The organism is Achromobacter spanius, assembly GCF_039673305.1.
GTDB classification, from domain to species: Bacteria; Pseudomonadota; Gammaproteobacteria; order Burkholderiales; family Burkholderiaceae_B; genus Achromobacter; species Achromobacter spanius_F.
On sequence record NZ_JBDJLJ010000013.1, the window covers coordinates 1 to 55,996 of the forward strand.

At 65.3% G+C, this 55,996-nt stretch carries 54 protein-coding genes; 47 read left to right on the plus strand and 7 right to left on the minus strand.

Features of this window, described 5'->3' with window-relative positions; genetic code table 11:
* Positions 1 to 165 precede the first annotated feature (165 nt).
* From ABE485_RS13190 to ABE485_RS13205, 4 genes are all read right to left on the minus strand, one after another.
* A complete protein-coding gene (locus tag ABE485_RS13190; protein WP_346515742.1) occupies positions 166 to 1,170 on the minus strand; it encodes a TAXI family TRAP transporter solute-binding subunit in 1,005 nt (334 codons plus the stop codon).
* 154 nt (positions 1,171 to 1,324) lie between these two features.
* The gene (locus ABE485_RS13195; protein ID WP_346515743.1) at positions 1,325 to 2,665 is read right to left on the minus strand and encodes an aspartate aminotransferase family protein; all 1,341 of its coding nucleotides are present in this window, start codon (positions 2,663 to 2,665) and stop codon (positions 1,325 to 1,327) included.
* Between the two features lie 46 nt (positions 2,666 to 2,711).
* Positions 2,712 to 3,644, minus strand: coding sequence for a MurR/RpiR family transcriptional regulator (locus tag ABE485_RS13200; protein WP_346515744.1), 933 nt, complete (start codon positions 3,642 to 3,644; stop codon positions 2,712 to 2,714).
* On the minus strand, positions 3,541 to 3,786 hold the full coding sequence (locus ABE485_RS13205; RefSeq protein ID WP_346515873.1) for a hypothetical protein: 246 nt from the start codon (positions 3,784 to 3,786) through the stop codon (positions 3,541 to 3,543). Before ABE485_RS13205 ends, ABE485_RS13200 begins: the two co-directional genes overlap by 104 nt.
* 126 nt (positions 3,787 to 3,912) lie before the next feature.
* Between ABE485_RS13205 and ABE485_RS13210 the strand changes: the two genes are divergently transcribed.
* From ABE485_RS13210 to ABE485_RS13235, 6 genes are all read left to right on the plus strand, one after another.
* A complete protein-coding gene (locus ABE485_RS13210; RefSeq protein WP_346515745.1) occupies positions 3,913 to 4,461 on the plus strand; it encodes a MarR family winged helix-turn-helix transcriptional regulator in 549 nt (182 codons plus the stop codon).
* Complete coding sequence (gene ectA, locus ABE485_RS13215; RefSeq protein ID WP_346515746.1) at positions 4,458 to 5,018, plus strand: diaminobutyrate acetyltransferase; 561 nt, start codon at positions 4,458 to 4,460, stop codon at positions 5,016 to 5,018. The genes ABE485_RS13210 and ectA overlap by 4 nt, the downstream gene beginning before the upstream one ends.
* Before the next feature lie 126 nt (positions 5,019 to 5,144).
* Complete coding sequence (ectB, locus tag ABE485_RS13220; RefSeq protein WP_346515747.1) at positions 5,145 to 6,452, plus strand: diaminobutyrate--2-oxoglutarate transaminase; 1,308 nt, start codon at positions 5,145 to 5,147, stop codon at positions 6,450 to 6,452.
* Complete coding sequence (locus ABE485_RS13225) at positions 6,449 to 6,847, plus strand: ectoine synthase (RefSeq protein WP_008165124.1); 399 nt, start codon at positions 6,449 to 6,451, stop codon at positions 6,845 to 6,847. The genes ectB and ABE485_RS13225 overlap by 4 nt, the downstream gene beginning before the upstream one ends.
* A 15-nt stretch (positions 6,848 to 6,862) precedes the next feature.
* The gene (gene thpD, locus ABE485_RS13230) at positions 6,863 to 7,789 is read left to right on the plus strand and encodes an ectoine hydroxylase (protein ID WP_346515748.1); all 927 of its coding nucleotides are present in this window, start codon (positions 6,863 to 6,865) and stop codon (positions 7,787 to 7,789) included.
* Between the two features lie 128 nt (positions 7,790 to 7,917).
* Positions 7,918 to 8,790: an MOSC domain-containing protein gene (locus ABE485_RS13235; protein WP_346515749.1), complete on the plus strand. Its 873-nt coding sequence runs from the start codon at positions 7,918 to 7,920 to the stop codon at positions 8,788 to 8,790.
* Positions 8,791 to 8,807: 17 nt separating this feature from the next.
* Here the strand turns inward: ABE485_RS13235 and sugE are convergent, their stop codons facing one another.
* Positions 8,808 to 9,125 carry a quaternary ammonium compound efflux SMR transporter SugE gene (sugE, locus tag ABE485_RS13240; RefSeq protein WP_346515750.1) on the minus strand — a complete coding sequence of 106 codons (318 nt, stop codon included), beginning with the start codon at positions 9,123 to 9,125 and terminating at the stop codon, positions 8,808 to 8,810.
* Between the two features lie 209 nt (positions 9,126 to 9,334).
* Here sugE and panD point away from each other — a divergent pair, with 209 nt between their 5' ends.
* The 14 genes from panD to ABE485_RS13310 all read left to right on the plus strand — a co-directional run bounded on the left by panD (position 9,335) and on the right by ABE485_RS13310 (position 25,632).
* Positions 9,335 to 9,703, plus strand: coding sequence for an aspartate 1-decarboxylase (gene panD / locus ABE485_RS13245; protein WP_006224022.1), 369 nt, complete (start codon positions 9,335 to 9,337; stop codon positions 9,701 to 9,703).
* 64 nt (positions 9,704 to 9,767) lie between these two features.
* On the plus strand, positions 9,768 to 10,814 hold the full coding sequence (locus ABE485_RS13250) for a CDP-6-deoxy-delta-3,4-glucoseen reductase (RefSeq protein ID WP_346515751.1): 1,047 nt from the start codon (positions 9,768 to 9,770) through the stop codon (positions 10,812 to 10,814).
* 126 nt (positions 10,815 to 10,940) lie between these two features.
* On the plus strand, positions 10,941 to 12,197 hold the full coding sequence (locus tag ABE485_RS13255) for a D-amino acid dehydrogenase (RefSeq protein ID WP_346515752.1): 1,257 nt from the start codon (positions 10,941 to 10,943) through the stop codon (positions 12,195 to 12,197).
* 4 nt (positions 12,198 to 12,201) lie between these two features.
* On the plus strand, positions 12,202 to 13,542 hold the full coding sequence (locus ABE485_RS13260) for an extracellular solute-binding protein (RefSeq protein ID WP_346515753.1): 1,341 nt from the start codon (positions 12,202 to 12,204) through the stop codon (positions 13,540 to 13,542).
* Positions 13,543 to 13,760: 218 nt separating this feature from the next.
* Positions 13,761 to 14,654, plus strand: a complete 894-nt coding sequence (locus tag ABE485_RS13265) for a TcpQ domain-containing protein (protein ID WP_346515754.1) — start codon at positions 13,761 to 13,763, stop codon at positions 14,652 to 14,654.
* Positions 14,651 to 16,243 (plus strand): hypothetical protein, encoded by a 1,593-nt coding sequence (locus tag ABE485_RS13270; protein ID WP_346515755.1) that lies wholly within the window; start codon positions 14,651 to 14,653, stop codon positions 16,241 to 16,243. The genes ABE485_RS13265 and ABE485_RS13270 overlap by 4 nt, the downstream gene beginning before the upstream one ends.
* A 2-nt stretch (positions 16,244 to 16,245) precedes the next feature.
* On the plus strand, positions 16,246 to 17,586 hold the full coding sequence (locus tag ABE485_RS13275) for a hypothetical protein (protein ID WP_346515756.1): 1,341 nt from the start codon (positions 16,246 to 16,248) through the stop codon (positions 17,584 to 17,586).
* Positions 17,573 to 18,067 (plus strand): hypothetical protein, encoded by a 495-nt coding sequence (locus ABE485_RS13280; protein WP_346515757.1) that lies wholly within the window; start codon positions 17,573 to 17,575, stop codon positions 18,065 to 18,067. The genes ABE485_RS13275 and ABE485_RS13280 overlap by 14 nt, the downstream gene beginning before the upstream one ends.
* The gene (locus ABE485_RS13285) at positions 18,064 to 19,806 is read left to right on the plus strand and encodes an ATPase, T2SS/T4P/T4SS family (RefSeq protein ID WP_346515758.1); all 1,743 of its coding nucleotides are present in this window, start codon (positions 18,064 to 18,066) and stop codon (positions 19,804 to 19,806) included. The genes ABE485_RS13280 and ABE485_RS13285 overlap by 4 nt, the downstream gene beginning before the upstream one ends.
* Positions 19,799 to 20,932, plus strand: a complete 1,134-nt coding sequence (locus ABE485_RS13290; RefSeq protein ID WP_346515759.1) for a hypothetical protein — start codon at positions 19,799 to 19,801, stop codon at positions 20,930 to 20,932. Before ABE485_RS13285 ends, ABE485_RS13290 begins: the two co-directional genes overlap by 8 nt.
* Before the next feature lie 62 nt (positions 20,933 to 20,994).
* Positions 20,995 to 21,612 carry a type 4 pilus major pilin gene (locus ABE485_RS13295; RefSeq protein WP_346515760.1) on the plus strand — a complete coding sequence of 206 codons (618 nt, stop codon included), beginning with the start codon at positions 20,995 to 20,997 and terminating at the stop codon, positions 21,610 to 21,612.
* A complete protein-coding gene (locus ABE485_RS13300; protein WP_346515761.1) occupies positions 21,609 to 22,658 on the plus strand; it encodes a prepilin in 1,050 nt (349 codons plus the stop codon). The genes ABE485_RS13295 and ABE485_RS13300 overlap by 4 nt, the downstream gene beginning before the upstream one ends.
* An 80-nt stretch (positions 22,659 to 22,738) precedes the next feature.
* Positions 22,739 to 25,363, plus strand: coding sequence for an alanine--tRNA ligase (gene alaS / locus ABE485_RS13305; RefSeq protein ID WP_346515762.1), 2,625 nt, complete (start codon positions 22,739 to 22,741; stop codon positions 25,361 to 25,363).
* Entirely contained in the window at positions 25,363 to 25,632 is a 270-nt protein-coding gene (locus ABE485_RS13310; protein ID WP_346515763.1) for a sulfurtransferase TusA family protein, read from the plus strand. Before alaS ends, ABE485_RS13310 begins: the two co-directional genes overlap by 1 nt.
* A gap of 67 nt (positions 25,633 to 25,699) precedes the next feature.
* On the opposite strand, the gene ABE485_RS13315 is transcribed toward ABE485_RS13310, so the two are convergent.
* Positions 25,700 to 26,281, minus strand: coding sequence for a hypothetical protein (locus ABE485_RS13315; RefSeq protein WP_346515764.1), 582 nt, complete (start codon positions 26,279 to 26,281; stop codon positions 25,700 to 25,702).
* 442 nt (positions 26,282 to 26,723) lie between these two features.
* Between ABE485_RS13315 and rpsP the strand changes: the two genes are divergently transcribed.
* From rpsP to ABE485_RS13355, 8 genes are all read left to right on the plus strand, one after another.
* Positions 26,724 to 26,984: a 30S ribosomal protein S16 gene (gene rpsP, locus ABE485_RS13320; protein WP_346515765.1), complete on the plus strand. Its 261-nt coding sequence runs from the start codon at positions 26,724 to 26,726 to the stop codon at positions 26,982 to 26,984.
* A 78-nt stretch (positions 26,985 to 27,062) separates the two neighbouring features.
* Positions 27,063 to 27,680 carry a ribosome maturation factor RimM gene (gene rimM / locus ABE485_RS13325; RefSeq protein ID WP_346515766.1) on the plus strand — a complete coding sequence of 206 codons (618 nt, stop codon included), beginning with the start codon at positions 27,063 to 27,065 and terminating at the stop codon, positions 27,678 to 27,680.
* Positions 27,680 to 28,546, plus strand: a complete 867-nt coding sequence (gene trmD, locus ABE485_RS13330; protein WP_346515767.1) for a tRNA (guanosine(37)-N1)-methyltransferase TrmD — start codon at positions 27,680 to 27,682, stop codon at positions 28,544 to 28,546. Before rimM ends, trmD begins: the two co-directional genes overlap by 1 nt.
* A 106-nt stretch (positions 28,547 to 28,652) precedes the next feature.
* On the plus strand, positions 28,653 to 29,339 hold the full coding sequence (locus tag ABE485_RS13335; RefSeq protein WP_346515768.1) for a helix-turn-helix domain-containing protein: 687 nt from the start codon (positions 28,653 to 28,655) through the stop codon (positions 29,337 to 29,339).
* 84 nt (positions 29,340 to 29,423) lie between these two features.
* Positions 29,424 to 30,179 (plus strand): ABC transporter substrate-binding protein, encoded by a 756-nt coding sequence (locus tag ABE485_RS13340; RefSeq protein ID WP_346515769.1) that lies wholly within the window; start codon positions 29,424 to 29,426, stop codon positions 30,177 to 30,179.
* 116 nt (positions 30,180 to 30,295) lie between these two features.
* Positions 30,296 to 30,949 carry an amino acid ABC transporter permease gene (locus tag ABE485_RS13345; RefSeq protein ID WP_008165074.1) on the plus strand — a complete coding sequence of 218 codons (654 nt, stop codon included), beginning with the start codon at positions 30,296 to 30,298 and terminating at the stop codon, positions 30,947 to 30,949.
* Positions 30,946 to 31,677 carry an amino acid ABC transporter ATP-binding protein gene (locus tag ABE485_RS13350; RefSeq protein WP_346515770.1) on the plus strand — a complete coding sequence of 244 codons (732 nt, stop codon included), beginning with the start codon at positions 30,946 to 30,948 and terminating at the stop codon, positions 31,675 to 31,677. The genes ABE485_RS13345 and ABE485_RS13350 overlap by 4 nt, the downstream gene beginning before the upstream one ends.
* A gap of 9 nt (positions 31,678 to 31,686) precedes the next feature.
* Positions 31,687 to 32,976 carry an NAD(P)/FAD-dependent oxidoreductase gene (locus ABE485_RS13355; RefSeq protein WP_346515771.1) on the plus strand — a complete coding sequence of 430 codons (1,290 nt, stop codon included), beginning with the start codon at positions 31,687 to 31,689 and terminating at the stop codon, positions 32,974 to 32,976.
* A 73-nt stretch (positions 32,977 to 33,049) separates the two neighbouring features.
* Here ABE485_RS13355 and ABE485_RS13360 read toward each other — a convergent pair whose 3' ends face one another.
* Positions 33,050 to 35,944: a valine--tRNA ligase gene (locus ABE485_RS13360; RefSeq protein WP_346515772.1), complete on the minus strand. Its 2,895-nt coding sequence runs from the start codon at positions 35,942 to 35,944 to the stop codon at positions 33,050 to 33,052.
* Positions 35,945 to 36,358: 414 nt separating this feature from the next.
* Here ABE485_RS13360 and ndk point away from each other — a divergent pair, with 414 nt between their 5' ends.
* The 19 genes from ndk to ABE485_RS13455 all read left to right on the plus strand — a co-directional run bounded on the left by ndk (position 36,359) and on the right by ABE485_RS13455 (position 55,406).
* Positions 36,359 to 36,784: a nucleoside-diphosphate kinase gene (gene ndk / locus ABE485_RS13365; protein ID WP_006393972.1), complete on the plus strand. Its 426-nt coding sequence runs from the start codon at positions 36,359 to 36,361 to the stop codon at positions 36,782 to 36,784.
* Between the two features lie 43 nt (positions 36,785 to 36,827).
* Positions 36,828 to 37,982, plus strand: a complete 1,155-nt coding sequence (gene rlmN, locus ABE485_RS13370) for a 23S rRNA (adenine(2503)-C(2))-methyltransferase RlmN (protein ID WP_346515773.1) — start codon at positions 36,828 to 36,830, stop codon at positions 37,980 to 37,982.
* A complete protein-coding gene (locus tag ABE485_RS13375) occupies positions 37,979 to 38,473 on the plus strand; it encodes a helix-turn-helix domain-containing protein (protein WP_346515774.1) in 495 nt (164 codons plus the stop codon). Before rlmN ends, ABE485_RS13375 begins: the two co-directional genes overlap by 4 nt.
* Positions 38,474 to 38,487: 14 nt before the next feature.
* Positions 38,488 to 39,774: a flavodoxin-dependent (E)-4-hydroxy-3-methylbut-2-enyl-diphosphate synthase gene (gene ispG, locus ABE485_RS13380; protein ID WP_346515775.1), complete on the plus strand. Its 1,287-nt coding sequence runs from the start codon at positions 38,488 to 38,490 to the stop codon at positions 39,772 to 39,774.
* Positions 39,775 to 39,828: 54 nt separating this feature from the next.
* Complete coding sequence (hisS, locus tag ABE485_RS13385) at positions 39,829 to 41,115, plus strand: histidine--tRNA ligase (protein WP_346515776.1); 1,287 nt, start codon at positions 39,829 to 39,831, stop codon at positions 41,113 to 41,115.
* Positions 41,116 to 41,118: 3 nt separating this feature from the next.
* Positions 41,119 to 41,757 carry a YfgM family protein gene (locus ABE485_RS13390; protein ID WP_346515777.1) on the plus strand — a complete coding sequence of 213 codons (639 nt, stop codon included), beginning with the start codon at positions 41,119 to 41,121 and terminating at the stop codon, positions 41,755 to 41,757.
* A 5-nt stretch (positions 41,758 to 41,762) separates the two neighbouring features.
* Positions 41,763 to 42,920, plus strand: a complete 1,158-nt coding sequence (gene bamB, locus ABE485_RS13395; protein WP_346515778.1) for an outer membrane protein assembly factor BamB — start codon at positions 41,763 to 41,765, stop codon at positions 42,918 to 42,920.
* A gap of 25 nt (positions 42,921 to 42,945) precedes the next feature.
* Entirely contained in the window at positions 42,946 to 44,298 is a 1,353-nt protein-coding gene (gene der, locus ABE485_RS13400; protein ID WP_346515779.1) for a ribosome biogenesis GTPase Der, read from the plus strand.
* 3 nt (positions 44,299 to 44,301) lie between these two features.
* Complete coding sequence (hisC, locus tag ABE485_RS13405; RefSeq protein WP_346515780.1) at positions 44,302 to 45,375, plus strand: histidinol-phosphate transaminase; 1,074 nt, start codon at positions 44,302 to 44,304, stop codon at positions 45,373 to 45,375.
* A gap of 157 nt (positions 45,376 to 45,532) precedes the next feature.
* Positions 45,533 to 45,769, plus strand: a complete 237-nt coding sequence (gene hfq, locus ABE485_RS13410; protein ID WP_006218585.1) for an RNA chaperone Hfq — start codon at positions 45,533 to 45,535, stop codon at positions 45,767 to 45,769.
* An 84-nt stretch (positions 45,770 to 45,853) separates the two neighbouring features.
* A complete protein-coding gene (gene hflX, locus ABE485_RS13415) occupies positions 45,854 to 46,960 on the plus strand; it encodes a GTPase HflX (protein ID WP_346515781.1) in 1,107 nt (368 codons plus the stop codon).
* A complete protein-coding gene (hflK, locus tag ABE485_RS13420; protein ID WP_346515782.1) occupies positions 46,926 to 48,224 on the plus strand; it encodes an FtsH protease activity modulator HflK in 1,299 nt (432 codons plus the stop codon). Before hflX ends, hflK begins: the two co-directional genes overlap by 35 nt.
* An 18-nt stretch (positions 48,225 to 48,242) precedes the next feature.
* Entirely contained in the window at positions 48,243 to 49,145 is a 903-nt protein-coding gene (gene hflC, locus ABE485_RS13425; protein WP_346515783.1) for a protease modulator HflC, read from the plus strand.
* Between the two features lie 263 nt (positions 49,146 to 49,408).
* Positions 49,409 to 50,566 carry an ATP phosphoribosyltransferase regulatory subunit gene (locus tag ABE485_RS13430; RefSeq protein ID WP_346515784.1) on the plus strand — a complete coding sequence of 386 codons (1,158 nt, stop codon included), beginning with the start codon at positions 49,409 to 49,411 and terminating at the stop codon, positions 50,564 to 50,566.
* Positions 50,567 to 50,642: 76 nt separating this feature from the next.
* Positions 50,643 to 51,938, plus strand: a complete 1,296-nt coding sequence (locus ABE485_RS13435) for an adenylosuccinate synthase (RefSeq protein WP_346515785.1) — start codon at positions 50,643 to 50,645, stop codon at positions 51,936 to 51,938.
* 81 nt (positions 51,939 to 52,019) lie between these two features.
* Positions 52,020 to 52,562 carry a phosphoribosyltransferase gene (locus tag ABE485_RS13440; RefSeq protein ID WP_346515786.1) on the plus strand — a complete coding sequence of 181 codons (543 nt, stop codon included), beginning with the start codon at positions 52,020 to 52,022 and terminating at the stop codon, positions 52,560 to 52,562.
* Between the two features lie 340 nt (positions 52,563 to 52,902).
* Complete coding sequence (gene rpsU, locus ABE485_RS13445) at positions 52,903 to 53,115, plus strand: 30S ribosomal protein S21 (protein WP_006218592.1); 213 nt, start codon at positions 52,903 to 52,905, stop codon at positions 53,113 to 53,115.
* Positions 53,116 to 53,134: 19 nt separating this feature from the next.
* Positions 53,135 to 55,216: a DNA primase gene (gene dnaG, locus ABE485_RS13450; protein WP_346515787.1), complete on the plus strand. Its 2,082-nt coding sequence runs from the start codon at positions 53,135 to 53,137 to the stop codon at positions 55,214 to 55,216.
* Positions 55,200 to 55,406 (plus strand): hypothetical protein, encoded by a 207-nt coding sequence (locus ABE485_RS13455; RefSeq protein WP_346515788.1) that lies wholly within the window; start codon positions 55,200 to 55,202, stop codon positions 55,404 to 55,406. The genes dnaG and ABE485_RS13455 overlap by 17 nt, the downstream gene beginning before the upstream one ends.
* Positions 55,407 to 55,996 lie beyond the last annotated feature (590 nt).

Consider the following 55,996-nt stretch of genomic DNA (forward strand, 5'->3'; position numbering starts at 1 on the left):
GTCGGCTTGTGCGAATCTTTTGTCATGAAATTCCCCTGCGTTTCGTGGCGCGCGCCGCTGCGGCGGCGCGCGGTGTGCCCCCGCGCACGCAAGGCGCGGGAAGCGGCTGCCTTGCGCAGGCCAAGGCGCCAGCCTCGGATTGCGCAAGGGCCGGTCTGGCGAGCCTTAGAGCAGGCCCTTTTCCTTGAAGTACTTTTCGGCGCCCGGATGCAGCGGCGCCGACAGGCCGTTCTTCACCATGTCGGCCGCCTTCAGGTTGGCGAAGGCGGGGTGCAGCTTCTTGAAGTCGTCGAAGTTGTCGAACACGGCCTTGACCACCGTGTAGACCGTGGCCTCGGGCACGTCGGCCGACGTGACGAACGTCGCGGTGACGCCGTACGTCTTGGTCTCGGACGGATTGCCCGGATACAGCCCGGCGGGAATCGTGGCGTGGGCGTAGTACGGGTACTTCTCCACCAGCTTGTCGACGGCCGGGCCGGTCAGCGGCACCAGCTTTGCGCCGCAGCTTGTGGTGGGGTCCTGGATGTTGGCGGAAGGGTGGCCCACGCCATAGAAGAAGCCGTCGATCTTGCCGTCGCACAGCGCCGAGCCGTGCTCGTCGGGACGCAATTCGGAAGCCAGCGAGAAGTCCTTCATTGTCCAGCCCATCGTGGCCAGCAGTTCCTCCATCGAGGCGCGCGTGCCCGAGCCCGGATTGCCGACGTTGAAGCGCTTGCCCTTCAGGTCCTCGAAGCCCTTGACGTTGGATTCCTTGCGCGCCACCACCGTGAACGGCTCCGGGTGGATCGAGAACACCGAGCGCAGCTTCGGGTAGGCCCCCGCCTGCTTGAACTGGCCTTCGCCGTTGTAGGCGTTGAAGCCGACGTCGGACTGCACGACGCCCAGGTCCAGCTCGCCGGCCTTGATGGTGTTGGCATTGAAAACCGAGCCGCCGGTCGACTCGACCGAGCAGCGGATGCCGTGAGTGGCGCGGTCTTTGTTGACCAGGCGGCAGATGGCGCCGCCAGCGGCATAGTAGACGCCGGTGACGCCGCCCGTGCCGATGCTCACGAACTTCTGCTGGGCGGCGGCCGGAGCCGGCGCCGTGGACAGCAATGCCGTCGCCAGGCCCGCCGCGGCGAGCGTCCAGGCATTGCGATGGCCCAAGGTGTGTTTGACGGACGTGGTCATGCAAACTCCTTTTGGGGTTTTTCCCCGTGATTTGCCGGTCTTTGCCGGCGGTTGGCAGCCCCGCGAGCCGCGGGTCGCCCTGTGCTGAATCATCACGTGCCCGCTGTCGGCGGGCGGCGCGCGCGGATCCCGGCTTCGCGCGCGCAGGCGGCGTTTAGCCGCCGGCCTGGGCTATCGCGGCGTCGATGGCGCCGGCCAGCCTTTCTGTCAGTTGGTCCAGTTCGTCGTCGGAAATGATGAAGGGCGGCGCAAGCAGCACGTGGTCGCCCTGGCGGCCGTCGATGGTGCCGCCCATCGGGTAGACCATCAGGCCCCGCGCCATGGCCTCGCGCTTGATCCGCGCGTGCAGCGTCAGGGCGGGGTCGAAGGTCTGTTTGGTCGTGCGGTCCCGCACCAATTCGACGCCCATGAACAGGCCCCGCCCGCGGATGTCGCCCACGTGGGGATGATCGCCCAGCGCCTGCTCCAGGCGCTGCCGCAGGCCCGCGCCCTGGGCGCGCACGCGCTCAAGCAGGTTGTCGCGCCGGATTACGTCCTGCACGGCCAGCGACGCCGCGCAGGCGATGGCATGGCCAAGGTAGGTGTGGCCGTGCTGGAAGAACCCGCTGCCCTGCTGCATGGCGTCCACGATGCGCTGCTGCGCCATTACCGCGCCGATGGGCTGGTAGCCGCCGCCCAGGCCCTTGGCGATGGTGATGAGGTCGGGGGCGATACCTTCCTGTTCCACCGCATACAGCGTGCCGGTGCGGCCCATGCCGCACATGACCTCGTCGGCGATGAGCAGGACGCCATGGCGGTCGCAGACTTCGCGGATGCGGCGGAAGTAGCCGGGCACCGCCGTCACGGCGCCCGACGTGGCGCCCACCACCGGCTCGGCGACGAAGGCCATCACCGTGTCGGGCCCCAGGCGCTCGAATGTCTGTTCCAGCTCCTGCGCCAGGCGCTCGCCGTACTGTTCCGCGCTTTCGCCGTCGCGCTGGTCGCGGTAGGCGTAGCAAGGCGAAACGTGCTCCACCTCGATCAGCAGCGGCGCGAACTGGGCGCGGCGCCAGGCGTTGCCGCCGACCGCCAGCGCGCCCAGCGTGTTGCCGTGATAGCTCTGCCGGCGCGCGACGATGTGGCGGCGCTGCGGCTGGCCGATTTCCACGAAGTACTGCCGGGCCATCTTCAGGGCGGCCTCGACCGCTTCGGATCCGCCGGATACGAAGTAGGCGTGCGACGTGCCTGCCGGCGCGTCGGCCACCAGCCGGTCGGCCAGCTGTTCGGCGACTTCGGTGGTGAAAAAGCTGGTGTGGGCATAGGCCAGCGCGTCGATCTGCGCATGCATGGCCGCCTGGATGTCCGGGTGGTTGTGCCCCAGGCAGGAGACGGCGGCGCCGCCCGAGCCGTCGAGGTAGGCGCGGCCGGCGCTGTCGTGGACCCATACGCCCTGGCCGCCGACGGCGACCGGGGGCGTGTGGCGAAGAGAACGATGCAGGACGTGTGTCTGGCTCATGCTGCTGTTTCCGTGAAATAGGGGTGAAGACAAAGGCGCGGCGGCCTCAGCCCGGCCGGCGCGCGCTGGCGCCGGTCCAATAGACGTTGTCGGCGCGCAGGCGCTGCTCCACTTCGGTCAGGCGGTTGAGCACCTCATCGCCGCCGCGCGCCGTCAGGCGGGCGATCAGGTGTTCGGCCAGGCCCAGGAGGCCTGCGGTGGTGTGGAAGAACGATCCCGGTCCCTGGCGCGCGGGGCTGGCCTGCACGCCGTCGCGGTCGGGCGGCGCGAAGCGCAGCGTGTGGCGGGCTTCGACGGCCAGCGGCGACAGCGGATCGTCGGTCAGGGCGACTAGCGCCACGCCGCGCTGCGCGGCCTGGCGCGCCAGCTGGACCGTGGCGGTCGGGTAGGGCGCCTGCGATATCACGATCAGCGCGTCGCCAGCGCCCAGGTTGTCCGCCTGCTCGGCGGGGGCGCCGCCCATGCCGTCGATCAGGACGCTGTTGCGGCGGACAAGCTGGTAGGCGTAGCGCATCTGGAACGCGATGCCGAAGGCCGAACGCGTACCCAGGAAACCGACCTGCCGCGCCTCGAGCAGCGTCTGCACGGCCGCGTCGAAGGCGGTGGCCGGATTCAGCTGGCATACCGAGGCCATGGCTTGGATCTGGTAGTCGGTCAGGACGTCGTGGCCGGGGGCGACGGGTTCGCCCGCCGCGGCCTGCAAGGCGGCGGCGCGGTCGCGCAGTCCCGGTTGGCCTTGTCCGGCCAGCGCCTCCTGGAAGGGTTGGCGGAAATCCTCGTAGCTGGCGTAGCCGACCGCGCGCGCCAGCCGCAGCATGGTGGCGGGCGCCACGCCCAACGCCTGCGCCTGCCGCCGCATCGACCACAGCCCGACTTCAGCCGGATGTGCCACGACCCAATGCGCCGCGCGCTGCAATTCCGGAGGCAATTGCTCCAGTTTTTCCTGCAGGGTTAGCAGTAGGGCGGAAGGCAGCGGCATGGCGGTCGAGGAAACAGCTAAAAAACATATGATAAATAATTGATCTTAAGAAAAACATATGTTTTTTATAGGGGCTTCCCCCAGTTGGCACGACGCATATCGGGTCGCGGCATTCCCTGTCGCCGATGCGAAGTCCGGTCATGTTGCCGTCATCCTCGGCAAATCCGCGTTCATTTATTTACATCGTGCGGGCCATTTTTGTTTGACTCGAATAAATTGGGCGCATATCATTCGTGTAGAAATGAATTTGACCGAATCACCCGCAACCATGACTGACGCCGCGAAATCCGATTCTTCACAGCAGTACGACCTGCGCATCTTGCGAGCCCTGCGCCGCATCACGCGTTCGATCGCGCTGCACTCGCGCCAGTTGTCCGCGGTTAGCCATATCACCGCGCCGCAACTGATGTGCCTGCGCACGGTGATCAGCAATGGGCCGATGACCGCCACGGCCATCAGCCGCGAGATGCACGTCAGTCCCAGCACCGTGGTCGGCATCCTGGATCGCCTGGAAGACAAGGGCTTGATCCGCCGCGAGCGCGGCCGCGAGGATCGCCGCATCGTGTTCGTCACCGCCACGGACGTGGGTCGGGAATTGGCGCAAGGCGCGCCGTCGCCGCTGCAAAAGCATCTGGCCGACGCGCTCAATGCCTTGCCGGAATTGGAACAGGCCACCATCACGCTGTCCCTGGAGCGCATCGTGACGCTCATGGAACAGGATGGCCAGGCCGCAGTCGACACGCATGGCGATGTGTCGTCGCCCATCCTTGAAGTGCCCACGGGCGGGGCACCCCCAGAATCAGGAATCGTCGCATGAAGAAAAACGAACTGGACACCCCAATACTCTCAAGTGCCGTGGCGCCGGCGGTCAGCGCGCAGACCCACACCATGCGTCTGCCCGACCGCAAAGACGGCGCCGCCATCCACCGCCTCATTTCCGAGTGCCCGCCGCTCGACCTGAATTCCCTCTACGCGTACCTGCTCCTGAGCGAGCACTTTCGCGACACCTGCGTCCTGGCTGAAAGCGCCGGAGGACGCATCAACGGTTTTATCTCCGCTTATGTGGACCCGTCCCGCCCAGACGTGCTGTTCGTCTGGCAGGTCGCGGTGCACGCCCGCGCTCGCGGCCATCGACTCGGCCGCGCCATGCTCCGGGAACTCTTGCAGCGCAAGGGCCTGGCGCATGTCCGCTATCTTGAAACCACGGTGGGGCCTGACAACCAGGCTTCGCGCCGCACCTTCGCCGGCCTGGCCGGAGAAATGGGCGCCCACGTTTCCGAACAGCCGTTCTTCGACCGGCAATTGTTCGGCGGCGCGGACCATGACGACGAGATGTTGTTAAGGATAGGCCCGCTGGCCTTGCCGTCCCCGTAGGGGCGGCGCAGGTCCGAGGGACTTATCGAATTACCGGGATGGTTCACACCGATCCGGATGCGCCTGGCGCACCCGGAGGGGATCTGGCCGTCCGTCAATTTATGAGATGAAAAGGGAGGATTAATCATGGACTTGAAAATCTTTGACCGTATGGAGTCGGAAGTGCGGGGCTACATCCGGTCGTTTCCCGTGATATTCAACCAGGCCCGCGGCTCGACGCTCATCGATGAAGAGGGCACCGAGTACATCGACTTTTTCAGCGGCGCAGGCACGCTGAACTATGGCCACAACAATCCTGTTCTCAAGGAAAAGCTGCTGGAGTATGTGCAGGCGGACGGCGTCGTCCATGGCCTGGACATGGCCACCAGCGCGAAGAAGCGTTTCCTGGAGACGGTGGATCGCGTGCTGCTCAAGCCGCGCAACTGGCAGTACACCCTGCAGTTCACCGGCCCCACCGGCACCAATGCCGTCGAAGCCGCGCTGAAGATCGCGCGCCAGGTGAAGGGGCGTCCCAACGTGATTTCGTTCACGCACGGCTTCCACGGCGTCAGCGGCGGCTCGCTTGCCGCGACGGCCAACATGAAGTTCCGCGACGCCGCCGGCTACGCGCTGGGCAACACGACGTTCATGCCCTACGACGGCTACTTCGGCCCGGACGTGGACACGATGTCCTACCTGGAACGCATGCTGGAGGATCCGAGCAGCGGCATGGACAAGCCGGCCGCCGTCATCGTTGAAACGGTGCAGGGCGAGGGCGGCGTCAACGTCGCGACGCTGCGCTGGCTCAAGGAACTGGAAAAGCTGTGCAAGCGCCACGACATGCTGCTGATCGTGGACGACATCCAGGTCGGCTGCGGCCGCACGGGCACGTTCTTCAGCTTCGAGACCGCCGGCATCCGCCCGGACATCATCACGCTGTCCAAGTCGCTATCCGGATTCGGCCTGCCGATGTCGCTGGTGCTGATGAAGCCCGAGCTGGACATCTGGAAGCCCGGCGCCCACAGCGGCACCTTCCGCGGCAACAACCTGGCGTTCGTCACCGCGACCCAGGCGCTGGAAACCTACTGGACCAACGCCGCCTTCACCGCCGACATCCAGCGCAAGGAGCGCCTGGTCGGGGACTGGCTCGAGAACCTGGTCCACAGCTATCCCAACGCCGGCCTGTCGGCGCGCGGCCGCGGCCTGATCCAGGGGCTGGTGTCCAACACCACCCCGGCGCTGGCCAACCGCATCGCCCAGTGCGCCTTCAAGAAGGGCGTCGTGATCGAAACCTCGGGCGCGCATGACGAAGTGCTCAAGCTGCTGCCCGCGCTGACGATCGAGGAAGACCTGTTGGCCAAGGGCCTGGATCTGATCGAGGCCAGCGTGGCTGAAGCGCTGGCCGATGAGGGGCAGTCTGCCCGCATCCTGAAATTTGGAGGAAAACGTCAATGATCGTACGCAATGTCAAAGATGTGATCGGCACCGCCGACGAAGTCCGCACCGACACCTGGGTCAGCCGCCGCGTGCTGCTGAAGAAGGACGGCATGGGTTTTTCGTTCCACGAAACCACCATTTTCCCGGGCGGCCGCACCCACATCCACTACAAGAACCATCTTGAGGCGGTGTGGTGCATCGAAGGCGACGGTTCGATCGAAACGATCGCCGACGGCAAGAAGTACGACCTGGGCCCCGGCGTGGTCTACGCGCTGAACGAACACGACGAGCACTGGCTGTGCGGCGGCAAGGAGCCGCTGCGCGTCATCTGCGTCTTCAATCCGCCGCTGACCGGCCAGGAAGTGCACGACAAGGAAGGTGTCTACGCGCTGCCCGACGCCGTCGCGGCCTGAAACAAGGAGGTTCGCATGATCTCACCCGCGCAGGATCCGTACGCCTCCCGTACGGATCGCAGTTCCGCCATCATTTCCCGCCAGGATCCCGTGGTCTACGAGGACGGCAAGTACGCCGGCGCCCTGACCACGGATCAGGTCGGCCAGTACGATCGCGACGGCTTTCTGCTGCTGGAAGACCTGTTCACGGAAGCCGAAGTCCGCGCGCTGTCGGCCGAGGTCGAGCGCATGACGCGCGACCCGTCCATCGTGCGCCGCGAAGAGTCCATCACGGAACCCGGCAGCAACGCCGTGCGGTCCATCTTCATGGTGCACGTGCTCAATCCCATGCTGGCGCGCCTGGTGCGCGACCCCCGGCTGGTCAATGTGGCGCGTCAGATCCTCGGCTCCGAAGTCTATATCCATCAGTCGCGCGCCAACATGAAGCCCGGCTTCAAGGGCAAGGAGTTCTACTGGCACTCCGACTTTGAAACGTGGCACGTCGAGGACGGCATGCCCTCGATGCGCGCGCTCAGTTGCTCGGTGCTGCTGACCGACAACAACGAGTGCAACGGTCCGCTGATGCTGGTGCCGGGGTCCCACCGCCAGTTCATCTCGTGCGTCGGCGAGACGCCCAACGAGCACTACAAGCAATCGCTGAAGAAGCAGGAATACGGGGTGCCGGATCCCGTCAGCCTGCAATTGCTGGTGGAGCAGGGCGGCATCCGCTCGATGACGGCCAAGGCCGGCTCGGTGGTGTTCTTCGACTGCAATACGATGCACGGCTCGAACAGCAATATTTCGCCGTGGCCGCGCGCCAATGTCTTCATGGTCTACAACAGCATGGAGAACACCTTGAACCCGCCCAAGTACGGGCTGACGCCGCGTCCCGAGCACATCGCGACGCGCAAGGGCTTCAAGGCGGTTACGCCGCTGGACGCCCTGAAGCTGGTCGGCGGTTGAGCCGGCAAGCCGTCCACGCCAAGCCCGGGCCCGGTCCCGGGCTTTTTTTCGCTCTGTGTCGGGTGCGCCACCGGGCCGCATTTCTTGTATTCTCTGCGGCATCCGCAACCCGTTGAGCCTTCGCCGCCATGTCCGCCCGTATCCTCAGCCTGCATATCTATCCCGTCAAATCCTGTGCGGGCATCGACCTGACCGAATCGCCGATCGACCGCGCGGGCCTCGCGCATGACCGCCGCTGGATGGTGGTCGATGCCGACGGCGTGTTCATGACCCAGCGGCAGTGGCCGGCCATGGCGCTGATCCGCACGGCGCTCACTCCCGACGCGCTGCGCCTGTCCGCGCCCGGCATGGCGGACCTGGACGTCGCGCTGGACGGTTCGGGCCTGCAGCCGCAGACGCAGACCGTGGGCGTCTGGAGCGACACCATTGCCGCCCGCAGCGAAAACGCGGCCGCGGCGCAATGGCTGACGGACTATCTCAAGACGCCGTGCCGTCTGCTCAAGGTGGATGGCGCGGCGCGCCGCAATGCCAAGCCCGACTGGGTCTCGCGGTGGGTCGATGCGCATCCCGACCTGGCCGATGCCTTCGTGGGCGAACACTGTTTCGGCTTTGCCGACGGCTTTCCGCTGCTGGTGGCCAACCAGGCATCGCTGGACGACCTGAACACCCGCCTGCAGGCCAAGGGCGCGTCGCCGGTGCCGATGGACCGCTTCCGCCCCAACATCGTCGTGGAGGGCGAATGGGAGCCCTTCGAGGAAGACCACACCGCCATGATCACGGCGTCGGACGTGCGCATGGCGTTCGTCAAGCCCTGCACCCGCTGCTCGATCCCGGACATCGACCAGCGCACCGCCAGGCAGTACGACGAGCCGGGCCGCACGCTGGCGGGCTACCGCAACCTGGAAATCGGCGTGGTGTTCGGCCAGAACGCGATCCTGGACGCGCCGGCGGGCGCGCGCCTGAAGGTGGGCGACGCAGTCGACATCGAACTGGATTTCTGACGCGCCGCCCGCCGGCGTTACGCCGAAGACAGCTTCAGGCCGACCAGGCCCAGCACGATGAAGGCGACGCTGGCGATGCGCATCCAGCTGGTCGATTCCCCGAACAGCACGATGCCGGCCACGAAGGCCCCGACCGTGCCGATGCCTACCCACACGGCGTAGGCGGTGCCCAGCGGCAGGGATTTCATGGCCACGGCAAGCAGCCAGAAGCTGATGATCATGCCGCCCGCGGTAACGAGGGACGGCCACAGCCGGGTGAACCCATGGGTGTATTTCAGGCCGACGGCCCAGAAGATTTCGAACAGGCCAGCCAGTACCAGGATGATCCAGGTCATGCACGACTCCTACGATTGCATTGCCGGCGGGGCGCCGGCATAAATAGGGGTCGTCCCCGGAAAAGGCGGCAGCCATTTGACTGCGCGCAGCAACGGGCCGTCCCGTTGCGGCAAAAATTATAGAATACCGGCTTTCGACGGCAATACCGGATGCCGGGCATCAACTCTAGCAACACTTCGCGTGCCGGGCCGCGAAACCAGGAAATTTTATGCAACGCATCATGCTGCGGGCAAAGCTGCACCGCGTCACGGTCACCGAAGCCGACCTCCACTACGAAGGATCTTGCGGCATCGACGAAGACCTGCTGGACGCTGCCGGCATGCGCGAGTTCGAACGCATCGAACTCTACAACGTCACCAATGGCGAACGCTTCGACACCTACATCATCAAGGCTGCGCGCGGCAGCGGCGCCATCTCCCTGAACGGGGCGGCCGCACGCCGCGCCCAGGTGGGCGATCTGCTGATCATCTGCACGTACGGCCCCATGTCCGAAGCTGATTCGGCCACGCACAAGCCGCAGGTGGTGCTGGTGGACGACGCGAACCGCGTCAAGGAAATCCGCAAGTTCCCGGCTTGACGCCGGGCCGGGCGGAGCGCCATCCAGGCCGGATAGCGCTTCGTCGCCTCTGAACCGTTTCATCATGAGCTTCCAGGTCATCATCCAACCCAGCAAGCATCAATTCCCGGTCGAGCCCGGCCAGACCGTGCTCGACGCCGCGCTGGCGGCCGGCATCGTGCTGCCCTACAGCTGTCGCAACGGCGCGTGCTCCACCTGCAAGGGCAAAGTGGTGTCCGGGGAGTTCGACGCCGGCCAGTATCCCGCGCAGATCCTGTCGCCGGAAGAACTGGCCGACGGCTACACGCTGTTCTGCCAGGCGCGGCCCGAATCCGACCTGGTGGTCGAGTCCACCGAGGTCCGGCTGGCCAGCGACATCCAGATCCGCAAGCTGCCGTCGCGCGTGCAGACGATGGAGCGCGTGGCGCCCGACGTCACGGTGCTCAAGCTGCAGCTGCCGGCGTCCGAGCAGTTCCGCTACTACGCGGGGCAATATATCGAAGTCATCTTGAAAGACGGCCGCCGCCGCAGCTATTCCATGGCGGGCGCGCCGCACACCGGCAGCCCGCTGGAGCTGCATATCCGCCACATGCCCGGCGGCCTGTTCACCGACCATGTCTTCGGCGCCGGCGACACGCAGATGAAAGAGCGCGAGATCCTGCGCCTGGAAGGGCCGTTCGGGTCGTTCTTCCTGCGCGAAGACAGCGACAAGCCCATCGTGCTGCTGGCCAGCGGCACGGGTTTCGCGCCGGTCAAGGCCATCGTGGAGCACATGATCCACAAGAACATCGCCCGTCCCGTCACGCTGTACTGGGGGGGCCGCCGTCCGCAGGACCTCTATATGGATGCGCTGGCGCAATCCTGGGCCGGACTCCTGCCCGGCTTCAGTTATGTCCCCGTGGTGTCCAACGCGCTGCAGGAAGACGGCTGGACCGGCCGGACCGGCTTTGTCCACGAAGCCGTCATGAGCGATATCGCCGACATGTCCGGCCACCAGGTCTACGCCTGCGGCACGCCCCTGATGGTGGATGCCGCGCGGCGCGAGTTCAGCGCGCAGAACGGCCTGCCGGCGGAAGAGTTCTATGCGGACGCATTCACCTCCGAGGCCGATCTGGCGAAGGCCGCGTCTTGAGTAATATGAGGTTTCTGTACTTAGTCGGCGGCAAAGCAGCGGGGTAAACTGCTTTGGCAGCGGCTTGCCAGGGGGCGCGGACATCGGGTCCGCGCACGGAACTGGCTTGCAAGGAGCGATGCGGGCATGAAAGTAGCGGTATTGGGTAGCGGCATTATCGGCATCTCCAGCGCCTGGTGGCTAAGCCAGGCGGGTCATGACGTCGTGGTCATAGACCGCTGCACCGGTCCCGCCCAGGAAACCAGCCTGGCCAATGGCGCGCAGATCTCCGTGTCCTATGCAGAGCCCTGGGCCAACCCCCAGGCGCCCCTCAAACTGCTGAAATGGATGTTCCGCGACGACGCGCCGCTGCTGTTTCGTCCGCAACTGGATTGGCGGCAATGGATGTGGGGCCTGGCGTTCCTGCGCGAATGCCTGCCCAGCCGCCTGGCGCCGAACATCCGCGCCATGGTCCGCATGGCCGAATACAGCCGCTCCACGCTGCGCGGCATGCGCGCCGAACTGGGCATCCAGTACGACCACCTTGAACGCGGCATCCTGAATTTCTACCGCGATCCCCACGAATTCGAAAATTCCCAGCGCGCCGCCGGCCTGATGCGCGACTTCGGCGTCGAGCGCCGTGTCGTGTCGGCCGACGAAGTCATCGCAATCGAACCGGCGCTGGCGCCGCATCGGAAAACCATCGTCGGGGGCGACTACACCCCCGAGGACGAAAGCGGGGACGTGCACCTTTTCACCGTGGCGCTGGCCGAGCACTGCGCGCGTGCCGGCGTCGAGTTCCGCTACAGCACCCGCGCGACGCGCCTGCTGACCACGGGCGGCGCCGTGCAAGGCGTCGAACTCATCCAGCCCGACGGGCAGTACGCGACGCTGTCGGCTGACGCCTACGTCGTGGCGATGGGCAGCTTCAGTCCCATGCTGCTGCGGCCCCTGGGCATACCGTGCAACGTGTATCCGGCCAAGGGCTATTCCGCGACCTTCCCGGTGCTTAATCCGGGTGCGACCCCCACTGTCAGCCTGACCGACAGCAGCCATAAAATCGTGTTCTCGCGCCTGGGCGACCGCCTGCGCATGGCCGGCACCGCGGAACTGTCCGGCTATTCCCGCGGTCTGAACACCAGCCGCTGCGAAGCCCTGACGCGGCTGGCAAAAGAATTGTTTCCCGACGCGCTCGATTTCGAGCGCGTCAGCTATTGGTCGGGCCTGCGCCCGTCCACTCCCTCGAACGTGCCCATCATTGGCCGCAGCCGTATTCCCAATTTGTATATCAATACAGGACACGGTACGCTTGGCTGGACGATGGGTGTTGGCTCGGGCCGGGCTTTGGCCGATCTGCTCAGTGGACGGCGGCCAGAACCGGAATTCCCTTTTCTTGGTCTGTGAACCTATGAAGAAACTGCAATTGGCGGGCGTTGCCCGCGCGATGTTCGCCAGCCGGCGCGCATGGGTGTTTGGCGCTGCGATGGCGATGGCCGGCGCGGCCAACGCCGCGGCCGTGGAGATACAGGTCTGGCATACGCTGACCGACGCAAACAAGGCCGAATTCGAAAAGCTGGCCAAGCAGTACAACAAGGAACAGGACGATGTCCGCGTCACGCTGCGCGGCTTTGCGTCGTCCTCCGCGCTCGAGCAGGAAGCGGTGTCCGCCGTAAAGGCCAAGAAGGGCCCGAACCTGCTGCAGCTCCCCGACAACCACTCTCCCGAAGTCGTTGCCCAGCACAAGGCGGTGCTGCCGCTGTACGAATTGCTGGCCAAGTATCCGATCAAGGACTTGAACTGGTTCATTCCCTCCACCAGCAGCTTCACGCGCGACAGCAAGGGCCGCATCCTTGCGTTCCCCTGGATGGCCGAAGTGCCGGTGATGTTCTACAACACCGCCGCCTACAAGAAGGCCGGGCTTGATCCGAACAAGCCTGCCCGCACCTGGACCGCCCTGCAGGCCGAACTGCTCAAGCTGCGCGACGTGGCCGACATCGACTGCCCGTACGCGTCCAGCGACCAGGTCGCGGTCCACCTCGAGAACCTGGCCCCGATCAACAACCAGTCGTTCACCAGCAACAACAACGGCCTGGACGCGGTCACCAAGAAGTCCGCCGCGGCCGCCATGCAGTTCGACACGCTCTACATGCGCCACATCTCGCTGATGGTCAGCTGGAAGCGTTCGCTGCTGTTCACGGCGTACTCGGGCGACAACGCCAGCGACAAGCTGTTCGCCAAGGGCGAATGCGCGGTGCTGACGGCCAATTCGGGCGCCTTCGGACAGTTCCTGGCCACGAAGTCGCTCGCCTTCGGCGTGGCTCCGCTGCCTTACTACGAGCAGGCCACCAAGGAAGGCGGCAAGCCGTTCGTCAGCGGTTCCGCGCTGTGGGCGCTTGAGGGCCATCCCCAGGCGCAGGAAAAGGCCACGGCACAGTTCCTGGCCTGGCTGTCCAAGCCGGTCATCGCCGCCGAATGGCACCAGCGCACGGGCTATCTGCCCCTGACCGAGGCCGCGTTCCGCGCCTCCGACGTGTCGTTCTACAGCAAGATTCCGGGCGCCCAGACACTGATCGCCTCGATGAGCGCCAAGCCCGTCAACACCAGCCGCGGCTTCCGCATGGCCAACTACGAGCGCATCGAGCCCGTGCTCAACAAGGAACTCACCGATGCCTTCGAAGGCAAGGTGCCGCCCGTTGCAGCCTTGAACAATGCCGCCTCGCAGGCGCGCAGCATTGCCGCCCAGCGCTGATCGCCCCGTAAAGGCGCCGCCCCGCTGACGCGGACGTCGCGCCCGGCGCGCGAAAACCCGGTCTTCACGGACCGGGTTTTTTTTGTGCGCGAGCCTGACGCGGACAGGGTGGATCAATCCATTCACGCGTATATGCCAGTCTGGCGGCGCCGCGAGCGCTCAGCCACCATGCCTCTCATGCGCGTCGCTTCCGATGCGCCTTTTGCTCGCGGTGAGGCATGGTACGAATCTTCTTCCTGGCGGCCGGGCTGTCCTGTCTCGGCGCGTGTTCATGGTCGGGCCAGGGCCCGGGCGGTTCCTCGTGGCAGTCGGCGGGGCCGTCCGCGCAGGGCTTCCGTTTTGACTGGCAGCTTTCCGGCGATCCCGCCGTCGCGCCTTTGCAGGTCTTCGATGACGGCCGCGAAACCTGGCTGCAGTTCCTGCCGGGGCAGCCCCTGCCTGCCATATTCGGCATGGGCAGCGATGGCGAACGCGCCTTGCCGTATGTGCGGCGCGATCCCTATGTCGTGGTCGCCGGCGCATGGAAAGGCCTGTCTTTTCGCGGCGGAAGGCTGACCGCCAGGGCGCAGCGGGCGCAATCGGCCGATGCGGTCTCCGCGGCCTCGGCGCAGGGACGAGGGGCCGAATTGCGCTTGCCGGAATCGGCCGCCAGTGAACCGGACGCCGCGCACCGAATGCCGGCCGTCTCGGCGCAGTCCGGCACGCCATCCGAGTTCCCGGCGCCGCCTGCCGTGGGCGCCCTGGCCGCGTCAGGTCTGCTTGCGCGCAAGCCCCCCGAAGATCTCTCCCGCCTGGATGCGCCTGCTGCCGCACGGACTTCCCCGTTCCGCGCGGCGCCGCCTGACGCCACGCTGCGAGCCGTGCTGGCGCGGTGGGCGGACGCAGCGGGTTGGACCTTCCAGCCGCAGCATTGGGCCGTGGACGTGGATATTCCATTGTCGGCAACCGCCGAGTTCTCCGGCGACTTCAAATCCGCGGTGCGCGAATTGCTGGGCGCCACGGAACTGGCCGACAGGCCGCTCCAACCTTGCTTCTATGGCAATCGCGTCCTGCGCGTCGTGCCCCTTGCCCAATCGTGTTCGCGCGCGGCGGCGCAAGGAGCGGCAGCATGAACTCCAGACTGGTTCTCTTCGCCACGCTGTCCTGCGTTCTTGGCGGTTGCTCGGTATCGCAGCAGGTTTCCGACATGCGCCAGGCTGCAAATAGCAGGCATGCCGATGCCGCCGCCCGCCATCAGGCCTTTGCCGATGGCCTGTCCGACCGCCAGGCGCGCATCACCGCGCAAGAGGTGGCCACGCCATGGCTGGCGGGCAAGCCGCAGCCCCTGGCGCGCGAGGTCCTGCTCCCACCCGCGTTGCGCGAGAACGTGCAGACCACCCTGTTGCTGGCCGACGACGCAGACCTCCCCATGCTGGCCCAGCGGCTGACCGCCGCGACCGGGATCCCGGTGCGGGTTCGTCCCGATGCGCTGCTGCCTCAGGACCTGTTCCTGCCCCGCTTGGCCATCAGCGGTTCGCTCGCTCTCGCCGCGCCCGCGCGCATCGAGGTGCGCGCGGGTCCCCAGCCCCTGGCGGACTTGCTGGATGCGCTGGCTGCACGCTTCTCGATCCATTGGCGCTACGAGCACAATGCGATCGAGTTCTACCGCACCGAAACGCGGGTGTTCGATCTGCGCGCGCTGTCGCTGGCCAGCAAGGTCGACGTGAGGCTCGGTCGTTCGGGCAGCGCCGAAGGCGAGGGCTTCGAAAGCACGTCCACGACCTCCTTGTCCGCGGGCGAGCACAAGGCGTTGGCCATCCTGCGCGCCAATGTCCTGCCTTTCCTGACCCGTTCCGGCGTCATCGCGGAGCCGGTCGATGGCGCGGCGACATTGGTCGTCACCGACACGCCGGATGCCCTGGAACGGGTCGCGCGCTACCTCGAACGCGAGAACAAGGCGATGACCCGCCGGGTTCGCCTGGTATTCGAGGAAATCACGCTCATTGCCAATCACGAGGCCTCGGCGGGAATCGACTGGAGCGCCCTGTATGCCGCCGCCAGTGCAACCGCTGGGCTTGCGGTGCCCGGCGGTGCGCCCGGCGCCGGTGCCGGAATCTTCCAGGCCGCCGCCGGCAAGGGCCCCTTCCAAGGGTCACAAGCGCTTGTCTCCGCGCTCAGCGCCATGGGGTCGGTCGTGCGGCACAGCAAGATCCCGGTACTCACCTTGAATCGCCGGCCTGTCACGCATGCCGTCCGGACCACGTTTTCCTACATCGACCGCGTGCAGAGCACGGCAGTTCCTGGCATGACGTCCAGCGGGGCCAACGGTTCGCTGCCCGCCGTTTCCATCAGCCAGAAAGAGGAAACGGTCGGCTCCTTCCTGACGCTGTTGCCGGACATCCAGGAAGACGGCCAGATCCTGTTGTCCATCGCCTACGACAACGCCGTGGCGCAACCCCTGAAGACCATCACCTTCGGCGAGAACGCCAACCAGGTGCAGGTTCAGCAGATCACCATCGACGGCAGCGGCACCGTGCAGCAGATCGAATTGCGGCCAGGCCAGCCCATGATCGTCTCGGGCTTCGATCGCAAGCAGGACCAGCATGACCGCCAGCGGCTTGCGCCCGGGATGCCGCTGCTGGCTGGCGGCAAGGACAGCGCCGCCTCTGAACGCCTGACCACGCTGATCCTCGTGACGGCCCAGGTCGAGGAAGGATATTGAACGTGGACCGGGCCCCCCAAATCCTGCTGTTCGAATGTCCCGGCTCGGAACGGTTGCTGGCCTTTGGCTTGCGCTGGTTCGCGCTGATCGGATCCAACGTCCCCCAACTGGCGCGCTCGCGCGGACGGCGACTGCGAGCCACGCACTACGTCGTGGGCGGCGCGCCAGCGGCCGTGGCCGGCTATGGCCGGGCGCGTCCGGGCCTGCGGCGCAATCGCCGCGCGCGGATGGCGCATGGGGCAAACGCATCGCCTCCCCAGGCAGCCGCGCAGCTGTTTGCGCTGTTGTACCCAGAGGGCGGGCATAGTCTCGTGCGCATGCCGGACGGGCGCCACTGGCTGGTGGCGGCCCATGGCGGCGCGGTCCTGTCGCAGGCGGACAGGGTGTTCGCATCGTTTGAAGAGGCCCGGCGAGAGCAGCAGGCGCTGCTTGCGCTGCGGCCTGCCCTGAAAGAGCAGGCCGCCGAACAGGTCTGGGCGGCCTTGCTGCAGGCGGTCGAACCCGGCGCCGCGCTGGCGGCGCTGCCATCGCGCTGGGCGCAATTACCGCTGGCGCTGCGCATTTTCCTGGTGTGCATCGGCCTGGCCGCCGCCGCGCCGCCCTTGTGGAACACCCCATTCAGTCCGCTTTTCGGGCGACCGGTTGCCAAGCCTGAACCCGCGCCCGTTCGCGATCCGCTGGTGGATGCCTATCAGGCCATGCTGCGCGGCACGGCCGCGCACGCGCCGGCCGAACTGGGACGCCTGCTGGCTGGCGTGGGCAAGCTGCCGATACAGGTCCGGGGCTGGGCCTTGCGTCGCGCGCAATGCGATGCCGGCGCGCAGCAATGGAACTGCTCCGCCGTATACGCCCGGGCCCACCCGCAGGCCACCAATCAAGGCCTTTACGCTTTGCTGCCTGCCGGCTGGCAGGTGTCGTTCAAGCCGCTCGAGGAAGCCACGCTGATGTGGCGCATGGCATCGGGCGCGTTGCGGCTGGTCGACATGACCCTGCCCGCCGCCCTCCATGTCGATACCCAGGTGGCAGGGGGATTGCAGGGACTGCGGCCGGCATTCGCTTCCGTGTCGCTGTCGACGCCCACGCCGCTGCTGCCGCACGTGCCGGCCGCGACGCAAACGCATCGTGCCGCGCAGGCAGATCCGTCCCGGCAGGACATGCCGGTCATCAGGCGCAGGACGTTGACCTTGCACGGACCCTTGCGGTCCATGGCGCTCTTGCCCGGGCCCATCCCCGCAGCCCGATGGTCCCGGCTTGTGGTCAACGTCCAGCCGCAACTCCAGCCCAGTCTGACGTCCAGTGCGCTCGTCGCCGAATTGCAGGGGGATATCTATGAACAGGAATAAGCATGGCATTTTGCGCCGGCCGGTCATCGGACGGTTTTTGCTCGGCGTGGTAGTGGTGGGCGCCGCCTCGGCTTGCCGAGCGCAGGGCGCCTCCGTTCAAGCGCTGGAGCCGCAGCCCTGGCCCGAGGCGGAAACCGTACGCGCCCTGCTGCGGGCGGATGCCGCCGCGGCCCTGGCGGATTGCAGGGCGCCCGGCATCTGCGGGACGGGCGGGCAAGCCGCCCCAAGTGCCGCACAGCCTTTGCGCCGGTCGGACGACATTCGCGTCGCCGCGATATTCGGCACGGCCCGGAGCCTGAACGTCGATGTCGTGGTCAACGGTTCGCTGTTGCGCTACCGGGCAGGCCGAGCCGATCCCGTGGCGGGGACGGCCGCGCTGGACGCCTATCGCCTGCTGACCATCGATGGCGCTTGCGTCCGCCTGCAACGCGACGGCCGCGACCACACCGCCTGCCTGGACGCGGGAGGCGCCAGGCCATGACGCCGCAATCCTTGCCTGCCGCGGCATCGGGCGCGCCCGTGCCCGCGCTCGCCGTGCCCGAACTCAACACGCCCGAGGACATTGCGCGCCTGGAGCCGGCGTTTGTCAGGGCGCTGGGCAGCCAATTCGACCTGGCCGCGTTGGCCGGACGTCTTTGCCCCGTGCTCCTGGAAGGCGGCGAGGCCGCCGTCTTTGCGGTTCGGGAATATACGGTCGGAGACCAGATCGACGAGGTCGAGCGCATGATGAAGGCGGCGGGGTACCGCAAGGCGCAACCCGCCCGTTACGTGCTTCCCGCTCCGCTCCTGCTGATGATCGCGCGCGGCCAATTCACGGCTTCCGGGCCGGGCCGCTGGAACCGGGCAAGACAGGCGGAGCGGGTTTCGGCGCTGGCTGCGCTTTTTCTCGACATCGTTCGCTGGGGAGTCGCCCAGGGCGCAAGCGATGTCCATGTCAACGTGGACCAGCGGCGCGACACCGGCGACATCCGATACACCATCCACGGCGAGTATGTCGGCACCGACCGCTTTGCGGGGCTGTCCGGTTCCACGCTGCTCGAAGTGCTGGCCGTGGCCTGGATGGACGTGCGCGGGGGCAATGGCGCCGTGTTCGATCCGGCGCTCGAACAGCAGGGGCGCATCGCGCTGGAGGTGGACGCCGTTCCCATCGTGCTGCGCTGGGCGTCGCTTGCCGCCGACGCGGGGCCGTCGGTGTGCCTGCGCATCCTGCGGCTGGATGCCTCCGTGGATGGCGATCTGCTTGCGCTGGGCTACCTGCCCAGCCAGGCCGAGACCCTGCAGCGGGCGCGCGAGCGCGAGGGCGGCGCCATCGTGCTGGCGGGCGTGGTTGGCTCGGGCAAGTCCACCACCATTGCCGCGCTGATGCGGGGCATTGCGCCCACGCGCAAGGTCATCACGCTTGAAGATCCGGTGGAATATCACATCGGCAATGCGCTGCAGAACACGCTCGCTGGCGCGCTGGGCGATTCCGCCTGGCCGGCGCTGGACGCCAAGCTCAAGACGATCAAGCGGTCGGCCATGAACGATCTGCTGATCGGCGAGATCCGCGACACCCATACCGGGCGCGCCTTCATGGACCTGGCCAGTTCGGGCGTCAGCTTGTACGCCACCACGCACGCCGGTTCGGCCGCCATGATTCCCGAGCGCCTGGCATCCGACGCGATCGGCGTGTCGCGCGAGTTCCTCGCTTCGCCAGGCATCCTGAAACTGCTCATCTATCAGACACTGTTGCCCCGGCTCTGCAGTGGCTGCGCGCTCCCGGTGGACAGTCTCTGGACCGCCGGCCCGGGCCATGAACGGTCGGCGGGACAGGGCTGGCGGGCCTGGATGCGCGAACTCCAGGCGGCTTTCGACCTGGATGCCGGCACGCTCAGGGTCAGGAACGCCGCGGGCTGTCCGCAGTGCCGGCGCGCGCAATTGCCGGAACTGAACGGCACGGCGGGCCGCAGCGTTGCGGCCGAGATGATCGAACCCGATCGCGCGGAAGGATTCCTGGACCGGGTGCGCAGGCGCGACAACCAGGGGCTGAAGCAGCAGTTCCAGCCTGCCAGCCGAACCGCCTGGCGCGATGCTTCCACGCGAGGCGTGCGTGCGCTGGATTGCGCCCTCTACAAGGTCGGCACCGGGGAAATCGATCCTCGGACGCTGCTGCGCAGGTTTGAACTGCCCATTGCGCCGCAGGGCGTCCTGGCTGGGGCTGCCGGAGGCACGCATGGCTGATCGCTCATGGGTTTCATTCGCCGGGCTCCGGCTGCTCGGCGGCTACCAGGGCCGGATGGACGCGTTGCGGTTCCGTTCCCAGCGCGCGGATTATTACGAGTACCTGGCCGACGTCGTCGAAGGTACGCAAGGGCGCAAGAGCCTGCGCGACATCTTCGAGGACGACGCGCGCCGCTACGGGCAGGCCACCGTGCGCGGCCGCCTGTGCCTGCATTGGGCCGCTTCCTATCTGGACGCCGGAGGCGATTTGGGCGCAGCGTGGTCCGACACGCTGCCCCATGGCGAATGCCAACTGCTGACTTGCGTGCAGGAAGAGGGCGGAGACCTGGCGGCGGCGCTGCGTGACCTGGCGCGAGCCGTCAGGCTTTCTTCCGACGCATGGCTGGCGATGCTGTCGGCTGCCGCTACCGGCGTGGTGGCCGCCATGGTCGCCTTCGGCCTGCTGTGCGCCATTCCGTTCTTCAGCGTGCCGCGGCTGCAGCAGGTGTTTCAGGCCGTGCCGACCGAGGACTATCCGTCGCTGACGCGCGCGCTGTTCGCGCTGGCCGGCGGCCTGCGGCAATGGCTTGCGCTGTGGGTCGTGCTGATGCTCGGCGCGGTCTTGCTGAGCTTGTGGTCATTGGCGAACCTGACTGGCGCCATCAGGGCGGTGCTCGACCGCTGGCTGCTCTGGCGGCTCTACCGCGACTTTCAGGCGATCCGCTTTCTTTCTCTACTGTCCGTGCTCATCCGGCAGCACGGCGCGGCCGACACCCGCTTGCGGCATGCTCTGTCGGTGCAGGCGCGCGATGCGCCACCCTGGCTGCACGCGCACCTGCAGGCCATGCTGGACCGCATCGACGCAGGCGCAAGCGGCCCGGAGATCTTCGGAACCGGCCTGCTGGACCCGGAGACCTGGTGGTACATGGCCGACATGATGGACGCCCTGGGGGTAGAGCCCGGGCTGGCCCGCGTGCGCCATCGGGTCGAATTCCGCTTGCTGTCGCGGGTGCGGCGGCAGGCGCTCGTGCTGCGCTGGTCGCTGCTGATCTCGTCCCTTGCGGCCGTGCTGGGCATCACGCTCTGGCATTACGCAGTGATCGACGAACTGCGGCAGGCGTTGACCAATTTCTACGCCAGCCAGTAGGCGGTGGACGGCTGGCGACAACGGCGCAGCTGCGCTGCGCGCTTCATCCAAAGAGGGTAATCATGAAGAAACCAGGGAAGTTCCGGCCCAACGCTGCGCGCCAGCGCGGGTTTTCGTTGATGGAGGTGTCCATCGTCACGGCCATCGTCCTGTTGATCGCGATCGTCGGTATTCCGGCCATCGGCGGGTATGTAATCGAAAACAAGGTGCCGAAGGTGGGCGAGGAGCTGCAGCGTTTCATCGCCAGCATGAAGATCAACGCGCAGGGGGGAGGCATCACCCCTTACACAGGGTTGGATACGGGGGCCCTGGCCAATGCCTTGCGAGATTCCACCGTGCTTGCCGTCGCGGGCTCCGGGACCGCCGCAAGCGTCGCCCATGGCTTGGGCGGCAGCGGCACGGGCGGAAGCGGCGTGGTCGAGGTCGAACCCGCGGCCGTCGACGGCGCGGGCATGGGCTCCGCCTTCACGCTCACGCTCACCAGCGTCAGCCACGCGGCTTGTCCGGCGCTGGCGTCCGTGCTGCAGCGGGTGTCGGAAATCATCTCCATCACGGGAAGCAGCGGGGCCAAGGTGGTCAAGGACTCCATCGCCAAGCCCAGTACGCCTTATCGCGCCGCGCAGGCTCAGGCCCAGTGCAGCCAGGGCGACGTGAATACCTTTGTGTTCACGGCAAGATGAGCGCGCCCACTTGCCTCTCGGGCGGCCCGCGGCGCCAGGCGGGATTCTCGCTGGTGGCGATGGCGCTGGCCCTGGCCATCACCACCGCGGTCGCCATCTGGGCATCGAACGAAGTGGTGCATGCCATCGAATCGGCCGCCGCCCGGTCCACCGGCGTGTGGATGTCACAGATCCGTCTGGCGGTGGACGGGGTGATGGCGCGGCATTTCGATGTCATGGCGAAGGGCGAGCAGCCCGTGGACAGCCAGGGGCGGCCCATGTTCGGGGACGCATTCCGTCCCACCTTGGCCGAATTGCGCACGCAGGGTCATCTGCCGGCTGACTTTCCCAACCAGTCGGCCCTGGGCTTCGGAGCAGGCATCAGCATTTTCCGCGCCTCGGGGTGCCCGGGCGCGGCTTGCCGGATGGATGGCGTCATCTATGCCGACAGGCCCTTGCTAAAAAAAGGGACGCAAGTCCCGGACCTGGTCGCCATGGCTTCCGTCATCGAGGCCGCCGGTGGCTACGGCGGAGCCGTATGGCCGGACGCCCCAGCCCTGCTGCGCGGGGCTGCATACCGCTTTCCCAATCCGGCGGCGGCAGGGGCGCCCACCCATGCGCCAGGCACGCTCGCCCTGTGGGCTGGCGCTGGCGACGGGCAACCGGACATGAGCGGCTACGTGAAAATGCGCGATACCCGCAATCCCGAGCTGCAGGGCGATCTCTCGGTGGCGGGCAACATTGACGCGGGCGGGTATGTGACCGTGGGTGCCCGCGAGACGCCGGGCCATTACTGCGGGGCCAGGCCGGGGGTGCTGGCCAGTTCGGGCAGCGGGGAGCTGCTGTCCTGCGAGTCCGGCGTCTGGAGGCAGGCCAACGGCGGATTTGGGGGCGCCTACAGCATCAACTACCCGCTGGGATGCTTCCATTACACGGGCGTCTCCACGGCCAACCCCCGCACGGGCCAGTGTTCCTGCCCCGAAGGGTATGCGGGCGTCATCGTCTCCGCAGGGGGGAAATGGACCGAAACCGAGGGTTGGACGACCGGTTACGTCTGCCTGCGCTGACCCCGCAGCCACGCCCGTTTCCGCGCAATCCCGCCAACCCTCTATAATTGGCGATTCGCCTAAATTCTGCTTCATCCACGATGAAATCCTCCGAGATTCGCCAGCAGTTTCTGCAATTCTTCAAGTCCAAGGGACACACCATTGTTCCCTCGTCGTCGCTCGTCCCGGGCAACGACCCGACCTTGCTCTTCACCAATTCGGGCATGGTCCAGTTCAAGGACGTCTTCACGGGCAAGGAATCGCGGTCGTACACGCGTGCCACCTCGTCGCAGCGCAGCGTGCGCGCCGGGGGCAAGCACAATGACCTGGAGAACGTGGGCTACACCGCCCGTCACCACACGTTCTTCGAAATGCTGGGCAATTTCAGCTTTGGCGACTACTTCAAGCGCGATGCCATCCAGTACGCCTGGGAATTGCTGACGCAGGTCTACAAGCTGCCCGCTGAAAAGCTCTGGGTCACCGTCTACCAGGAAGACGACGAGGCCTATGACATCTGGGCCAAGGAAGTCGGCGTGCCGGCCGAGCGCATCATCCGCATCGGCGACAACAAGGGCGCGCGCTACGCTTCCGACAACTTCTGGCAGATGGCCGACACGGGTCCCTGCGGTCCCTGCTCGGAAATCTTCTTCGACCACGGTCCCGACGTCTGGGGCGGCCCCCCGGGATCGCCCGAAGAAGACGGCGACCGCTACATCGAAATCTGGAATCTGGTGTTCATGCAGTTCGAACGCGATGCGGCCGGCAACATGCCGCGCCTGCCGCGTCCCTGTGTCGATACCGGCATGGGCCTGGAACGCATTGCCGCCGTGCTGCAGGGCGTGCATTCCAACTACGAAATCGATCTCTTCCAGCACCTGATCGCCGCCGCGGCTCGCGAAACGGGCGTCAAGGACCTGGAAAACAACTCGCTCAAGGTCATCGCCGACCACATCCGCGCCTGCTCGTTCCTCATCGTCGACGGCGTGATCCCCAGCAACGAAGGCCGCGGCTACGTGCTGCGCCGCATCGTGCGCCGCGCGCTGCGCCACGGCTACAAGCTGGGCCAGACCAAGCCGTTCTTCCATCGCCTGGTGCCGGATCTCGTCGCCGAAATGGGCGACGCCTACCCCGAACTGGCCGCCACCGCCGACCGCGTGGCCCAGGTCCTCAAGCAGGAAGAAGAGCGCTTCGGCGAAACCCTGGAACACGGGATGCGCATCCTCGACGGCGCCCTGGCCAATGTGCCCAAGGGCGGTGTGCTGGACGGCACCACGCTGTTCACGCTGTACGACACCTACGGCTTCCCCGTGGACCTGACCGCCGACATCTGCCGCGAACGCGAAGTGGACGTCGACATGGCCGGTTTCGAAGTCGCCATGGAGCGCCAGCGCGACCAGGCCCGTGCGGCCGGCAAGTTCAAGATGGCCGAGGGCCTGAGCTACGAAGGCGCCGAGACGCGCTTCGAAGGCTACGAAAAGCTCGAGCTGGACGGCGTCAAGGTCACCGCGCTGTACGTGGACGGCACCCAGGTCCAGGACGTCAAGGCCGGCCAAAGCGCGGTGGTCGTGCTCGACGCCACGCCGTTCTACGCGGAGTCGGGCGGCCAGGTGGGCGATACCGGCCTGTTGGAAGCCGATGGCGTTCGCTTCGCGGTCGCCGATACCCTGAAGATTCAGGCTGGCGTGTTCGGCCACCATGGCGTGCTGGAATCCGGCTCGCTGTCCGTCGGCGACACCCTGCTGGCCCGCGTGGATGCGGTTCGCCGTGCCCGCACGGTCCGCAATCACTCGGCCACCCACCTGATGCACAAGGCCTTGCGCCAGGTGCTGGGCGCGCACGTGCAGCAGCGCGGCTCGCTGGTGGACCCCGACAAGACCCGTTTCGACTTCGCGCAGGATGCGCCGCTGACGGCCGAGCAGATCGCGCGCGTCGAAGGCATCGTCAACGCCGAAGTCCTGGCCAACCAGCCCACCGTCGCGCAGGTCATGGCCTACGACGATGCCGTGAAGGGCGGCGCCATGGCGCTGTTCGGCGAAAAGTACGGCGACACGGTGCGGGTGCTGGATATCGGCTTCTCGCGTGAGCTTTGCGGCGGCACGCACGTCAGCCGCACCGGCGATATCGGCCTGTTCAAGATCGTCTCCGAGGGCGGCGTGGCCGCGGGTGTGCGCCGCATCGAAGCCATCACCGGCGACAACGCGCTGGCCTGGGTGCAAAACCAGAATGCCCTGCTGACGCAGGTCGCGGGCATGCTGCGCAGCACGCCCGCGGACCTGCCTGCCCGTATCGCGCAGGTCCAGGATCAGGTCAAGGCGCTCGAAAAGGAACTGGAGCAATCCCGCAACAAGCTGGCCGCCAGCGCCGGCAACGACCTCGCCTCCAGCGCCGCGGTCGACGTCAAGGGCATCAAGGTCCTTGCCGCCAGCATCGGCGACGTCGATCCCAAGGCGCTGCGCGGCATGGTCGACAATCTGAAGGATCGTCTGAAGCCCGCCGTCGTGCTGCTTGCCACCGGTTCGGCCGACGGCAAGATCAGCGTGGTGGGCGGCGTGACCGCCGACCTGACCGACCGCATCAAGGCCGGCGACCTGGTGGGCTTCGTCGCCAGCCAGGTGGGCGGCAAGGGCGGTGGCCGTCCCGACATGGCCATGGGCGGCGGCACCGACATCGCGGCGCTGCCCGCGGCGATCGCCGGCGTCCAGAAGTGGGTGGGCGAGCGCCTCTGATGAGCGGGGGCGACACCAGTCTCGAGGCCGGCGCCCAGGCGCCGGCGTTCGATCAGGAGGTCGATGCCAGCGGCCTGACCTGCCCATTGCCGATCCTGCGCGCCAAGAAGGCCTTGGCGCAAATGGAAAGCGGCCAGGTGGTGCGCGTCATCACGACGGATCGCAACGCAATCCGCGACTTCCAGGCCTTTGCTCGCCAGACCGGCAACGCGCTGGTCGCCCAGCAAGAGGCCGAAGGCCGTTGCGTGCATTTCCTGCGCCGGCGCTAGTCCGCACGAACCCTGCGCCTGCAAGAAGGCCCGCATGTTGCGGGCCTTTTTTCATGGATTCGAGCGCCTATCTGTGGATGGCCGCAGCGACCGCCTGGGTGATCGTGAAGTCCACCAGGTCGCCTTCCTTCAGTTGCTGCAGCTTTGCCCGCAGGGCCGGGTCCCGGACCTGAATGGTGCGCCTGCCGCCCTCCGGCCCCTTCAGGATCACGAGGTTCGCGCTGCGGTTGATGTGCCAGATCTCGGCCGTGATGGTGGTCTGGCGGCCGATGGCGCCGCCGGGGCGGGCGCCCTTGGCGCTGCGTTTCGCAGCGGTCTCGGTCACTACTTCCGGCGCGCCGGAACCGGCCGGGCGCACATCGACCGCAACCGACTCGTAATAGTCGAGCGTCAGGGTGTCGCCGGGCTTGATCTGCTGGAAGTTGCGCACGTCCGGTCCGGCAACGACCTCCACGGTGTTGCCATTGGCGCCGCGCAGCGTAATCGTGCGGGTGGCCTGGTCCACCGCCGTGACCTGACCCGAGGCGGTTGTCAGCGCCGCGCCGATCACCCGGGCGGAGGCGCCCAGCGGCAACGCCATGGTTCCCGCCAGCAATCCGGCCAAAGCCAGGCGCGCGACGGGGGCGAAGACTGATTTTTGGTTCTTCATGGTGGTGCACCCTCCGGTAAGAGGAAGTTCTTGGGGAAAACGCAGGGAAAAACGGGGGCAAGGTCGCCGGGCCAGGCCGATGCGGACTCAGGGAGGGGGGCGGGAAAGCGGGGCAAGGTCGGCGCCGCGACGGGACGCAGGAGGAGGCGGGGCGCAGCGCATTGCGTGGGTCGACATGAATCCGATCTCTCCAATCGGGTTGTTCTTCAGGCGTACCAACTGCTCAAACGCATAAAAGTAGGCATGCGGCAGGCACAAGCGCCGCTGGGCGGCTACACTTTGGGCTGCGGCGGGCCAAAGCCCGTGTTTCTAGAATACCCGGATGTGGTGTTTTACGATACAAATCACGCCGCATCACAGATTTTCAGCACTTGCATTTGCCAGTCGGCTGCTTTAAGTGCTAGAATTTCCCGTTTTTCACAACTAATTCAAGGGATTACCTATGGTGGTGATTCGCCTGGCCCGCGGTGGGTCCAAGAAGCGTCCGTTTTACAACCTGGTGGCCACCGATTCGCGTAACCGTCGCGACGGCCGCTTTATCGAGCGCGTGGGTTTTTACAACCCCGTAGCTACCGAAGGCACGGAAAACCTGCGCATTGCGCTGGATCGCGTGCAGTACTGGACCGGCACCGGCGCCCAGTTGTCGCCTGCCGTCGAGCGTCTGGTCAAGGACTACTCGGCCAAGGTTTCCGCCGCCGCCTGATTGCCTGCGTCGCTTATGTTGCACAGGCAACAAAGGCGACAACGCGCACGATAAAAAGCACGAAAAAGAGCACGATACATGCCTGATGCCGCAACCTCCAACGCGGCGCCTACGGATTTGGTCGAGCTTGGCCGCATCATTGCAGCCTACGGTGTGAAAGGCTGGGTTAAAGTGCAGCCGCATTCGGCCAATGCCGAAGTGCTGCTCTCAGCATCTCAATGGTGGTTGACTCGCCCTGTGCCTGAAATGGCGCGGGGCGCTGTCGCGTCTGCGCCTGTCGCATTCAAGATCTTGCAGGTCCGTTCGCAGGGAGCCACCGTGGTGGCCCAGTTGCAGGGCATTGCGGATCGCGACCAGGCCGAAGCGTTGCGCGGTTATTCCGTGCAGGCGCCGCGCGGATCTTTTCCCGCGCCCGAGGAAGACGAATACTACTGGGTCGATCTGATCGGTTGCGCGCTGTACTCCAGCGCCAACGGCGAACCCGCGCTGATAGGCGTGGTTGGCGAGGTCCTTGATAACGGCGCTCATGCCGTCTTGAAGGTCTTGCTCCAGAAGGTGGGGGCCGATGGTCCCGAGCCCATCCTGGACGCCAAAGGCAGACCCGCCGAAATGCTCGTTCCGTTCGTACGCGCACACATCCACGCCGTGGATCTGGCCGCTCGCCGCATCGACAGCGACTGGCCCGCGGAATTCTGATGCGAATCGACGTCGTTACGCTATTTCCCGAAATGTTCGGGGTGGTGCGTGACCTGGGAGTCACCGGCCGGGCCCATGCCCAGGGCCGGTGGTCCCTGCATGCCTGGAATCCTCGCGACTTCACGCACGACGTCCATCGCACGGTGGATGACCGCCCCTATGGCGGTGGTCCCGGGATGGTGATGATGGCGGCTCCCCTGGAAGCTGCTGTCAATGCCGCCCAGCAGGCGCGCGCCGCGCAGGGCCTGGGCCGCGCGCCCGTGGCGCTGCTGGCGCCCGTAGGCCGGCGCTACGACCAGGCCGGCGCCGAAACGCTGGCTGCCAGCGACGGCCTCATCCTCATTTGCGGCCGCTACGAAGGCGTGGACCAGCGCTTCATCGAGCGGTGCGTCACGCAGGAAATCTCGTTGGGCGACTTCGTCCTGTCCGGTGGGGAAATCGCCGCCCTGGCGGTGATCGATGCCGCCGTGCGCCTTCTGCCCGGCGTCCTCAACGACGGCAATTCCGCCTTGCAGGATTCGTTCAACGATACGCTGTCCGGCCTCCTGGACAGCCCGCATTACACGCGTCCCGAAATCTACGAAGGCGCGCCCGTGCCGGCCCCCTTGCTAAGCGGCCATCACGCGAACATCGCGAACTGGCGGCGCGAGCGCTCCCTGGCGCTGACCGCCGCTCGCCGGCCCGAGCTTATCGAATCCGCCCGCGCCAAGGGCTGGCTGAGCAAGCACGACGAGCGTTACCTGGCGGAACTGGCTGGTATCGAGCTGCCGGCTCCACCCTCAAGGCGCCGAAAGCCCCGCAAGCCTGCCGGCGGCGATACTTCCGCGCCGGCTGCCGGCACGTCCAAACCCTCGGGCGATTCCTGACCTTTCCGCAACGAATCTGCCCCCGCAAGCGCTAGGGATGTTCCTAGATTGTGGGGACCATTGCTGCTCCTTAGTATTGAAAATTACATGCAAATGAAATTTTCATATGAGTTGCTCCGATCCTGATCGTCGAGTCCATGCGCCGCCGCCGCCCTCCGTCCAGGCGGGGCGCCCCGAGTCCGCGGTCGATCTGTGGCTGGGTCAGCAGCTGCGCCAGTTGCGCAAGCAGCAGGGGCGATCGCTGGCCGACGTGGCCCAGGCCTGCGGTATGTCGGTGGGCCTGCTCAGCCAGATCGAGCGGGGCCTCAGTTCGGCGTCCGTGAAGGTGCTGCATGGACTGGCCCGCGAATTCCGGGTGTCGGTCAATTCGCTGCTGCGCAATGCCGAACACACAGGCGGCGAAGAGGACGGGCGGGTGGCCCGCGCCGGCACGCACCGGTACATCGACCTGAAGGAAAAAGGCATCAGCAAAGAGATGTACACGCCCGCCGCGTGTCGCAGCATGGATCTTTGCCGCGCGTCGATCGCGCCTGGCGGCTCGACGGGCAACGAACTCTTCGTCACGGGGCAGGGCGAGCAGATCGGCCTGGTGCTCAAGGGGGTGCTGGAGCTTTGGGTGGGCGATCGCGTCATCCGCCTCCAGGAAGGCGACAGCTTCTGCTACGCCAGCAGCACGCCGCGCCGCTGGCGCAATCCGGGTTCTCAGACGACCGAAGTCATCTGGGCCATCTCCAACATCAATCCAGCCTCGGGAGACGACACGCAGCAAGCGCCGCAAGCGCGCAGCACCTGAAACGGCGGGGCGACGCAGGGGATCGTTCCGCCACCGGGCGCGCAGGGCGCGGCCCGGCTTTCTTTGCCACGATGAGGATATGTCATGAAATTCAAGACTCTTGTTGTCTCTGTATTCGCAGCATTGTCCATGGCCGCGGGCGCGCAAGCCCAGACGGTGCTGAAGGTGGGTTCCACGCCCACCGGCAGTCCGTTCACGTTTCTCGATACCAAGACCAACAGCATCGAAGGCGTGATGGTCGACATCGTGAAGGCAGTCGGCAAGGAAGCCGGGTTCTCCGTGCAGATCGAGCCCATGGCGTTTTCGGCGCTGATCGGCTCGTTGACCTCCAAGCGCATCGACATCGTTTCCGCCGCGATGTTCATCACGCCGCAGCGCCAGCAGGTCGTGAGCTTTTCCTCGCCGGTCTACCGGTATGGCGAAGGCCTGATGGTGCTGAAGACCGACAACAAGGAATACAAGTCGTTCGCCGACATGAAAGGCATGACGGTCGGCGTGCAGGTCGGCACCGCGTTCGTCGAACCCATCCAGAAGAGCGGCGTCTTCAAGGAAGTGAAGCTCTACGACAATCCGCCCGACATGATGCGCGACGCCAATGCCGGCCGCATCCAGGGTGGTTTCATGGACTATCCCATCGCCGCGTACATCCTGACGCAGGGAAACTATCCCAACCTGAAGATGGCGCAGTCTTACCAGCCGACCATCATGGGCAGCCTCGGGCTGGCCACCCGCAAGGAAGACACGGAACTCCTGGAGCGCATCAACAAGGCGCTGGCCAAGCTGCAGGCCGACGGCGCCATCGACGCCATCCTGAAGAAGTGGGGATTGGGCGGCGCGTGACGCCGCCTCGTCCGCGCATCAACCAAGCAATCGCATGAAGCCAGCCGGCGTGCATCGCCGGCTGGGCGGAACGCATCCGGCGTTTCGAAGGCAGTCTTGTCGGGGTGGATGGAGTCATGACGGAATTTCTGAAAGACGCGGCAGAGTTCATGCCGATCCTGCTGGAGGGCGCCAAGCTCACGATCCTGGTCACCCTGGGATCGCTCGCACTGTCGACGGTGCTGGGCCTGGTGTGGGCGCTGATGCGCGTGTCGGGCAACAAATACCTGTCGGGTTTCAGCGGGGGCGTGATCAACCTGCTGCGCGGCATACCGATCATCGTGCTGCTGTTCTACATCTATTTCGTGATGCCCGACATGGGGGTGTCGCTGAGCGCCGTGCAGGCCGCGATCATCGGCCTGGGGGTGGCGTATTCCGCCTATCAGGCGGAGAACTTCCGCGCAGGCATCCAGGCCATCGACCGCGGCCAGATCGAGGCGGCCATGGCCATGGGCATGAGCTGGAGCCTGACCATGCGGCGCGTGGTGCTGCCGCAGGCCGTGAAGATCGTGCTGCCACCCTACGGCAACATCATGATCATGATGCTCAAGGATTCCTCGCAGGCGTCCACGATCACGGTGGCGGAACTGGCGCTGCAGGGCAAGCTGATCGCCGTGTCCACGTTCAAGAACGCCACCGTATTTTCGTTGGTGGCGCTGATGTACCTGGTGATGTGCGTGCCGCTGATCCTGCTGGTCCGGCATCTGGAAAAAAGGAGCGCAACCAAATGATCCGACTCGAGGGGGTCCGCAAGAGCTTCGGTCCGCTGGAGGTGCTCAAGGGCATCGATGCCGAGGTCGCCCAGGGCGAAGTGGTGTGCGTGGTCGGCCCGTCCGGGTCGGGCAAGTCGACCATCCTGCGTTGCATCAACGGGCTGGAACGCTATAACGCCGGACGCATCACCGTTGACGGCGAGCTGGTGGATTGCGACTCGCCTTCCATCGTGTCGATCCGCACGCAGGTCGCGATGGTGTTCCAGCGCTTCAATCTGTTTCCCCATCGCACCGCGCTGGAAAATGTGATCGAAGGTCCGATCTTCGTGAAAAAGGAGCCGCGTGCCCAGGCGCTGGCGCGAGGGCGCGAGCTCCTGGCCAGCGTGGGCCTGGCGGACAAGGAGGATGCGCATCCCAACCAATTGTCCGGAGGGCAGCAGCAGCGCGTGGCCATCGCGCGTGCGCTGGCGATGCAGCCCAAGGCGATTCTGTTCGACGAGCCGACCTCGGCGCTGGATCCGGAGCTGGTCGGCGACGTGCTCGGCGTCATGCGCAAGCTGGCCGAAGCCGGTATGACGATGGTGGTCGTGACCCACGAAATGAGCTTCGCCCGCGAAGTCGCGGACCGTGTGATGTTCTTCGATGGCGGCATCATGGTTGAACAAGGCGCAGCGCGTGAAGTGCTGAACCATCCGCAGCATCCGCGCACGCAGGATTTCCTGCGCCGCGTGCTGCATCCAATGTAAGGAACTTTCATGCAGCAAGCGCCGTTTCCCCTTTCCCCTTCATTGTGGGCAGCGACCGCGGCTGCGCCGCCGCCCACCGAGCCGCTGGATGCGTCCACGCAGGCGGACGTGCTGGTGATCGGCGGCGGCTACGCCGGCCTGAGCACGGCTTTGCATCTGGCGGAACGGGGCGTCAGGGTTGTGCTGCTGGAGGCGCGCGAGATCGGGTTCGGCGGGTCCGGCCGCAATGGCGGCCAGGTCATTCCAGGCCTGAAGTACGACCCGGACGCCTTGCTCTCCATGTTCGGTCCCGAGCGCGGCGAGCGGCTGCTGCGCTTTGCCGGCGCGACGGCGGACACCGTGTTCGACCTGATCGAACGCCACGCGATGGACGTGCCGCACCTGCGCAGTGGGTGGATCCAGGGCGCGCACAATCCGCAGGCCTTGCGCCTGGCGCACGAGCGCGCCGCCCAATGGGCGCGCCATGGCGTGGATGCCCAGCCCCTGGATCGCGCGCAGGTGGCCCGCCTGATCGGTTCGGACAAGTACCTGGGCGGGTGGGTGGACAAACGGGCTGGCGCGGTGCAGCCCTTGAGCTATGTGCGCGGCCTGGCGCGCGCCGCGCTGAACGCCGGCGCCATCCTGCACACCGACACGCCGGTCACGGGCCTGAAGCGCGATGGCGGAAAATGGACCGCCTCGACCGCGCGCGGCCCGACGGTCGTGGCAGATCGCGTGGTCATGTGCACCAATGCCTACGGCGGCGATCTTTGGCCCGGGCTGAAGCCTTCCATCATCGACGCCAACACCTTCCAGGTCGCGACGGCGCCGCTGCCGGAAAGCCTGCGGGCCGGCATTTTCCCCGAGGGCCACGTCACTTCCGACACGCGCAACCTGCTGCTGTACTTCCGCCTCGATCACCAGGGCCGGCTGCTGATGGGTGGCCGCGGCCCTTTCCGCGAGCCCAGGGGCGAGGCGGATTGGGCACACCTGGAGCGCGTCATGGTGAAGATGTTTCCGCAAGTGGCCGGCACGCCCTTCGAATACCGCTGGTGCGGCCGTGTCGCCATCACGCGCGACTACATGCCGCACCTGCACGAGCCGCAACCAGGGCTGCTGGTGGACATCGGCTGCCAGGGGCGAGGGGTGGGCCTGCAGACCAGCATGGGCCGGGCGATGGCGCAGTATGTGGCGACGGGCGACGCCAATGCGCTGCCCGTGCCCCTGTCGCCGATCGTGCCGTTTCCGCTGTATGCGCTGCGCCGGCTGTACGTCAATGCCGTGGTGACCTGGTACCGGATGACCGACGGCGGCTTCTGAACGTTCTGCGGCAGCAAACAAAAAGCCCCGGAGCGGCGTCCGGGGCTTTTTGTTCTGCGGTTCAGGGCCGGAGTCAGTCGCCAAGCTTGGCGCGCTGCTCCTTCACCTTATCGAGGGTTTCGCTGAACTGCGCCATGCGCGCCTTTTCCTGCTCCACGACGGCGGCGGGCGCGCGCTCGACGAAGCTGGCGTTGGACAGCTTGCCCTGGGCCTTGGCGATCTCGCCGGCCAGGCGGGCGATTTCCTTGTCCAGGCGCACGCGTTCGGCGGCCACGTCGATTTCAACGTGCAGCATCAGGCGGCTGGAGCCGACGACCTGGACCGGCGCGCCGGCGTCGGGCAGGGCGTCCAGGACATCGACCTGGCTCAGCTTGGCCAGCGCGGCGAGGTAGGGCGCATTGCGGGTCAGCATGGGCGCATCGCCCTGGGCGCACAGCGGCACCTTCTGGGCGGGCGACAGGCTCATCTCGCCGCGCAGCGCGCGCACGGCTTCGACCTGCGCCTTCAGCTCGGCCACGTCCGCTTCGGCGGCGGCGTCCACGGCGGCGGGATTGGCCTTCGGGTAGGGCTGCACGCTGACGCTGTCCGCGGCGCCTTCCTTGCGCTTGCCGGCCACGACGGAGACCTTCTGCCAGAGTTCTTCCGTGATGAACGGAATGATCGGGTGCGCCAGACGCAGCACGCATTCCAGCACGCGGATCAGCGTGCGGCGCGTACCCAGCTGCTGGGCGGGCGTGCCGGTCTGGATCTGCACCTTGGCCAGTTCCAGGTACCAGTCGCAGTACTCGTCCCACACGTAGCGGTAGAGCGCATTGGCGATGTTGTCGAAGCGGTAGTCGGCAAAGCCGCGCGCGACGTCGGCTTCCAGCGTCTGCATCTGGCTGACGATCCAGCGGTCCACGAAGGACAGCTCGCCGGCGTCCGGCACGGTCAGGTCATGGCCTTCCGTGTTCATCAGCACGAAGCGCGTGGCGTTCCACAGCTTATTGCAGAAGTTGCGGTAGCCCTCGCAGCGCTTCAGGTCGAAATTGATGTTGCGGCCCAGCGTGGCGTAGGCCGCCATCGTGAAGCGCAGGGCATCGGTGCCGAACGCCGGAATGCCGTCCGGATACTGGCGGCGCGTGGCCTTTTCGATGGCGCCGGCCTGCTTGGGATTCATCAGGCCGTAGGTGCGCTTGACGACCAGTCCGTCCAGGTCGATGCCGTCGATCAGGTCGACGGGGTCCAGGGTGTTGCCCTTGGACTTGCTCATCTTCTGGCCGTCGGCGTCGCGAATGAGGCCGTGCACGTAGACGTGCTTGAACGGGATCTGGCCGGTCAGGTGCGTGGTCAGCATGACCATGCGGGCGACCCAGAAGAAGATGATGTCAAAGCCCGTGACCAGCACGCTGGACGGCAGGTAGCGTTGCAGGTCCGGCGTGTTTTCGGGCCAGCCCAGCGTCGTGAAGGGCACCAGGCCCGACGAGAACCAGGTGTCCAGCACGTCCGGGTCTCGCGTGAGATCGCCCGTGACGCCCGCCGCGCGCGCCTGCTCGATCGCGCCGGCTTCGTCGTGGGCCACGAACACCTGGCCGTCGTCCGAATACCAGGCCGGGATCTGGTGGCCCCACCAGAGCTGGCGCGAGATGCACCAGTCCTGGATGTTGTTGAGCCACTGGTTGTAGATGGTGGTCCAGTTGTCGGGATAGAACTGGATGCGGCCGTCCGCCACCACTTCCAGGGCGACCTCGGTGATGCTCTTGCCGGGATTCAGCGTGCCTTCCGGCGCGGGCTTGCTCATGGCCACGAACCATTGGTCGGTGAGCATGGGCTCCAGCACGACGCCGGTGCGGTCGCCCTTGGGCTGCATCATCTTGTGCGGCTCGACCTTGACCAGGTAGCCTTCGGCCTCCAGTTGCGCCACGACCGCCTTGCGGGCCTCGTAGCGTTCCATGCCCTGGAACTGCTTGGGGCCGTTCTCGTTGATGTGCGCATCCAGCGTGAAGATCACGATCAGCGGCAGATCGTGGCGCATCGCGCAGGCATAGTCGTTGAAGTCGTGCGCGCCGGTGATCTTCACGCAGCCCGTGCCGAATTCAGGGTCGACGAAATCGTCGGCGATGATCGGAATGTTGCGGTCGCAAAGCGGCAGCTCGACCTGTTTGCCGACCAGGTGCTTGTAGCGGGGGTCATCGGGATGCACGCACAGCGCGCCGTCCGCCAGCATGGTTTCCGGACGGGTGGTGGCGATGGTCATGCCGCGCAGCGTGACGGTCTGGCCGTCCTTGTCGACGATGGTCTGGGGGCCGTCGACGAAGGGGTAGAGGATGTGCCACATGTGGCCATCGGTCTCTTCGGACTGGACTTCCAGGTCGGAGACGGCGGTGAGCAGCTTGGGATCCCAGTTGACCAGGCGCTTGCCGCGGTAGATCAGTCCCTGTTTATGCAGGCGAACGAAGGTTTCCACCACGCCGCGCGACATGCGGTCGTCCATGGTGAAGTATTCGCGCGGCCAGTCGGCCGAAGCGCCCAGGCGGCGGACCTGCCCGGTAATGGCGCTGCCGGACTTCTCCTTCCATTCCCAGACCTTCTCGATGAACTTTTCGCGGCCCAGGTCATGGCGCGAAACCTTTTGGGCGTCCAGCTGTCTTTCAACGACGATCTGGGTGGCGATGCCGGCGTGGTCGGTGCCGGGGATGAATACCGTGTCGTCGCCCGACATGCGGTGGTAGCGCACCAGGCCGTCCATGATGGTCTGGTTGAACGCGTGGCCCATGTGCAGGGTGCCCGTCACATTGGGGGGCGGGAACTGGATGACATAGGGCTGGCTTTCCGTCCCCGTTTTTACGTGCTGGCCCGCCGAGAAGTACCCGCGCTTGTCCCACTCGGCGTACCAGCGGGATTCCAGTTCGGAGGGTTCGAAGCTCTTGGAGAGTTCCGGGGTTTCGCCCGCGAGGGGCGCGGCGTTCGGGGGAGCAGCTTGAGTCATTACAGGGTTCCGGCAGACAGGGGCGCCCGGCTTGGAGGCGGGCAGCAAACCGCTCATTTTAAGATGTAATGCGGTCTTCTCGGCGTGTTAGAATGCCGGGTTACTGTAAACCTTTTAGAAGTCCCTGAATTCATTGAGGATTCCTTCTGAAATGCGCGCAGAATAGTTGATATTCGCGTGTGTTCGGAATCCCGCTGGCAATCCAGGACGCGTCCGACAGGTCGGCAGTGTCGAATCCCTGTCTTGGTCGGTGGAACAGGGCGGCCCGAGACACCCATTCGTTTCGGACCGCCTGCGCGCCAACAGCGCGATGACGCTTCCCGGGCGACACCCCTCCAGGGTGGCGCCGACAAGCGCAGAGCCATGCCAGGCAATTAACTAGAAACCCGTCAGAAATCGTTTTTCGGAGTCCTTATGTCCATTCAACGCACCCTCTCGATCATCAAGCCCGACGCCGTCGCCAAGAACGTGATCGGCCAGATCGTCGGCCGCTTCGAGCAAGCCGGCCTGAAGGTCATCGCCGCCCGCCTGGCCCAACTGTCGCGCGCCGACGCCGAGCGCTTCTACGCCGTTCACAAGGAACGCCCCTTCTTCAAGGACCTGGTCGATTTCATGATCTCGGGTCCCGTGTTCGTGCAAGTTCTGGAAGGTGAAGACGCCATCCTGAAGAACCGCGACCTGATGGGCGCCACGGACCCCAAGAAGGCCGCTCCGGGCACCATCCGCGCCGACTTCGCCGACAGCATCGACGCCAACGCCGTCCACGGCTCCGACGCTCCGGAAACGGCTGCTGTCGAAGTGGCTTTCTTCTTCCCCGAAATCAACATCCACAGCCGTTAATTCTTCGGCTCCGTTGTTGAAAGCACTTTAGTTTTACCTGGTTATGGAATCCGTCGAACGAATCAATCTGCTGGGGCTGGACGGCTCCGCCCTGTCCGATCTGGTCGGGCAGTGGGGCGGCAAGCCGTTTCGCGCCCGCCAGCTGCAGCGCTGGATGCACCAGCGCGGCGCCGATTCGTTCGACGCCATGACCGACCTGGCCCGCGAATTCCGCAGCCAGCTTGCGACGCACTGCCGCATCGAGGCATTGCCCGTCAACATCGAGCAGCGCTCGACCGACGGCACCCGCAAGTGGCTGTTCGACGTAGGGCAGGGCAATGCCATCGAAACCGTCTTCATCCCCGAAGACGACCGCGGCACGCTGTGCATCTCCAGCCAGGCCGGCTGCGTGGTGAACTGCCGCTTCTGCTCGACCGGACACCAGGGCTTCAACCGCAACCTGAAGACCAGCGAAATCATCGGCCAGCTGTGGTGGGCCAAGCGCGTGCTCGAAGCCGATATCGGCACCGCACGCCTTGAAATCGCCCGCGCCACCGAAGATACGCGCGTCATCAGCAATGTGGTCATGATGGGCATGGGCGAACCCCTGCTCAACTACGACCAGGTCTTGCCGGCCCTGCGCCTGATGCTGGACGACAACGCCTATGGCCTGTCGCGCCGCCGCGTCACGGTGTCCACCTCGGGCGTGGTCCCCATGATGGACCGCCTGTCGCAGGACTGTCCCGTGGCGCTGGCCGTTTCGCTGCACGCGCCCAACGACGCGCTGCGCGACGAGCTCGTGCCGCTGAACAAGAAGTACCCGCTGAAGGAGTTGCTGGCCGCTTGCGAACGCTATCTGGCGTTCGCTCCGCGCGACTTCATCACATTCGAATACTGCATGCTGGACGGCATCAACGATACCGATCAGCACGCCAAGGAACTGATCCAAATTGCACGCCAGCTGCGCTGCAAGCTCAACCTGATTCCGTTCAACCCGTTTCCCGAGTCCGGCCTGAAGCGCTCGAACTCGGCGCGCGTGAAAGTGTTTGCCCAGCGTCTGATGGACGCCGGCATCATCACGACGGTCCGCAAGACCCGGGGCGACGATATCGATGCGGCTTGCGGCCAATTGGCCGGAGAGGTGCGGGACCGCACTCGTATCACCGAGCGCAACGCCGCACAGCGCCAGACCATACCAATTAAACAGGTGCACGCATGACGCAGGATTTCGCTTCTGCAGTTTCCGAAACGTCCGCAGGCGCTGCGGGCAGCGTGGGCTCGGCATTGCGCGTGCTGCGCCAGTCCAAGGGCTGGTCGCTCGACGAAGTGTCCAGCCGCATCAAGTTTTCCACCAAGCAGATCGAAGCTCTGGAAAACGAACAGTGGGACAATCTTCCCTCCGGCGTTTCCCTGCGCGGACTGGTCCGCAACTACGCCCGTCTGCTGGGCGCGGATGCCGAGGCCATCGTCGAGTCGCTCGATCCCAAGGCGCGCGTCACCGGTCCGGTCAAGCTCAGCCCCGGCGCGCTGCATTCCGCGCATTCCATCCCGCAATCCAGCGCGGACGACGACCGTTCGTCCTCCACGTCCTGGGGGTGGCTGATCGCCATCGTGCTGGTGCTGGCCGCCGGCGTGGCGTATGCCTTCTGGCAAGGCTGGTTGCCGCAGCAGTGGCTGCCGTCCGACTGGCTGCCCAAGCCAACCAAGTAACCCGGTTTATACCGATGCAAGATTCTTCTCTGCCTTGCCAGGATGCGCCGCCACCCGAAGTGGGAGCCGCGGCGCGCCGCGCCACGCGTTCGGTTGCGGTGAAGTGGGGCGACCGCGTCGTGATGGTGGGCGGAGACGCCCCGGTCGTGGTGCAGTCCATGACCAACACCGACACCGCGGACGCCATCGCCACCGCGATTCAGGTCAAGGAACTGGCGCAGGCCGGCTCCGAACTCGTCCGGATCACGGTCAACACGCCCGAGGCCGCCCGCGAGGTCGTCGCCATCCGCGAACAGCTCGACCGCATGGGCGTCAACGTGCCGCTGGTGGGCGATTTCCACTACAACGGCCATAAGCTCCTGACGCAGTTCCCCGAGTGCGCCCAGGCGCTCTCCAAGTACCGCATCAATCCCGGCAACATGGGCGGCGGCAAGCGCCGCGATGACAACTTCGCACAGATGATCGAAGTGGCGTGCCGCCACGACAAGCCTGTGCGCATCGGCGTCAACTGGGGCAGCCTGGACCATGAACTGATGGCCCGCAAGATGGATGAGAACAGCCGGCGCGCCCAGCCCTGGGAAGCGCAGGCCGTGATGCGCGACGCGCTCGTGGTGTCCGCCATCACCAACGCCCAGCGCGCCGAAGAGCTCGGCCTGCGGCGCGACGCCATCATCCTGTCCTGCAAGGTCAGCCACGTCCAGGACCTGATCGCGGTCTATCGCGACCTGTCCGCCCGCTGCGACTATCCCCTGCATCTCGGCCTGACCGAAGCCGGCATGGGCAGCAAGGGCATCGTGGCCTCCACGGCCGCGCTGGCGGTGCTGCTGCAGCAGGGCATCGGCGACACGATCCGTATTTCGCTCACGCCCGAACCGGGCGGGGAACGCAGCCGCGAGGCCATCGTCGCGCAAGAGATCCTGCAGACCATGGGCCTGCGCGCGTTCACGCCCATGGTCGTCGCGTGCCCCGGCTGCGGCCGCACCAGCAGCACGTTCTTCCAGGAACTGGCCGACAGCATCCAGTCTTTCCTGCGGCGGCAGATGCCCGTCTGGCGGGCGCAATACCCCGGCGTCGAAAGCATGAATGTCGCGGTCATGGGCTGTGTGGTCAATGGGCCGGGCGAAAGCCGTCATGCCGATATCGGCATCAGCCTGCCGGGCACCGGCGAAGTTCCGGCCGCGCCGGTGTTCGTCGACGGCGAGCGCACGGTGACGCTCAAGGGCGACCATATCGCCGAAGAGTTCCAGGCCATCGTTGAAGAATACGTTGCGCGCCGCTATGGCGCGCCCGCCTCTCACTAAAGTAAGGGTGTAGCCGCAAGCGCGCTCGCCGGCGCGCGGCGCGGCATGATCAAGATGACTCAAGCTTTCCAGAAAGTGGCCGCCATACGCGGCATGAATGACCTGTTGCCGGGGGCAAGCGCCCGCTGGGAGCAATTCGAGGAAATCGTGCGCGGCTGGCTGCGCGGCTACGGCTATCGCAATGTGCGTACGCCCGTGCTTGAGCATACGCGCCTGTTCGCGCGCGGCATCGGTGAAGTCACCGACATTGTCGAAAAAGAGATGTACACGTTCACCGACGCGCTCAATGGCGAATCGCTGACCATGCGTCCCGAAATGACCGCCGGCATCGTGCGCGCCTCCATCGAGCACAATCTGCTCTATGACCGCCCGCAGCGCGTCTATTCCATCGGTCCGGTGTTCCGCCACGAGCGCCCGCAGCGCGGCCGCTACCGCCAGTTTCACCAGATCGACGTCGAGGCGCTGGGCTTTGCCGGCCCGGACGTGGATGCCGAACTGATCGTCATGCTGGCCCGCCTCTGGAAGCTGCTGGGCCTCACGGACGTGCGCCTCGAACTGAACTCGCTGGGGCAGCCCGCCGAGCGCGCCGCGCACCGCGCCGCCCTGATCGAACACCTGGAAAAGCACCGCGACATCCTGGACGAAGACGGCCAGCGCCGCATGTACAGCAACCCCCTGCGCGTGCTGGACACCAAGAATCCCGCCATGCAGGAAATGGCCGACAGCGCGCCGCGCCTGTTCGACTTCCTGGGCGACGAATCGCGTGCGCACTTCGAAGGCGTCTGCCAGCGCCTGGCCGATGCCGGCATCGAATACCGCCTGAACCCGCGCCTTGTCCGGGGCCTGGATTACTACAACCTCACCGTGTTCGAGTGGGTCACGGATCGCCTGGGCTCGCAAGGCACCGTCTGCGGCGGCGGCCGCTACGACGGCCTGATCGAGCTGCTGGGCGGCAAGCCGGCTCCGGCCGTGGGTTTTGCCATCGGCATGGAACGCCTGCTGGACCTCTGGGAACAAAGCGTCGAATTCGACGCCCCGGCGGAATGCGAGGTCTACGTCGTGCACCAGGGCGAAGACGCGCAGCGCCTGGCCGCCCGCGTCGGCGAGGACCTGCGCGATGCCGGCCTGTCCGTCGTCGTGCACGCGGGTCCGGCCAGCTTCAAGGCCCAATTCAAGCGCGCCGATGCCAGCGGCGCCCGGGTTGCGGTTATCCTTGGCGCCGATGAAGTGGCGTCGCAGACCGCCAGCGTCAAGTTCCTGCGCGCGCAAGAGCAGGGCGAGGCCGCGCAACAGCAGGTTCCGTTGGCACAGCTGGCCGACGCATTGAACAACAAGGGTTAAGGCATGGCATACGATCTGGAAGAACAGGAAAAACTCGACGCGATCAAGGCCTGGTGGGCCCGATACGGCACGCTGGTGTTCACGCTGGTGACGGTGGTCCTGCTTGCGTGGGGCGGTTGGTGGGGCTGGAAGGCCTACGAATCGCATCGCGCCAATCAGGCCATGGGCTACTTCGAGGCCCTGGAAGACGCTGCGCGCCTGGGGGGCGCGGACTCGTCGGTGCGGATCAAGACCGCCGCCGCGACCCTGCGCGAAAAATACCCCGCCACGGGCTATGCCGCCCGCGGCGCGCTGGTCGCCGCGCAGGCGCTGCAGGCCCAGAAGGATGACGCCGGCGCCCGCGAACAGCTGGAATGGCTGACCGGTCAGGGCAAGAACCCCTCCATGCAAGCCGTGGCGCGTCTGCGCCTGGCGGGCCTGCTGCTGGACCAGAAGCAATACGACGCCGCATTGGCGCAGCTGTCCAACCCGCCGGCCGCCTTTGCCGCCCTGTTCGCGGACCGCCGTGGCGATGTGCTCGCCGCGCAGGGCAAGCGCGAAGAAGCGCGGACGGCATGGCAGAGCGCCATTGATGGCCTGGGCACGGGCAATCCCCTGACCCAGGTTGTGCAACTGAAACTGGATGCCTTGAGCGGAGCGTGACTGTAATGCGTAAATTTGCACATGGCCGCACGTTGCGCGGCGCCGTTTTCCTGGCCAGCCTGCTGGCGTTGGGCGGATGCGGCATGTTTTCCCACGATGACGGCCGGTACGATCCCGCTCCCCTGACCGAATACAAGGCCGGCATGTCCGTGCGCCAGGTCTGGTCCGCGTCCATCGGCAGTGGTTCCGGCATGGGCTTCGCGCCCACCGTGCTGGGCGATGCCATCTATGCGGCCACGCCCGACGGTTCCGTGGGCAAGTTCGACCTGCAAAGCGGGCGCGCCATCTGGAAAGCCAAGACCGACGGCAAGCTGTCCGCCGGCGCGGGCAGCGACGGCACCACCACCGCGGTGGCCTCGCCCAACGGCGAAGTGGTCGCCTTCGACGACACCGGCAAGGTGAAGTGGAAAGTCCGCGCCACCAGCGAAGTCAACATTCCTCCCGTCGTGGGCTACGGCATCGTCGTGGTCCGCAGCGGCGACTACCGCATCCAGGCCTTCGACGCCAATAGCGGCGAACGCGTCTGGAGCGTGCAGCGCCCCGGCCCCTCGCTGGCCCTGCGCAGCGTGTCGCAGATGGTGCTGGCCGAGGGCCTGGTCATCACTGGCCTGCCCGGCGGCAAGCTGATGGCCATCGCGTCCAACAGCGGCAACGTCCAATGGGAAGGTACCGTGGCGACGCCGCGCGGCGCCAGCGACCTCGAACGCCTGACCGACGTGGTCGGCGCACCGCGGATCGCAGGCAACCTGCTGTGCGCGGTCGCTTATCAGGGACGCATCGTCTGCTTCGACGTCACTGCAGGCGGCCGTCCTCTCTGGGCCAAGGATTTCTCCAGCGTCAGCGGCCTCAGCCTGGACGATCGCTTTGCCTTCTCCGCCGACCAGAATAGCGTCGTGAACGCGTTTGCCCTGGATAATGGCGGCAATCTCTGGAAGCAGGCCGCGTTGAAGAACCGCCAGCTCACCGCACCGGCTATGCTGGGGGGAGCGCTGGCTGTGGGCGACCTGGACGGCTATGTGCATTTCCTGTCGCGCAGCGACGGCAGCCTGATGGCGCGGCTGTCGGTAGGCGGCGGCGCGGTCGTTTCGCCGCCTCAGACGACTTCCCAAGGTGTGCTGGTCCAGACGGGCAATGGCAATCTCGTCATGATCGGCACCAACTGAAACCTATAAAGCAAAGCCTTACACCGTGTCTTTCAAGCCTGTCGTTGCCCTGGTCGGTCGCCCCAATGTGGGGAAATCGACCCTTTTCAACCGCCTGACGCGATCGCGCGCCGCGCTGGTGGCCGATTATTCCGGCCTGACTCGCGATCGCCATTACGGCGAGGGCAGGGTAGGCGATATCCCGTTCATCGCTATCGATACGGGCGGCTTCGAACCCGTCGCCAAGGACGGCATCCTGCTGGAGATGGCCCGCCAGACCCGGCAGGCCATTGCCGAAGCCGACGTCGTGGTGTTCCTGGTGGATGCCCGCGCCGGCATCAACGCCCATGATCACGAGATCGCGCAACTGCTGCGCAAATCGGGGCAGCAGCGTGTGCTGCTGGCGGTGAACAAGGCCGAAGGCATGGGTCTGGGCGCCGCCATCTCCGAGTTCCACGAACTGGGCCTGGGCCAGCCGTATCCCATTTCGGCGGCGCACGGCGACGGCATCGTCGACCTGATCGAGCTCGCGCTCAAGGATCTGGCCGAGCCGCCCGCGGAAGAAGAACCGGTCGAAGAGGGCGAGCACGATCACCGCATCAAGCTGGCGATCGTGGGCCGTCCCAACGTGGGCAAGTCCACGCTCATCAATACCTTCATGGGCGAAGAGCGCGTCATCGCGTTCGACATGCCGGGCACGACGCGCGACGCCATCGAGATCGACTTCGAGCGCGACGGCCGCCGCTATACGCTCATCGACACCGCTGGCCTGCGCAAGCGCGGCAAGGTGTTCGAAGCCGTCGAAAAATTCTCCGTCATCAAGACGCTGCAGGCCATCGAGGCCAGCAACGTCGTCCTGCTGATGCTGGACGCGCAAACCGAAATTTCCGAGCAGGACGCACATATCGCGGGCTTCGTGCTGGAAACCGGCCGCGCGGTGGTGGTTGCCGTCAACAAATGGGATGGCCTGGACGGCGAGGAAAAGGAACGCATCGAACGCGAATTCAACCGCAAGCTGCGGTTCCTGTCGTTCGCGCGCGTGCACACGATCTCCGCGCTGCGCGGGCAGGGCATCAAGCCCTTGCTCAAGTCGATCAACGCCGCGCACGCGGCCGCGTTCGCCAAGCTGTCCACGCCCAAGCTCACGCGTGAGCTCCAGGCCGCGATCGAGCAGCAGCCGCCTCCGCGCAAGGGCATCTTCCGTCCCAAGATGCGCTATGCGCACCAGGGCGGCCAGAACCCGCCGCTCGTCGTCATCCACGGCAACGCGCTCGACGCCATTCCCGACTCGTATCGCCGTTACCTCGAGACGCGCTTCCGCAATGCGTTCGATCTGGCGGGCACGCCGCTGCGCATCGAGTTCAAGTCTTCGCACAACCCCTACGCGCAGGAAAGCTGATCCATGAGCCGTTTCTGGAGTCCCGTCGTCGGGACGCTCAGTCCCTATGTTCCGGGCGAGCAGCCCAAGCTTCAGAACCTGGTCAAGCTGAACACAAACGAGCATCCCTACGGGCCGTCGCCCAAGGTGCTCGACGCGATCCGCGCGGCTTGCGACGACACGCTCAAGCTGTATCCCGACCCCTCGTCCGACCGCTTGCGCCAGGCGATCGCGTCGGCCGTGGGTGCGCAGCCGGCCCAGGTGTTCGTCGGCAACGGCTCCGACGAGGTGCTGGCCCACGTCTTCCTGGCGCTGCTCAAGCATGACCGGCCGCTGCGGTTCCCGGACATCACCTACAGTTTCTATCCGGTCTACTGCGGCCTGTACGGCATCGAATACCAGACCATGCCGCTGACGTCCGATTTCCGCATCGACGTCGAAGACTACCTGCCGCAGCGCCATGGTCAGGCCGGCGCCATCATCTTCCCGAATCCCAACGCGCCCACCGGCCGCGCCCTGAGCGCCGCCGAGATCGAACGCGTGCTGGCCGGCAACCCCGACACGGTAGTCGTAGTGGATGAGGCCTACGTGGATTTCGGCGCCGAGTCGGTGATTCCGCTGGTCGACCGCTACGACAACCTGCTGGTCGTGCAGACGCTCTCCAAGTCTCGTTCGCTGGCGGGTTTGCGCGTCGGTTTCGCGGTGGGCAGCGCCGCGCTCATCGACGGACTTGAACGCGTAAAGAACAGTTTCAACTCCTACCCCATCGATCGTCTGGCATCCGTCGGGGCGGTGGCGGCCCTGGAGGATACGGAGTACTTTGAGAAGACTCGCCAAGCCGTGATCGCAACCCGGTCGCGGATGACGGCGGGCCTGGAGTCTCTGGGCTTCGAGGTGCTTCCGTCGAGCGCGAATTTCGTGTTCGCCCGGCACCCCGCAAAGGATGCCGCAGGCCTTGCCGCCGCCTTGCGCGAGCGCAGCATCATCGTGCGCCATTTCCGCCATGCGCGCATCGATCAGTTCCTGCGCATTACCGTTGGCACCGAAGGGCAGTGCGACCAGCTTCTGAGCGCACTCTCCGAGGTCCTGCAGGCATGATTTTCAGAGGCTTTTCAGCTGGAAAACTCTGGTGTCATTTTTGCTTCCCGGTCAAGTAGCACGGGCCGGGAAAACCCTGTAGAGTACGTGTTTCGGCGTGCACCACCAGTACAAAAAGCACACCACCACTCAATAACAAACAAATGGAGCCTGGCCAATGAGCAATAAAGGGCAAACTCTGCAAGATCCGTTCCTCAACACGCTGCGCAAGGATCATGTGCCCGTGTCGATTTACCTCGTGAACGGCATCAAACTTCAAGGGCAAATCGAATCGTTCGACCAGTACGTGGTGTTGCTGCGCAATACCGTCACCCAAATGGTCTACAAGCACGCCATTTCCACTGTGGTTCCCGCGCGTGCCGTGAATTTCCAGGTGGAAGTCCCTGCTGAATAATCTCGCTCCAGCTTTACCTTTTATTGCCCGCCGGACGGTTCACGTCGGCGGGCATTTTCGCTTTGGGTCCAATATGGTGCATGTATGCGCGCTCTGATCATCAGCGTGGATCTCGGTGATCCGGACTTCACGGCCCATGCCGAAGAATTCGCCATGCTTGCCAAGGGCGCGGGCGCTGAGATCGTCGGCACGCTGACCGCCCGGCGGGATCGCCCCGACGCCAAGTTTTTCATTGGTTCGGGCAAGGCCGACGAAGGCGTCGCCATGGCTCAGGCCCTGTTGGCCGATATCGTCCTGTTCGACCAGCCGCTGTCCCCCGCGCAGCAGCGCAACCTCGAGCGTGCCTTCAATCTGCGCGTGGTCGACCGCGTCGCGCTGATCCTGGACATCTTCGCGCTGCGTGCGAAAAGCCACGAAGGCAAGTTGCAGGTCGAACTGGCCCAGTTGCAGCATCTGGCCACCCGTCTCACGCGCTTGTGGAGCCACCTGGAGCGTCAGCGCGGCGGTATCGGCATGCGCGGCCCCGGCGAATCCCAGCTCGAAATGGACCGCCGCATGATCGGCGCCAAGGTAAAGACGCTGCGCGAGCGGCTGGACAAGGTCGAACGCCAGCGTGTCACCCAGCGGCGCGCCCGCGCTCGGGGCGGTGCGCTGTCGGTGTCGCTGGTGGGCTACACCAACGCGGGCAAGTCCACCTTGTTCAATGCCCTGACCCGGGCCGACGCCTACGCCGCGGATCAGCTCTTCGCGACGCTGGATACAACCACGCGGCGCATCTGGGTCGAGGGCGCAGGCTCGGTGGTGGTTTCCGACACCGTGGGCTTCATCCGCGACCTGCCTCACGGCCTGATCGCCGCTTTCCGGGCCACCCTGGAAGAAACCGTGCACGCGGATCTGCTGCTGCATGTGGTGGATGCCGCCAGCCCGCAACGGGATGAGCAGATATTCGAAGTCAACAAGGTCCTCGCCGAAATCGGCGCTGCCGCGATTCCCACCATTCTGGTATACAACAAGATAGACCGGGCTGGATTGGAACCCCGGGTGGAGCGCGATGCACATGGTACGATTGCGCGAGTATTTGTAAGCGCCACCGAGCGCGCCGGTCTGGATGCGTTGCGCGGGGCAATTGCGGAGACCGGACAGATTGTGGGAAACAATGCCGCGAATTATCAAACTCTTCAATCTGAATGACCCCGGCTGGGGTCGTGGGAACAACAATGGCTCCGAGCCGCCGCCGAAGCGGCCTCAAGGCAATGGAGACGGCCCTCCTGATCTGGACGAGGTCTGGCGCGATTTCAACAATCGCATCGGCTCGCTGTTCGGGCGCAAGGGTGGCGGCGGTAATAACCGCCCCGGCAACCGCGGCGGAATGACGCCGCCGTCGCCGCGCGGCACGCGCATCGGCCTGGGCGTCATCGCCCTGGTTGCGGCCGGCATCTGGCTGGCCAGCGGCTTCTACATCGTGCAAGAAGGCCAGGTCGCGGTCGTGACCCAGTTCGGCAAGTACAAGAGCACGTCGCAGGCCGGTTTCCAATGGCGCCTGCCGTATCCCATCCAGAGCCACGAGATCGTCAACGTCTCGCAGTTGCGCACCTTCGAAGTCGGCTTCCGCGGCGGCGCTCGCAACAAGGTTCTGCCTGAAGCCCTGATGCTCACGACGGACGAGAACATCGTCGACATGCAGTTCGTCGTGCAGTATCGCCTGCGCGCCGATGGCGCACCCGACTACCTCTTCATGACGCGCGATCCCGACGAATCCGTTCGCCAGGCATCCGAAACCGCCATGCGGGAAGTCGTGGGCAAGCAATCGATGGACTTCGTGCTGTACGAAGGCCGTACCACGGTCGCGTCCCAGGTCCAGGCGCTCATGCAGCAGATCCTGGACCGCTACCAGACGGGCGTGCAGGTCAGCACCGTCGCCATCCAGAACGTGCAGCCGCCGGAACAGGTCCAGGCCGCGTTCGACGACGCCGTCAAGGCCGGTCAGGACCGCGAGCGCCAGATCAACGAAGGCCAGGCGTACGCCAACCAGGTCGTGCCGCTGGCCAGCGGCCAGGCGTCGCGCATGGTGGAGCAGGCCGAAGGCTACAAGGCCAAGGTCGTGGGGGATGCCCAGGGTAATTCCTCGCGCTTCACCAGCGTTCTCGGCGAATACGAGAAATCACCGCTGGTCATGCGCCAGCGCATGTACCTGGAGAGCATGCAGGACATCTTCACGCGCGCCAGCAAGGTCATGGTCGACACCAAGAGCAACAACAACATGTTGTATCTGCCCTTGGACAAGATCATGCATCTGGCCGCCCAGGACGCAGGCAAGTCCAATGTCGGCAACCCCGGTTCGCCCGCCCTGGTCAATCCGCCTGCCCAGCCCTCGCGCGGAAATGTCGCGCCGGCGCCGCAGCCTTCCGGCAGCAGCACTAGCAACACGCTGCCCCGCGACCGTATGTCGCGCTAATCCGGAGGAGTCCTGATCATGAATCGTCTTATGCCCATCCTGGTCGGCCTGCTCATCGTGCTGGCCGTCCTTTCCTCCAGCGTTTTCGTTGTCCGCGAGCGCGACTATGCCCTGGTGTTCTCGCTGGGTGAAGTGCGCAAGGTCATCAGCGAACCTGGCCTTTATTTCAAGGTCCCGCCGCCGTTCCAGAACGTCGTCACGCTCGACAAGCGCATCCTGACCATCGAAACCAACGAAGCCGAGCGCATCCAGACTTCCGAAAAGAAGAACCTGCTGATCGACTCCTACGTCAAGTGGCGCATCGCGGATCCCCGCCTGTTCTACGTGACGTTCGGCGGCAATGAGCGTGCGGCGCAAGAGCGCCTGCAGGCCCAGATTCGCGACGCGCTGAACGCGTCGGTCAACGTGCGCACGGTGCGCGACGTGGTCTCCACGGAACGCGACAAGATCATGGCCGAAATCCTGACCAACGTCGCCAAGCGCGCCGAGCCCCTGGGCGTGCAAATCGTCGACGTGCGTCTGCGCCGGATCGAATTCGCGCCGGAAATCTCGGAATCGGTATACCGCCGCATGGAAGCGGAACGCACCCGCGTTGCCAACGAGCTGCGCTCGATCGGCGCCGCCGAAGGCGAAAAGATCCGCGCCGAAGCCGACCGCCAGCGTGAAGTCATTGTGGCGCAGGCGTACGCCAAGGCCCAGGGCATCATGGGCGAGGGCGATGCCGCCGCGGCATCGATCTACTCGCAGGCCTACGGCAAAAACCCGGATTTCTACACGTACTACAAGAGCCTGGAAGCCTACCGCGCTTCGTTCTCGAAGCCGGGCGACGTGCTGGTGGTTGACCCCAGCTCCAGCTTCTTCCAGTTCATGAAGGATCCGGCGGGCGCCGCCCTGGCGCCGGTCACCGTACCGGCCAAGTGATCCGGCACGATTGGTAGCCGCAAAAGCCCCGTGGCAACCCACGGGGCTTTTTCACATTTGCGCTGCGAACGGATGATCGCCAGCCCGTATTGGGGACAGGTGGTGGCATCGGCGCCTTCGGGTGGCGCTCGTGGCTGAACCATGTACAATACCGCGTAAGCTAGAAAACATTCCGCAGCGGCTGAGCGGGCTTACGCCCCCTCAGCCGCTTTTTCGTTTGGGCGACGCCCACGCATCACTTGGCGTTATTCAGGTAAACATTCATGGGTAACTGGTTGCTGCCCGAGAGCCTCGCCGACGTACTTCCGGCTGAGGCCCGGCGCATCGAGGAATTGCGCCGCGAACTTCTCGATCTCTACCGTACTTACGGCTTCGAGCTGGTCGCTCCGCCCCTGGTCGAGTACATTGATTCATTGCTGTCGGGCACCGGTAGCGATCTGGATCTGCGCACCTGCAAGCTGATCGACCAGCTTTCGGGCCGCACGCTGGGCGTGCGCGCGGACATGACGCCCCAGGTCACGCGCATCGACGCGCACTTGCTGAACCGCGCGGGCGTCACCCGGTTGTGCTATTGCGGCAATGTGCTGCATACCCGTCCCGCGGACTTGCTGTCCAGCCGCGAACTGTTGCAGATCGGCGCTGAAATCTACGGCCATGCCGGGTTTGAAGCCGATCTCGAGATCATCCAGCTGGTGCTGGAAACCGTTGCGATTGCCGGCGTGCGCAACCCGCGCCTGGATTTGTGCCACCCGGGTGTGCTGCGCGCCATCCTGAAGTCGGATCCGGCGGCCGCGGAGCTGTCGCAGGACGCCATCCGGCTGATGCGGGACAAGGATGTCCCCGGCTTGGGCGAACTGGCGGCGCGCGCGCCCGGCATCCGTGCCGAAACGCTGAAGGCGCTGCAATTGCTGCCCAACCTGTACGGCGGTCCGGAAGTCCTGAGCGAAGCGCGCCGGGATCTGCCGCCGCTGCCGGGTGTGGCCGAGGCGCTGGATGCGCTGCAGGCCGTGGTGGACGCCATGCCGAATGTTTCGTTCAGCGTGGACCTCGCCGATGTGGGCGGCTATGCCTACCACTCGGGCGTGAAATTCTCGTTGTACGCCGAAGGCTGGCACGATGCGCTGGTCAGCGGCGGGCGTTATGACGATGTCAGCCGCGCGTTCGGCCGGGCGCGTCCGGCCACCGGCTTCAGTCTTGATTTACGCAAGCTGGCGGCGGGTTTGCCGCCGGCGGAAAGGGCGCGGGCAGTGCGCGCGCCCTGGGGGCAGGCCCCCGCCCTGACCGAGGCGGTGCGCCGCCTGCGCCGGTCAGGGGAAATCGTCGTTCAGGTATTGCCCGGTCACGAGCAGGATCAGGACGAATTCGTTTGCGATCGCGAGCTGGCGCTGCAGGATGGCGTCTGGACGGTCAAAACGCTGTGACTAACTCCCTCCCGGAAACGGGAGGGCCGCGGGGAGATTTCCGGATTTCCCGAGAAACTCGATATTGATTCGTAACATGAGCAAGAACGTAGTCGTAATCGGCACCCAGTGGGGTGACGAGGGCAAGGGCAAGATCGTCGACTGGCTGGCGGAATCCGTCCAGGGCGTGGTCCGCTTCCAAGGCGGTCACAATGCCGGCCATACGCTGTGGATCAACGGCAAGAAGACGATTCTCCGCCTGATCCCGTCGGGCATCATGCATCCCGGTGTCACCTGCTTCATCGGCAATGGCGTCGTGCTGTCCCCGGAAGCCCTGCTCAAGGAGATCGAAGAGCTTGAGGCAGCCGGCCTGGACGTGCGTTCGCGCCTGCAGATTTCCGAAATCTGCCCGCTGATCCTGCCCTACCACGTCGCCATCGACAAGGCGCGCGAAGCGCGCAAGGGCGACGGCAAGATCGGCACGACCGGTCGCGGCATCGGCCCTGCCTACGAAGACAAGGTGGCCCGCCGCGCGCTGCGCGTGCAGGACCTGTTCAATCCCGCCCTGTTCGACGAAAAGCTCGCCGAAGTGCTGGATTACCACAACTTCGTGCTGACCAAGTACCTGGGCGCCGAAGCGGTCTCCGCCAATGAAGTGCGCGACCAGGCCATGGCGCTGGCTCCCGCCATCGCCCCGATGGTCAAGGACGTGTCGAGCAACCTGTACGCCATGCAGCAGGAAGGCAAGCGCCTTCTGTTCGAAGGCGCGCAAGGCGCGTTGCTGGACGTCGATCACGGCACCTACCCGTTCGTCACCAGCAGCAACTGCGTTGCTGGCGCGGCGTCGGCTGGCGCTGGCGTCGGTCCTCAGCAATTGGACTACGTCCTGGGCATCACCAAGGCCTACACCACCCGCGTCGGTTCGGGCCCGTTCCCCACGGAACTGGTCGACGAGATCGGCACGCGCCTGGCCACGATCGGCAAGGAATTCGGTTCGGTCACCGGCCGTCCGCGCCGCTGCGGCTGGTTCGATGGCGCCGCGCTGAAGCGCTCGGTTCGCCTGAATGGCATTTCCGGCCTGTGCATCACCAAGCTGGACGTGCTGGACGGCCTGGAAACCATCCAGCTGGGGGTCGGCTACCGCGTCAACGGCGAATTCCGCGACGTGCTGCCGTATGGCGCGCACGCCGTGGCCCAGGCGCAACCGGTGCTGGAAGAGCTGCCGGGCTGGAGCGAATCGACGGTCGGCATCACCGAATACGACAAGCTGCCTGCCGCGGCTCGCCGTTACCTGGAGCGCGTGGCCGAGGTCTGCGGCGTGCCGATCGACCTGGTGTCCACCGGTCCGGACCGCAACGAGACCATTGTTTTGCGTCATCCCCTGAAGGGCTGACATCGGGTTATTATTCCCAAGGCCGCCGCCGGTCATACCGGCGGCGGCCTTTTCGTATTCTTGAGCAGGAGATGCTTGCCTATGAGCACGCCGACCAGTGACGATAGCCATCTATGGGTAACGTGGGACGATTACAACCGCTTGATCGAGCGCCTTACCTTGCAGGTGCATCAATCGGGCTGGAAATTCGACAAGATTCTTTGCCTGGCGCGCGGCGGCATGCGCGTGGGCGACGTTATGTCCCGTATTTTTGACGTGCCGTTGGGCATTCTGGCCACGAGCAGCTATCGCGAGGCGGCCGGCACGAAGCAGGGGGATATGGATATCGCCCAGTTCATCACCATCACGCGCGGCACGCTTTCCGGTCGGGTGTTGCTCGTGGACGACATGGTGGACACGGGCAAGACTTTCAACAAAGTCTACGACCATCTGAAGAGCCAGTTCGCCGATATCACCGAATTGCGCAGCGCCGTGCTGTGGTGGAAGGGGCATTCCCTGGCGACTCCCGACTACTACGTCGAGAAGCTGCCGACGAACCCCTGGATTCACCAGCCGTTCGAAGATTACGACAGCCTGCGGCCGCATCAGCTGGAAGCCTGGATCCGCAAGGGTTCCCAGAGCTGAACGAATCTGTCTGGAAAGGGCGGGCCGTGCTGTTGCCTTGCCCTTTCAGTAGTCAAAATGGCCATGACCATGCTAGAATCGCTGGTTATCGCTAAACCGAACTTGGCTTGTTACTCTTTGGGTAGTCTTTGGGTAACGGAAACAGCCAGCCTAAACCCGGGTGGACGTATGCCTGGGTTGCGCTTTCAAGGTTCCTAGTTCGCGGTACTTGCCTATTGGTGGTTTGCTGGTCTTATCGCCAAAGGCCGTCTTCGCGTACCTGGATCCGCGCAGCGTTGCTGGTATAGCAAGCCAGGTTTGTCATCAACTTTTGTTACCCTACAAGCAGGCCAATTACTTTATGCCTATCGTTCGACTGAAGGAAAACGAACCGTTTGAAGCCGCTCTGCGCCGCTTCAAGCGCACCATCGAAAAGACCGGTTTGCTCACCGAGCTGCGTTCGCGCGAGTTCTACGAGAAGCCCACCGCCGAGCGCAAGCGCAAGCATGCCGCCGCCGTGAAGCGCCACTACAAGCGCATCCGTAGCCAACAACTGCCCCCGCGCCTGTATTGATTTTTGATTCCCGAATCTATTGATTCCAGAATCATTCATCCAGGATCTACTCGCCCGAGTCGACGTCGTCGATGTAGTCGGGCGATATGTGCAGTTGCGAAAGGGTGGGGCCAACTTGCTTGGCCTGTGTCCCTTTCATAACGAAAAAAGTCCCTCGTTCACTGTCAGTCCCACCAAGCAGTTTTATCACTGCTTCGGCTGTGGAGCACATGGCAGCGCCATCACATTCCTGATGGAACACACGGGCACCAGTTTCCCCGAAGCCGTGCGTACGCTCGCGGCTTCGGCGGGAATGACGGTCCCGGAAGAAAACCGTAGTCCACGCCAGCAGCAGGAATCCGCGCGCCGCAAGGCCGAGGAGTCCCGTCACACGCAGGTGCTGGATGCCGCCCAGGCGCATTATCTGAAGCAGTTGCGCGCGTCTCCCGCAGCTGTTCGCTATCTGAAGCAGCGCGGCCTGACCGGCGAAATCGCGGCGCATTTCGGCTTGGGCTGGTCCGGAACCGACCGCCACGGCCTGTCGCAAGTATTCCCCAATTACGAAGATCCCACGCTGGTGGAATCGGGGCTGGTCATCGAGTCCGAGGACGGGCGCCGCTACGACCGCTTTCGCGAACGCATCATGTTCCCGATCCGCAACGTGCGGGGCAGCCTGATCGGATTCGGCGGCCGGATCATCGGCAAGGGCGAGCCCAAGTATCTCAACTCGCCTGAAACTCCACTGTTCTCGAAGGGCCAGGAGCTTTATGGCCTGTGGGAGGGGCGGCAGGCGATACGCCAGGAAGGGCAGGTCATCGTAGTCGAGGGCTACATGGACGTGGTCGGGCTGGCGCAGCAGGGCATCGCCAATGCCGTTGCGACGCTTGGCACCGCCACCACGCCGGACCACGTGAAGAAACTCTTGCGCACGAGCGACAAGGTGATCTTCAGCTTCGACGGGGATGGCGCGGGCAGGCGAGCCGCCTGGCGCGCTTTGCAGGCCTGCCTGCCGGTGCTGCGCGACGATATCGCGATTCGCTTCCTGTTCCTTCCGTCTGAGCACGACCCGGATTCCTACGTCCGAGAACTGGGTGCGGAAGCCTTCCGGGCTTGCCTGGGCGATGCCGTGGCGCTGTCTCGCTTTCTGCTGGACGAGCTTGCATCCCGCCACAACATGACCGAGGCCGAAGGGCGGGCCAGTTGCCTGCACGAAGCCAAGCCTTTGCTGGCCGCGATCCCCGAGTGCGCGCTGCGCGTGCAGATCGAGCGGGAAATGGCCAAGCTGGTGCAGCTGACTCCCGAGGAAATGGCCCAGGTGCTGGCCCAGCAGCCCGCCAAGCCTTTCGCGCCCGGCCCTCGGCCGTCCGCGGGTGCAGGCGAGGCTGCGCCGAACGGGAACGCTGCTCAGGGTCATGACGGCGGCCCGCCTGACATGGGGTACGACTTTGCGGGTCATGACTTCCATGACATTCCGGCGGACGAGTCCGAATTTGTGGATTATGGCCAATATGCCTCGCAAGGCGGCGACCCGGCCGGCTCCGAAGGGGGCTGGCAGCAGGGCGGCAAACCGGAGTGGAAAGGCAAAGGCGATTGGAAAAGCAAAGGCGACTGGAAAGGTAAGGGCGATTGGAAGGGTGGAAAGGGGGGCTGGAAGGGGCGGCGCGACAACGACGTCGGCGGCTTCGAAGGGCGCCGCACCATGCCGTCGCTGGCCAAGCGTCTGTTGGGCCTGCTGCTGGCGCATCCCGAACTGGTGGACTCCATGGGAGACCAGCAGCTTGAAGTCATCGACCATGGCCCCCATCTAGGTCTTGTAAGAGACCTGATCATGCTGGCGCAATCCAGCGGGGCGCGCCATGTGGGCGCCTTGCTGGAGGCCGCCGAGCCGGATTCGGACCTGGCGACCGTATTGAAGGGTTTGCGCGCGGATATCCTGTCCAAGGAAGACCTGCCTGATCCGCAAACGGAATGGGACGATGCGCTGCGCCGCATTGAGTTCGATTCGGCCAAGGCGGAAATGGCCAAGCTGGCGGCTGCGGGCCTGGCAACGGAAGAGGCGCGTAAGCGCTATCTGGAGCTGTCCAGTCGCATGACTGTGCTGAAAGGTGCCGGCATACGCTAAATACGCTAAAATCAAAGGTTTTCCGCAGCAGGAAGAGCAGCAGGAAGAGCAGCAGGAAGAGCAGCAGGAAGAGCAGCAGGAAGAGCAACGGCAAGAGCAACTGCGCGCGACGGGGTCAACCCGACGCCGTGTGAAGTTCTTGGCGCAGTTGCGCTTGATAGTGCCTGACTGCGGATTGTTGCGCGATTGACGCCAAATTTTGTTTGAGTATCGGCTGAATTAGTGGCATTTTTGACGCAGCAGCGCAGGAACTTGAAAAAAATGTAGTTTGGTGGCCGGAATCTATCCCGGCTGCCGGAATCTAATAATTGTTGTGCCAATTTGACGAGGCTGTCTGACCTTTGAGGCGGCGCGGATTTTGCGGCCTGGCGTTGCAGTTGATGCAGGGCGGTGTTCAGGTCAGAAAGTCTAGTTTTGCGCTTTCCGTTGAAAGACGGGACGCTTGCGTCAATTTTGTTACATAGTTAATTAATATAGCTTAGCGGTGGGTTAGGCAGTTCATCGGCGGTTTTTCCGCGTGACGTTAGTGGTTCGGGTGCTGTGTACAAATAGCTGCTTGGGGCAAAGGCCCGATAAGCGAGCAAAGCCTATTTATAGGCAGGCAGCCCCCCCGGCGTCCGGGATCCGCCTTTGAATGAGGTCATGCACGTCAGGCGTCTGAACGGTACTGCACCGTGTTGGCGCCGGGCGAGCTCGCAAGAGCTGGCGCTGCGAACAACGTAGCCGCGTGAACTCCGCCGATTCACCAGATTTACCCGTATGCCATGTCGCGCAGGGCCT

Excerpts from the sequence above, each read along its gene's own strand:
- ABE485_RS13190 (WP_346515742.1), bottom strand. The coding sequence starts at position 1,170 with ATGACCACGTCCGTCAAACACACCTTGGGCCATCGCAATGCCTGGACG.
- ABE485_RS13195 (WP_346515743.1), bottom strand. The coding sequence starts at position 2,665 with ATGAGCCAGACACACGTCCTGCATCGTTCTCTTCGCCACACGCCCCCG.
- ABE485_RS13200 (WP_346515744.1), bottom strand. The coding sequence starts at position 3,644 with ATGCCGCTGCCTTCCGCCCTACTGCTAACCCTGCAGGAAAAACTGGAG.
- ABE485_RS13205 (WP_346515873.1), bottom strand. The coding sequence starts at position 3,786 with ATGACCGGACTTCGCATCGGCGACAGGGAATGCCGCGACCCGATATGC.
- ABE485_RS13210 (WP_346515745.1), top strand. The coding sequence starts at position 3,913 with ATGACTGACGCCGCGAAATCCGATTCTTCACAGCAGTACGACCTGCGC.
- ectA (WP_346515746.1), top strand. The coding sequence starts at position 4,458 with ATGAAGAAAAACGAACTGGACACCCCAATACTCTCAAGTGCCGTGGCG.
- ectB (WP_346515747.1), top strand. The coding sequence starts at position 5,145 with ATGGACTTGAAAATCTTTGACCGTATGGAGTCGGAAGTGCGGGGCTAC.
- ABE485_RS13225 (WP_008165124.1), top strand. The coding sequence starts at position 6,449 with ATGATCGTACGCAATGTCAAAGATGTGATCGGCACCGCCGACGAAGTC.
- thpD (WP_346515748.1), top strand. The coding sequence starts at position 6,863 with ATGATCTCACCCGCGCAGGATCCGTACGCCTCCCGTACGGATCGCAGT.
- ABE485_RS13235 (WP_346515749.1), top strand. The coding sequence starts at position 7,918 with ATGTCCGCCCGTATCCTCAGCCTGCATATCTATCCCGTCAAATCCTGT.
- sugE (WP_346515750.1), bottom strand. The coding sequence starts at position 9,125 with ATGACCTGGATCATCCTGGTACTGGCTGGCCTGTTCGAAATCTTCTGG.
- panD (WP_006224022.1), top strand. The coding sequence starts at position 9,335 with ATGCAACGCATCATGCTGCGGGCAAAGCTGCACCGCGTCACGGTCACC.
- ABE485_RS13250 (WP_346515751.1), top strand. The coding sequence starts at position 9,768 with ATGAGCTTCCAGGTCATCATCCAACCCAGCAAGCATCAATTCCCGGTC.
- ABE485_RS13255 (WP_346515752.1), top strand. The coding sequence starts at position 10,941 with ATGAAAGTAGCGGTATTGGGTAGCGGCATTATCGGCATCTCCAGCGCC.
- ABE485_RS13260 (WP_346515753.1), top strand. The coding sequence starts at position 12,202 with ATGAAGAAACTGCAATTGGCGGGCGTTGCCCGCGCGATGTTCGCCAGC.
- ABE485_RS13265 (WP_346515754.1), top strand. The coding sequence starts at position 13,761 with ATGGTACGAATCTTCTTCCTGGCGGCCGGGCTGTCCTGTCTCGGCGCG.
- ABE485_RS13270 (WP_346515755.1), top strand. The coding sequence starts at position 14,651 with ATGAACTCCAGACTGGTTCTCTTCGCCACGCTGTCCTGCGTTCTTGGC.
- ABE485_RS13280 (WP_346515757.1), top strand. The coding sequence starts at position 17,573 with ATGAACAGGAATAAGCATGGCATTTTGCGCCGGCCGGTCATCGGACGG.
- ABE485_RS13285 (WP_346515758.1), top strand. The coding sequence starts at position 18,064 with ATGACGCCGCAATCCTTGCCTGCCGCGGCATCGGGCGCGCCCGTGCCC.
- ABE485_RS13290 (WP_346515759.1), top strand. The coding sequence starts at position 19,799 with ATGGCTGATCGCTCATGGGTTTCATTCGCCGGGCTCCGGCTGCTCGGC.
- ABE485_RS13295 (WP_346515760.1), top strand. The coding sequence starts at position 20,995 with ATGAAGAAACCAGGGAAGTTCCGGCCCAACGCTGCGCGCCAGCGCGGG.
- ABE485_RS13300 (WP_346515761.1), top strand. The coding sequence starts at position 21,609 with ATGAGCGCGCCCACTTGCCTCTCGGGCGGCCCGCGGCGCCAGGCGGGA.
- alaS (WP_346515762.1), top strand. The coding sequence starts at position 22,739 with ATGAAATCCTCCGAGATTCGCCAGCAGTTTCTGCAATTCTTCAAGTCC.
- ABE485_RS13310 (WP_346515763.1), top strand. The coding sequence starts at position 25,363 with ATGAGCGGGGGCGACACCAGTCTCGAGGCCGGCGCCCAGGCGCCGGCG.
- ABE485_RS13315 (WP_346515764.1), bottom strand. The coding sequence starts at position 26,281 with ATGAAGAACCAAAAATCAGTCTTCGCCCCCGTCGCGCGCCTGGCTTTG.
- rpsP (WP_346515765.1), top strand. The coding sequence starts at position 26,724 with ATGGTGGTGATTCGCCTGGCCCGCGGTGGGTCCAAGAAGCGTCCGTTT.
- rimM (WP_346515766.1), top strand. The coding sequence starts at position 27,063 with ATGCCTGATGCCGCAACCTCCAACGCGGCGCCTACGGATTTGGTCGAG.
- trmD (WP_346515767.1), top strand. The coding sequence starts at position 27,680 with ATGCGAATCGACGTCGTTACGCTATTTCCCGAAATGTTCGGGGTGGTG.
- ABE485_RS13335 (WP_346515768.1), top strand. The coding sequence starts at position 28,653 with ATGAGTTGCTCCGATCCTGATCGTCGAGTCCATGCGCCGCCGCCGCCC.
- ABE485_RS13340 (WP_346515769.1), top strand. The coding sequence starts at position 29,424 with ATGAAATTCAAGACTCTTGTTGTCTCTGTATTCGCAGCATTGTCCATG.
- ABE485_RS13345 (WP_008165074.1), top strand. The coding sequence starts at position 30,296 with ATGACGGAATTTCTGAAAGACGCGGCAGAGTTCATGCCGATCCTGCTG.
- ABE485_RS13350 (WP_346515770.1), top strand. The coding sequence starts at position 30,946 with ATGATCCGACTCGAGGGGGTCCGCAAGAGCTTCGGTCCGCTGGAGGTG.
- ABE485_RS13355 (WP_346515771.1), top strand. The coding sequence starts at position 31,687 with ATGCAGCAAGCGCCGTTTCCCCTTTCCCCTTCATTGTGGGCAGCGACC.
- ABE485_RS13360 (WP_346515772.1), bottom strand. The coding sequence starts at position 35,944 with ATGACTCAAGCTGCTCCCCCGAACGCCGCGCCCCTCGCGGGCGAAACC.
- ndk (WP_006393972.1), top strand. The coding sequence starts at position 36,359 with ATGTCCATTCAACGCACCCTCTCGATCATCAAGCCCGACGCCGTCGCC.
- rlmN (WP_346515773.1), top strand. The coding sequence starts at position 36,828 with ATGGAATCCGTCGAACGAATCAATCTGCTGGGGCTGGACGGCTCCGCC.
- ABE485_RS13375 (WP_346515774.1), top strand. The coding sequence starts at position 37,979 with ATGACGCAGGATTTCGCTTCTGCAGTTTCCGAAACGTCCGCAGGCGCT.
- ispG (WP_346515775.1), top strand. The coding sequence starts at position 38,488 with ATGCAAGATTCTTCTCTGCCTTGCCAGGATGCGCCGCCACCCGAAGTG.
- hisS (WP_346515776.1), top strand. The coding sequence starts at position 39,829 with ATGACTCAAGCTTTCCAGAAAGTGGCCGCCATACGCGGCATGAATGAC.
- ABE485_RS13390 (WP_346515777.1), top strand. The coding sequence starts at position 41,119 with ATGGCATACGATCTGGAAGAACAGGAAAAACTCGACGCGATCAAGGCC.
- bamB (WP_346515778.1), top strand. The coding sequence starts at position 41,763 with ATGCGTAAATTTGCACATGGCCGCACGTTGCGCGGCGCCGTTTTCCTG.
- hisC (WP_346515780.1), top strand. The coding sequence starts at position 44,302 with ATGAGCCGTTTCTGGAGTCCCGTCGTCGGGACGCTCAGTCCCTATGTT.
- hfq (WP_006218585.1), top strand. The coding sequence starts at position 45,533 with ATGAGCAATAAAGGGCAAACTCTGCAAGATCCGTTCCTCAACACGCTG.
- hflX (WP_346515781.1), top strand. The coding sequence starts at position 45,854 with ATGCGCGCTCTGATCATCAGCGTGGATCTCGGTGATCCGGACTTCACG.
- hflK (WP_346515782.1), top strand. The coding sequence starts at position 46,926 with ATGCCGCGAATTATCAAACTCTTCAATCTGAATGACCCCGGCTGGGGT.
- hflC (WP_346515783.1), top strand. The coding sequence starts at position 48,243 with ATGAATCGTCTTATGCCCATCCTGGTCGGCCTGCTCATCGTGCTGGCC.
- ABE485_RS13430 (WP_346515784.1), top strand. The coding sequence starts at position 49,409 with ATGGGTAACTGGTTGCTGCCCGAGAGCCTCGCCGACGTACTTCCGGCT.
- ABE485_RS13435 (WP_346515785.1), top strand. The coding sequence starts at position 50,643 with ATGAGCAAGAACGTAGTCGTAATCGGCACCCAGTGGGGTGACGAGGGC.
- ABE485_RS13440 (WP_346515786.1), top strand. The coding sequence starts at position 52,020 with ATGAGCACGCCGACCAGTGACGATAGCCATCTATGGGTAACGTGGGAC.
- rpsU (WP_006218592.1), top strand. The coding sequence starts at position 52,903 with ATGCCTATCGTTCGACTGAAGGAAAACGAACCGTTTGAAGCCGCTCTG.